The sequence below is a fragment of the Sphingobium sp. genome, assembly GCF_036170395.1.
Lineage (GTDB): Bacteria > Pseudomonadota > Alphaproteobacteria > Sphingomonadales > Sphingomonadaceae > Sphingobium.
This window is the reverse complement of sequence record NZ_JAVHPD010000009.1, coordinates 55,773-102,087: the sequence shown is the minus strand read 5'-3', so window position 1 is coordinate 102,087 and position 46,315 is coordinate 55,773. Positions and strand designations below refer to the sequence as shown.

41 protein-coding genes are annotated in these 46,315 nt (G+C 66.8%); 24 read left to right on the top strand and 17 right to left on the bottom strand.

Annotated elements, in window-relative coordinates:
• The 3 genes from guaB to V2B31_RS03850 form a co-directional block, all read left to right on the top strand.
• A partial coding sequence (gene guaB, locus V2B31_RS03860) for an IMP dehydrogenase (protein ID WP_328275499.1) occupies positions 1–888 on the top strand: 888 nt, incomplete at its 5' end.
• A gap of 51 nt (positions 889–939) precedes the next feature.
• Positions 940–2,118: an RsmB/NOP family class I SAM-dependent RNA methyltransferase gene (locus V2B31_RS03855; RefSeq protein WP_328275497.1), complete on the top strand. Its 1,179-nt coding sequence runs from the start codon at positions 940–942 to the stop codon at positions 2,116–2,118.
• Positions 2,119–2,190: 72 nt separating this feature from the next.
• The gene (locus V2B31_RS03850; protein WP_328275495.1) at positions 2,191–2,703 is read left to right on the top strand and encodes a tetratricopeptide repeat protein; all 513 of its coding nucleotides are present in this window, start codon (positions 2,191–2,193) and stop codon (positions 2,701–2,703) included.
• Positions 2,704–2,884: 181 nt separating this feature from the next.
• On the opposite strand, the gene V2B31_RS03845 is transcribed toward V2B31_RS03850, so the two are convergent.
• The 5 genes from V2B31_RS03845 to V2B31_RS03825 all read right to left on the bottom strand — a co-directional run bounded on the left by V2B31_RS03845 (position 2,885) and on the right by V2B31_RS03825 (position 9,095).
• Positions 2,885–3,433: a pseudouridine synthase gene (locus V2B31_RS03845; protein ID WP_328275493.1), complete on the bottom strand. Its 549-nt coding sequence runs from the start codon at positions 3,431–3,433 to the stop codon at positions 2,885–2,887.
• Between the two features lie 148 nt (positions 3,434–3,581).
• The gene (gene rsmA / locus V2B31_RS03840) at positions 3,582–4,418 is read right to left on the bottom strand and encodes a 16S rRNA (adenine(1518)-N(6)/adenine(1519)-N(6))-dimethyltransferase RsmA (RefSeq protein WP_328275491.1); all 837 of its coding nucleotides are present in this window, start codon (positions 4,416–4,418) and stop codon (positions 3,582–3,584) included.
• Positions 4,411–5,430: a 4-hydroxythreonine-4-phosphate dehydrogenase PdxA gene (gene pdxA, locus V2B31_RS03835; RefSeq protein WP_328275489.1), complete on the bottom strand. Its 1,020-nt coding sequence runs from the start codon at positions 5,428–5,430 to the stop codon at positions 4,411–4,413. The genes rsmA and pdxA overlap by 8 nt, the downstream gene beginning before the upstream one ends.
• Positions 5,408–6,793, bottom strand: a complete 1,386-nt coding sequence (locus V2B31_RS03830) for a peptidylprolyl isomerase (RefSeq protein ID WP_328275487.1) — start codon at positions 6,791–6,793, stop codon at positions 5,408–5,410. The genes pdxA and V2B31_RS03830 overlap by 23 nt, the downstream gene beginning before the upstream one ends.
• A gap of 85 nt (positions 6,794–6,878) precedes the next feature.
• On the bottom strand, positions 6,879–9,095 hold the full coding sequence (locus V2B31_RS03825) for an LPS-assembly protein LptD (protein WP_328275484.1): 2,217 nt from the start codon (positions 9,093–9,095) through the stop codon (positions 6,879–6,881).
• Between the two features lie 230 nt (positions 9,096–9,325).
• Here V2B31_RS03825 and V2B31_RS03820 point away from each other — a divergent pair, with 230 nt between their 5' ends.
• On the top strand, positions 9,326–10,771 hold the full coding sequence (locus tag V2B31_RS03820) for a leucyl aminopeptidase (protein WP_328275481.1): 1,446 nt from the start codon (positions 9,326–9,328) through the stop codon (positions 10,769–10,771).
• A gap of 117 nt (positions 10,772–10,888) precedes the next feature.
• On the top strand, positions 10,889–11,326 hold the full coding sequence (locus V2B31_RS03815) for a DNA polymerase III subunit chi (protein WP_328275477.1): 438 nt from the start codon (positions 10,889–10,891) through the stop codon (positions 11,324–11,326).
• 10 nt (positions 11,327–11,336) lie between these two features.
• Here V2B31_RS03815 and aroB read toward each other — a convergent pair whose 3' ends face one another.
• A complete protein-coding gene (aroB, locus tag V2B31_RS03810) occupies positions 11,337–12,446 on the bottom strand; it encodes a 3-dehydroquinate synthase (RefSeq protein WP_328275473.1) in 1,110 nt (369 codons plus the stop codon).
• The gene (locus V2B31_RS03805; RefSeq protein WP_328275469.1) at positions 12,437–12,985 is read right to left on the bottom strand and encodes a shikimate kinase; all 549 of its coding nucleotides are present in this window, start codon (positions 12,983–12,985) and stop codon (positions 12,437–12,439) included. Before V2B31_RS03805 ends, aroB begins: the two co-directional genes overlap by 10 nt.
• A gap of 99 nt (positions 12,986–13,084) precedes the next feature.
• Here V2B31_RS03805 and V2B31_RS03800 point away from each other — a divergent pair, with 99 nt between their 5' ends.
• From V2B31_RS03800 to V2B31_RS03785, 4 genes are read left to right on the top strand one after another with little or no spacing between them, the layout of a single operon-like run.
• The gene (locus V2B31_RS03800; RefSeq protein WP_328275464.1) at positions 13,085–13,273 is read left to right on the top strand and encodes a hypothetical protein; all 189 of its coding nucleotides are present in this window, start codon (positions 13,085–13,087) and stop codon (positions 13,271–13,273) included.
• 5 nt (positions 13,274–13,278) lie between these two features.
• Entirely contained in the window at positions 13,279–15,096 is a 1,818-nt protein-coding gene (locus V2B31_RS03795; protein WP_328275459.1) for a hypothetical protein, read from the top strand.
• Positions 15,096–16,019, top strand: coding sequence for a tyrosine recombinase (locus V2B31_RS03790; protein ID WP_328275455.1), 924 nt, complete (start codon positions 15,096–15,098; stop codon positions 16,017–16,019). Before V2B31_RS03795 ends, V2B31_RS03790 begins: the two co-directional genes overlap by 1 nt.
• Positions 16,020–16,029: 10 nt before the next feature.
• On the top strand, positions 16,030–16,974 hold the full coding sequence (locus V2B31_RS03785; protein WP_328275450.1) for an acetyl-CoA carboxylase carboxyltransferase subunit alpha: 945 nt from the start codon (positions 16,030–16,032) through the stop codon (positions 16,972–16,974).
• 52 nt (positions 16,975–17,026) lie between these two features.
• On the opposite strand, the gene V2B31_RS03780 is transcribed toward V2B31_RS03785, so the two are convergent.
• From V2B31_RS03780 to serS, 6 genes are all read right to left on the bottom strand, one after another.
• Positions 17,027–18,640 (bottom strand): hypothetical protein, encoded by a 1,614-nt coding sequence (locus tag V2B31_RS03780; RefSeq protein WP_328275447.1) that lies wholly within the window; start codon positions 18,638–18,640, stop codon positions 17,027–17,029.
• 79 nt (positions 18,641–18,719) lie between these two features.
• On the bottom strand, positions 18,720–20,102 hold the full coding sequence (gene rimO / locus V2B31_RS03775) for a 30S ribosomal protein S12 methylthiotransferase RimO (protein WP_328275511.1): 1,383 nt from the start codon (positions 20,100–20,102) through the stop codon (positions 18,720–18,722).
• A gap of 35 nt (positions 20,103–20,137) precedes the next feature.
• A complete protein-coding gene (locus V2B31_RS03770) occupies positions 20,138–21,178 on the bottom strand; it encodes a potassium channel family protein (RefSeq protein WP_328275444.1) in 1,041 nt (346 codons plus the stop codon).
• Entirely contained in the window at positions 21,175–22,218 is a 1,044-nt protein-coding gene (locus V2B31_RS03765; RefSeq protein WP_328275442.1) for a M23 family metallopeptidase, read from the bottom strand. The genes V2B31_RS03770 and V2B31_RS03765 overlap by 4 nt, the downstream gene beginning before the upstream one ends.
• Positions 22,219–22,266: 48 nt before the next feature.
• Positions 22,267–23,028 carry a 5'/3'-nucleotidase SurE gene (gene surE / locus V2B31_RS03760; RefSeq protein ID WP_328275439.1) on the bottom strand — a complete coding sequence of 254 codons (762 nt, stop codon included), beginning with the start codon at positions 23,026–23,028 and terminating at the stop codon, positions 22,267–22,269.
• A gap of 18 nt (positions 23,029–23,046) precedes the next feature.
• Positions 23,047–24,324 (bottom strand): serine--tRNA ligase, encoded by a 1,278-nt coding sequence (gene serS / locus V2B31_RS03755; RefSeq protein WP_328275434.1) that lies wholly within the window; start codon positions 24,322–24,324, stop codon positions 23,047–23,049.
• Positions 24,325–24,419: 95 nt separating this feature from the next.
• On the opposite strand from serS, the gene V2B31_RS03750 reads away from it, so the two are divergent.
• From V2B31_RS03750 to V2B31_RS03735, 4 genes are all read left to right on the top strand, one after another.
• Entirely contained in the window at positions 24,420–24,857 is a 438-nt protein-coding gene (locus V2B31_RS03750) for a host attachment family protein (RefSeq protein WP_328275432.1), read from the top strand.
• Between the two features lie 66 nt (positions 24,858–24,923).
• A complete protein-coding gene (locus V2B31_RS03745; RefSeq protein ID WP_328275431.1) occupies positions 24,924–25,775 on the top strand; it encodes a hypothetical protein in 852 nt (283 codons plus the stop codon).
• A 534-nt stretch (positions 25,776–26,309) separates the two neighbouring features.
• Entirely contained in the window at positions 26,310–26,774 is a 465-nt protein-coding gene (dksA, locus tag V2B31_RS03740) for an RNA polymerase-binding protein DksA (protein WP_328275429.1), read from the top strand.
• Between the two features lie 66 nt (positions 26,775–26,840).
• Positions 26,841–27,212, top strand: a complete 372-nt coding sequence (locus V2B31_RS03735) for a PilZ domain-containing protein (protein WP_328275427.1) — start codon at positions 26,841–26,843, stop codon at positions 27,210–27,212.
• A gap of 139 nt (positions 27,213–27,351) precedes the next feature.
• Here the strand turns inward: V2B31_RS03735 and V2B31_RS03730 are convergent, their stop codons facing one another.
• Entirely contained in the window at positions 27,352–27,510 is a 159-nt protein-coding gene (locus tag V2B31_RS03730) for a YdcH family protein (protein ID WP_328275509.1), read from the bottom strand.
• Positions 27,511–27,698: 188 nt separating this feature from the next.
• On the opposite strand from V2B31_RS03730, the gene V2B31_RS03725 reads away from it, so the two are divergent.
• The 7 genes from V2B31_RS03725 to V2B31_RS03695 all read left to right on the top strand — a co-directional run bounded on the left by V2B31_RS03725 (position 27,699) and on the right by V2B31_RS03695 (position 37,610).
• Positions 27,699–27,878 (top strand): DUF465 domain-containing protein, encoded by a 180-nt coding sequence (locus V2B31_RS03725; RefSeq protein WP_328275507.1) that lies wholly within the window; start codon positions 27,699–27,701, stop codon positions 27,876–27,878.
• A 106-nt stretch (positions 27,879–27,984) separates the two neighbouring features.
• Positions 27,985–28,464 carry a DUF1465 family protein gene (locus V2B31_RS03720; protein ID WP_328275425.1) on the top strand — a complete coding sequence of 160 codons (480 nt, stop codon included), beginning with the start codon at positions 27,985–27,987 and terminating at the stop codon, positions 28,462–28,464.
• Between the two features lie 63 nt (positions 28,465–28,527).
• Positions 28,528–30,585, top strand: a complete 2,058-nt coding sequence (locus V2B31_RS03715; protein ID WP_328275424.1) for an autotransporter assembly complex protein TamA — start codon at positions 28,528–28,530, stop codon at positions 30,583–30,585.
• Entirely contained in the window at positions 30,585–34,766 is a 4,182-nt protein-coding gene (locus tag V2B31_RS03710) for a translocation/assembly module TamB domain-containing protein (protein ID WP_328275422.1), read from the top strand. The genes V2B31_RS03715 and V2B31_RS03710 overlap by 1 nt, the downstream gene beginning before the upstream one ends.
• Positions 34,767–34,768: 2 nt before the next feature.
• Positions 34,769–36,163 (top strand): L-serine ammonia-lyase, encoded by a 1,395-nt coding sequence (locus V2B31_RS03705; RefSeq protein WP_328275420.1) that lies wholly within the window; start codon positions 34,769–34,771, stop codon positions 36,161–36,163.
• 180 nt (positions 36,164–36,343) lie between these two features.
• The gene (locus V2B31_RS03700) at positions 36,344–36,997 is read left to right on the top strand and encodes an outer membrane protein (RefSeq protein ID WP_328275418.1); all 654 of its coding nucleotides are present in this window, start codon (positions 36,344–36,346) and stop codon (positions 36,995–36,997) included.
• 199 nt (positions 36,998–37,196) lie between these two features.
• Positions 37,197–37,610 carry an acyl-CoA thioesterase gene (locus V2B31_RS03695; RefSeq protein WP_328275416.1) on the top strand — a complete coding sequence of 138 codons (414 nt, stop codon included), beginning with the start codon at positions 37,197–37,199 and terminating at the stop codon, positions 37,608–37,610.
• Between the two features lie 140 nt (positions 37,611–37,750).
• On the opposite strand, the gene V2B31_RS03690 is transcribed toward V2B31_RS03695, so the two are convergent.
• Complete coding sequence (locus tag V2B31_RS03690; RefSeq protein ID WP_328275414.1) at positions 37,751–39,145, bottom strand: protein adenylyltransferase SelO family protein; 1,395 nt, start codon at positions 39,143–39,145, stop codon at positions 37,751–37,753.
• A 37-nt stretch (positions 39,146–39,182) separates the two neighbouring features.
• Here V2B31_RS03690 and V2B31_RS03685 point away from each other — a divergent pair, with 37 nt between their 5' ends.
• From V2B31_RS03685 to V2B31_RS03670, 4 genes are all read left to right on the top strand, one after another.
• Positions 39,183–40,052, top strand: coding sequence for an alpha/beta fold hydrolase (locus V2B31_RS03685; RefSeq protein ID WP_328275412.1), 870 nt, complete (start codon positions 39,183–39,185; stop codon positions 40,050–40,052).
• A complete protein-coding gene (locus V2B31_RS03680) occupies positions 40,045–41,175 on the top strand; it encodes a glycosyltransferase (protein WP_328275410.1) in 1,131 nt (376 codons plus the stop codon). Before V2B31_RS03685 ends, V2B31_RS03680 begins: the two co-directional genes overlap by 8 nt.
• 89 nt (positions 41,176–41,264) lie before the next feature.
• On the top strand, positions 41,265–42,668 hold the full coding sequence (locus V2B31_RS03675; protein WP_328275505.1) for an NAD(P)H-dependent flavin oxidoreductase: 1,404 nt from the start codon (positions 41,265–41,267) through the stop codon (positions 42,666–42,668).
• Positions 42,668–42,883, top strand: coding sequence for a DUF2093 domain-containing protein (locus tag V2B31_RS03670; protein WP_328275408.1), 216 nt, complete (start codon positions 42,668–42,670; stop codon positions 42,881–42,883). The genes V2B31_RS03675 and V2B31_RS03670 overlap by 1 nt, the downstream gene beginning before the upstream one ends.
• Positions 42,884–43,843: 960 nt before the next feature.
• On the opposite strand, the gene astD is transcribed toward V2B31_RS03670, so the two are convergent.
• Together astD and V2B31_RS03660 are read right to left on the bottom strand one after the other, a co-directional pair.
• On the bottom strand, positions 43,844–45,244 hold the full coding sequence (gene astD, locus V2B31_RS03665) for a succinylglutamate-semialdehyde dehydrogenase (RefSeq protein WP_328275406.1): 1,401 nt from the start codon (positions 45,242–45,244) through the stop codon (positions 43,844–43,846).
• Between the two features lie 5 nt (positions 45,245–45,249).
• Positions 45,250–46,272, bottom strand: coding sequence for a 2-oxoadipate dioxygenase/decarboxylase family protein (locus tag V2B31_RS03660; protein ID WP_328275404.1), 1,023 nt, complete (start codon positions 46,270–46,272; stop codon positions 45,250–45,252).
• Between the last annotated feature and the right edge of the window lie 43 nt (positions 46,273–46,315).

The window sequence follows — 46,315 nt, the reverse complement described above, 5'->3', positions numbered from 1 at the left end:
GGCCTCATCACCGTCAAGGATATCGAGAAGGCCGTCACCTATCCGCAGGCGACCAAGGACGCGGCCGGGCGGCTGCGCGTCGCCGCCGCGACGACAGTGGGCGACAAGGGGCTGGAGCGCAGCGAAGCGCTGATCGACGCCGAGTGCGACTTGATCGTGATCGACACCGCCCACGGCCACAGCCGCCAGGTCGCTGTCGCGGTGGAGGCGGTCAAGCGCCTGTCCAACCATGTCCAGGTCGTCGCCGGCAATGTCGCTACGGCCGAGGCGACCAAGGCGCTGATCGGTGCGGGGGCGGATTGCGTGAAGGTCGGCATCGGGCCGGGCTCCATCTGCACGACGCGCGTCGTCGCGGGCGTGGGCGTACCGCAGCTGACCGCCGTCATGGACTCGGCGGAGGAAGCCGCAAAGCAGGGCGTGCCGGTGATCGCCGACGGGGGCCTCCGCACCAGCGGCGACGTCGCGAAGGCGCTGGCGGCGGGCGCTGGCTGCGTGATGGTGGGGTCGCTCCTTGCCGGCACGGCCGAAGCGCCGGGCGAGACGTTCCTGTATCAGGGCCGCGCCTACAAGAGCTATCGCGGCATGGGCAGCGTCGGCGCGATGGCGCGGGGCAGCGCCGACCGCTATTTCCAGGCCGACATCAAGGACCAGATGAAGCTGGTGCCCGAAGGGATCGAGGGGCAGGTGCCCTTCAAGGGGCCGGCCAAGGATGTGATCCACCAGCTTGTGGGCGGGGTGAAGGCGGCGATGGGCTATACCGGCAGCCGCACGATCAAGGATTTGCAGGAGCGCGCGCGCTTCGTCCAGATCACCAATGCGGGCCTGTCCGAAAGCCATGTCCATGACGTGACGATCACGAGGGAAGCGCCCAATTACCCCACCCGTTGACCCGCCCGTTAACCCGTTTGTAACGCGCCCGGAACAGGGTGCCCGACCATAATGACACCATCGGCTCGCATCCAGGCGGCGATCGAACTGCTCGACGCTATCATCCTCTCCGCGCGTGACGGCGGCCCCGCGGCCGACACGCTGATCGCCCGCTATTTCAAAGACCGGCGCTATGCCGGGTCGCGCGACCGGCGGGCGGTGCGCGAGCATGTCTATCGCGCGATCCGCCGCGCGGCGGAACGGCCCGACAGCGGCCGGGCGGCGATGGTGGGGCTGGCCCGCGACATGCCCGAAATCGCGGCGCTGTTCGACGGATCGCCGCACGGCCCCGCGCCGATCGCGCCTGACGAGCCGGCGGCAGCGCCGGGCGCGGTGCCGGGCTGGATCGCGCCGCTGCTCGCCGCGCCGGTGGAGCAGGACGCGCTGCTGGGTCGCGCGCCGGTGGACCTGCGGGTGAACGCGCTCAAAGCGAGACCGGCCGACCTTGCCGCGCTGCTGCCCGACGCCGATCCGATCCCCGGCCTGGCCGATGCGCGCCGCCTGCCCGAAGGCTTTCCGATTGAGCAGAATGCCGCGTGGAAGCAGGGGCTGGTGGAGGTGCAGGATGCCGGCAGCCAGCTGATCGTGCAGGGGTGCGCGGCACAGCCGGGCATGACCGTCGTCGATCTGTGCGCGGGCGCCGGGGGCAAGACGCTGGCGCTGGCGGCGGCGATGGCGGGCCGGGGGACGCTGATCGCCGCCGATACGATCCGCGCGCGGCTGGCGCGGCTTGGCCCCCGCGCCGAGCGGGCGGGCGCGACCTTCATAGAGACGCTGCTGCTGGATCAGAGCCATGAGGCGCGGGGGCTGGACAGCCTGAAGGGTGAGGCCGATCTGGTGCTGGTCGATGCGCCCTGTTCGGGCACCGGCACCTGGCGGCGCAACCCGGAGGCGCGCTGGCGCCTCACCCCGGAGCGGCTCGACCGGCTGGCGGCCGAGCAGGCCCGCATCCTGGACTTCGCCGCGCCGCTGCTGGCGCCGGGCGGCGCGCTGGTCTATGCCACTTGCGCATTGACCGACCGGGAGGGCCGCGAGCAGGTGGAGGCGTTTCTGACTCGTCATGGTGGCTGGGAGAGCGAGGCGCTGGCTCTACCGATCGGCCGGCCGCATGGGGCGGGATGGCTGCTGACGCCGGGGCATGACGGGACGGACGGTTTCTTCTTCGCGCGATTGCGCCGGAAAGCGCCGTAAACAGGCATGGACAAGCCCGCGCAAAATGGCGAGGATCGGGAATCAACGCCTGAAACATGGCTGGAGTTTGTGATGCGTTTTACCCCTGCCTCGATCGCCCTTGCCGCTGTGCTCACCACCGTTTCCAGCGTCGGCCTCAGCCAGAAGCCCGACAGCCAGATCAGCCCCCAGTCGATCGAATGGCAGAAGGCGGGCGAAGCCGCGCGTCGCGCCGGCAACCTCACTGGCGCGACGGATGCCCTGGAGAGTGCTTTGGCGCTCGATCCGCGCAACCGCGCCGCCTATGTCGAACTGGCCGAAGTGGCGCGGGCGCAGGGGCTTCAGGGCAAGGCGATCCGGCTTTACAAGGAAGCGCTGCTGCTCGATCCCACCGATGTCGTGGCGCTTGCCGGACAGGGCGAGGCGATGGTGGAGAAGGGCGCCGTCGCCAAGGCGAAGGATGTGCTCGCGCAGGCGCAGGCGCTCTGCAAGGGGAATTGTGCGCCGGTGGGAAAGCTGGCGGCGGCGATCCAGAAGGGACCGCCGGCGGTCGCGATGACGAGCCCGGTCCCCGCGCCGAAGGTCGCGCCGACCGAGACGCCGTAACTTCCCTTCTCCCCGCGGGGGAGAAGGATATGAAGCCTTGCCGCGCAGCGGCTAGGCGGAGTTGGATGAGGGGCACGTTGCGACGTTGCCGTGGCGTCGCTTCACCCTCACCCAGCTTCGACTAGGCAGCACGCTGCCAAGTCTTCGCAGCCCTCTCCCTGGAGGGAGAGGGGTATTCAGGTTAGACTATTATCTCCCGCCATTCCCCCGACGCGAGGCCGTCCAGCGTCCACTCACCGACCGACCAGCGCACCAGCCGCAGCGTGGGATGGCCCACAGCGGCCGTCATCCGCCGCACCTGCCGGTTGCGGCCTTCGTGGATGGTGAGGCGGAGCCAGCTGTCGGGGATGCTCTTGCGGACGCGGATCGGGGGATTGCGCGGCCAGAGCTGCGGATCGGCAATGCGGTCGGCCTCGGCCGGGCGGGTGGGGCCGTCCTTTAGCGTGACGCCGCGACGCAGCGCGGTGAGCGCCGCGTCGTCCGGTTCGCCCTCGACCTGGACAAGATAGGTTTTGGGGAGCTTGAACCTTGGGTCCGCGATCTGCGCCTGAAGCCGGCCGTCATCGGTCAGCAGCAGCAGTCCTTCACTATCGCGGTCAAGGCGACCGGCGGGATAGACGCCGGGGACGGATATGCAGTCGGACAGGGTTGCCCGCGCCGTCTCCCTCCCCCGGTCTGTGAATTGGGAGAGCATGTCATAGGGTTTGTTGAACAGGATCAGGCGGGGCATGGGGTGCCGTCACTATCATCCTCCCCTGGAAGGGGAGGTGGCTGGCGCAGCCAGACGGAGGGGTGTCCCGCTATCGAGAGGCTGACACCCCTCCGTCGGGGCTTCGCCCCGCCACCTCCCCTTGCAGGGGAGGATGTTTTCCGTGTTTTCAACGGCTCAGCACCCGCGCTACATCGACGAACACCTCGACGCTCAGCGTTTCGGCGCGGCGTTGAGGGTCGATGCCGAGCGCCGCCAGCGCGTCAAGCGCGCCGGGGAGGCCCTTGACACTCTGGCGCAGCATCTTGCGGCGCTGACCGAAGGCGGCGGCGGTGAGGCGTTCGAGATGTTTGAGGTTCACGCCTTGCGGAGCGGGCTTGGGGGTGATGTGCACCACCGCCGACATCACCTTGGGCGGCGGGGTGAAGGCGCTGCGATGCACCTTCATCGCGATGCGGGCGTCGCTGCGCCATTGGGCGAGGACCGCCAGCCGGCCATAATGATCGGTGCCGGGCTTTGCGACGATGCGTTCGGCGACCTCCATCTGGAACATGAGGGTAAGGCTCGCCCACCAGGGAAGCGGCTCCCATGCGGCCGACAGCCAGCCGACCAGAAGGGGCGTGCCGACATTATAGGGGAGGTTGGCGATGATGTGCGCGCCTTCCCCCGCCTCCCCGCGCGCATCGACCTGCATCGCGTCGCCGGAGATGACGCGCAACTGGCCGGGAAACGCCTGCTGCAATTCGGCGAGCGCGGGGAGGCAGCGGTCGTCGCGCTCGACCGCAACCAGCCGCGCCCCGGCGCGCAGGATCGCGCGGGTGAGGCCGCCGGGGCCGGGGCCGACCTCGAAGGCGGGAGCGCCTTCAAGCGGCCCCGGAATGACGGCGATCCGGCCCAGCAACTGTTCGTCCAGCAGGAAATTCTGCCCCAGCGCCTTGCTGGCGGCAAGGCCATGGCGGGCGATCACGTCGCGGATCGGCGGGAGCGCCGGATGGCTGTCAGCCATGGGCGATGCGGGCGCGCGCCGATTCCGCCGCCATCTTGAGCGCGGCCATCATCGCGCCGGGATTGGCGCTGTCCTTGCCTGCGATGCCGAAGGCGGTGCCATGGTCGGGCGAGGTGCGCACGATCGGCAGGCCGAGCGTGATATTGACGCCTTCGTCAAAATTCAGCGTCTTGATCGGGATCAGCGCCTGGTCATGATACATGCAGAGCGCCGCGTCATAAGTCTCCCGCGCGCGGCTGTGGAACATGCCGTCGGCGGCGAGCGGCCCGATGATGTCCAGCCCCTCGGCGCGCAATTGCTCCACGGCGGGGCGGATGACCTCGATCTCCTCGCGGCCGAGAGCGCCATTCTCGCCCGCATGAGGGTTGAGGCCAGCGACGGCAAGGCGGGGACGAGCAATACCGAAATTGCGCTGCAAGCCCTTCGCCGTCGTCAGGGCGCGGGCGCGGATGAGATCGATCGTGAGCGCGGCGGACACATCGGCGAGCGCGATATGGATGGTGATCGGCACGACCTTCAGCGATGGGCCGGCGAGCATCATCACGGCGTTGTGCGGCGCGACACCACAGCGTTCGGCGATGAATTCGGTCTGGCCCGGATGGGTGAAGCCGACGCCGTAGAGCTGTTCCTTGCCCACCGGGGCGGTCACGATCCCCGCCGCCGATCCCGACCGGGCGAGACCGACCGCGACCTCCAGCGCCTCGAACGCCGCGCGCGCGCCGTCGATGCTGGGGTTTCCCGGCTCGATCGGCCCGGCATCGGCGACCTGAAGACAGGGAAGGGCGGAGCCGAACAAAGCGGCCGCTTCGGAGGGCGATTCGATCGGCGCGACCGGCCCCAGCCATACCGCGCGCAGCGAAGCGGGATCGCCCACCGCGAAGAAGGGCGGCAGGCCGCGCGCTTCGCGCATCACCCAGCTTTTGGCGACGATTTCCGGCCCTATCCCCGCCGGATCGCCGAGCGGAACGGCGAAGGACGGGAGGGGCGCGTCAATTATATTCGATGACGGCATCACGGCGAAGATCGCGCAGATAGATGCGGGCGCGCTTGTTGACCCGTTCTTCCTCCAACTGCGCCTGGATCTGCTCCGCATTGGGCGCGTTGGCCGACTGCGGATCGTCCCGGCCGCAGACCACGAGGACGCGCACGCCTTCGGTGATCGAGCCGAAGGGCGGGGTCGTCTCGCCGACCTGGAGGTTGAGCAGGATGTCCTGCAACTGGGGCGGCAGGTCGCGCACCTTGACATTGTCATTGTCGACCACGTCCGCGCCGATCTTCTGCCCGATCTCGTTGGCCTGGCCGCAGCCCTTGATCTCCTTGATCGCGGCGGCGAACGTCGCGGCCTTGGCGCTTGCCTGCTCGCGGGTGGTGCCCTGCGGGAACAGCACCGAAAGCTGCTTAAGGCTAAGGAGCGAGTCGCGCGGATCGGCGGTCAGCACCTTGCGCTTGTCCATGACGTAGAGAAGCGACACGCCGCCTGCGACGGGGATCGGCCCGGCGATCTGCCCGACCTGCATCTCGGTCGCCGCCTGGGCGAGTTCGGGCGGGAGCTGCGCCGGGCGGACCCAGCCAAGGTCGCCGCCGACCGCCGCGGTCGACGCTTCGGAAAATTGCCGGGCATAGGCCTGGAAGCTGCCGCCCTTCTGAATCTGCTCGATGATATTGCGCGCGTTGGCGATGATCTGGTCCTGATTTTCCGGCGTCGCCGACAGGTAGATTTCGCCGATGCGATATTCGTCGCTGCCCTTCGCGGCGTTGAGCCGATCGACGACCGACTTCACCTCCTCCTCCGACACGTTGATGAAGGGCTGAATATTGCGCCGGAGCAGCCGGCTCCACGCCAGTTCGCCCTCGATCTGGCGCTTGATGCTGGCGGCCGAGCTGCCCTGGGTGCGCAGATAGGCGTCGAACTGCGCCGGCGAGCGGCGGAAATTGCCCGCGACGCGCTCATAGCTCTGGTTGACCTCGGCCGGATCGATCTTGATGTCGTTGGCGGCGGCTTCCTGAATCTGGAGCGTCTCGTCGATCAGGTTGCGCAGCACCTGCACGCGCAGCCGCTCCTTCTCCTCGTCCGACACCTTGCCGCCGTTGGCGGTGATGATGAGGGCGAGCCGCTGATCGACGTCGGTGCCGGTGATGATGCGGCCATTGACGATCGCCGTCGCCTTGCGGACATTGGGGTCGTTCTTGCCGAAAACGGTGACGTCCCTCGGGATATTGAGCTGCTGCGTGGCGACGCCGCCTTCGTCATCGACCGATTGCGCCAGGACCGGCTGCAATCCGGTGGTCAGCAGGGCCGAGGTCAGGAACAGGGCGCGCAGACTGACACGCGCGCCGCGGATCAGGCGGCTGGACGGGGAAACGGCAGGCAGCATCGTCGGCAAAAATCTCCACTCGGTCCTGTGCCTGATGCACGGGTCCGCCTTAACCGGCCCTGACGGGGTGACGGGAGCCTGTTCCTTATATACCAATATTGCGGAAAGCTAGCCGTAGCTGGAAGCCATTGCCTTTCCGCGCGTCGCCATTGGTCTGATAGTCGCGCCGCCAGGTAAGGCCGAGCGTCAGACAGTCATCTTCATAGGCGATGCCCAAGCGATGGCGCACCGGCTGATAGCCGTCCGAGATGCTGATCGGGTCTTCCTTCGCATCGGTGAGGTCGAGCACGGTCGAACCGAAGGCCGACCAGAAGCGGGCGAACTGCACCCGGCCCCCGAGACGCAATTCCTCCCGGTCCTGCAAATCCTCAAGGCCCGAACTCGCGTCGCGATTGAGGCGCAGATAGCTGACCATGGCATAGGTCTTCTTGCTGCCGATCGTCGCGTCGACCTCGTTGCGGCGCACGGCCAGGCCGTCCTTGTCCAGCCGGAAGCGATGGGTGAAGCGCAGGAAATCCTTGTAGCGGATGGTGGTCCGTCCAACGATGTCGGAGGTGCGGTCGCTAAGGCCGGTGCCGTCGGGCAGGATGCTTTCGCGGCGGTCGATGCGATAGCTCTGGCCGACGATGGAATCGAGCGAGAAATTGGGCAGTTCCAGCCCATATTCGAGGCCATAGACAATGCGCGAGCTGTCCTCGAACCGGTCATAGCCCGAAAAGCGGTTGAGCGCGAAGAGGTTGCTGTCCTCCAGGTCGACGGCGCGCGCGTCCTCGTTGGGTAGCGAGAGATTGGCGAGATGCGGCGCGGCGACGATCTGGATGCGCGGGGCGATCCGCTGCACGCCGCCGAACGCTTCGCCAGCGAAGGGCCAGCGCATGTCCACGGCGGCGGCGGCTATGCCGCGCGTCTGCCAGCCGGGGCTGCCGGCATAGCTGACGACCGATGTCAGCAGATTGTCCATGCTGTGATAAACGTCGCCGCGCAGATAGCCGGTGAAGGTCACTTCCTGCCCCAAGCCGGTGAGCGTCCGCAAATTCCATTCGGCCGCCGCGAACGCCCGCTGCGTATCCTGGCCGCTGGTGCGGGTGATCGCCAGCGTATTCGCCTGCAATTGCAGCACGCCGCCCAGCAGCGGGTCTTTCATCCGCAGCCGATAGTCGATCACCGGCAGCGCGATCGGCGTCTGCCCCTGCGAATCGCCCTGGCGCAGCGTCTGCACCGCCCAGCCGCGAATCGAGAAATAGCTGTTCTGCCCGATCCGTTGCGCGCCAAGGGTCGAGCGCAGCCGGTCTTCGCGGCTGATGTCGTACCGGCGCAGGAAGGTGCGGTCGGTCGCCATGCGGATCGACCCGTCGATGCTCCACTCAGGCGTTAGCTGCATCGCGCCATTGGCATCGAGATAGCCGCGAATATCCTTTTCCGCGTCCGCCGGGCCGGTTCCCGCCGCGTCGCCGATGCCGACGCGGCGGCCATAGGTGACATAGCCGGTGATCTGATAGGCGCCGCGATCATAAAGGTGCCGGTAATTGCCCTCCAGCATCGGCAGCGTGTCGGTGTAGACATGCGGCGTGATGGTGATGTCGCGGTTGGGCGCGAGCCTGAAATAATAGGGCAGCGCGACCTCGAACCCGTTGTTCCGGTCATAGCGCAGATTGGGGACGAGCAGGCCGCGGCCGCCATTGTCGCCAACCGGATGGCTGAGCCCTGGCAGCGGGATGAGCGGCAGCCCGAACAGTTCGATATTGGCGTTCTTGTAGGTAACCCGTTCGCGCGTGGGATCGTAGATCACGCGCACGGCGTTGATCTGCCAGGTCGGTTCCTTGGGACAGCCCTTGCTGTCTTCCACCGCGCAGCCGGTATAGGCGGCGCGATCGAGCGTATAGATGCCGTTGACCCGCGTGCCCTTGACCGCTGCCAGCCGCCCGCCCGACTGGAGCACCAGCAGCATATTGTCGACCGCCCCGTCCTTCAGCGTATCGGTTACGTCGAAGCGGTCGCCATAGGCGATATTGCCGTCGGGATCAGTAACGGAGACATTGCCCAGCGCCTCCACCTTCCCGCTGGTTCGGCTCCAGACCACCTTGTCAGCGCGCAGGCGGTTGCCTTCGCGCAGCAGCTGCACATTGCCGCTGGCGGTCACGACCTCGCTCTCGCTGTCATATTCCAGCGCGTCGGCGGCAAAGCCCAGCTGGTCGTCGCTGGTCGGCACCGGCGCGTCGGGCGCGCTGATCGGCGTCTGCGGCTCATTGAGCTGCTGCGCCAGCGCTGGCGCGGCGGCGCACCACGCGATGCCCCCCAGCATGGCCGCGCGGAAGGACAGGGGAAGAAGGGCGTTTCGCAAGCGGTCTGGGCCTTATCGACGGGCGCGGGATCGCCTCCGCCTATCGCACTGATGCCGCCTCCGCAATCGGGCGCGGGGCATGGTGCGCCGCAAAATCGGTCGAACCGCTTTGCCCGCGCCCAAAAGCGCACTATCTGGCAGGGGAGAGCGCGGCGTCCGCCGCAGGCCCTATACGAGGAAAAACCGCCCCCATGGAGATTCAGTTCAGCCCGACCCGTCCCGCCGCCGACACATTGGTTTTCGTGGTTCCCAAGGGCGGCTTCGACACGCTGCCGCTCGCCGCCGCGCCGGTGCTGGCCGCCGGGGCGAGCGCATCGCGCTTCGTGGGCGAGACCGGAAGCAGTTTCGAGAGCTTCGTCGAGGAAGGCGGGCGGACGGTGCGCGTGCTGCTGCTGGGCGTGGGCGCGAAGGCGGACCAGGATTATGAAAAGGCCGGCGCGGCGCTGACAGCGAAGCTGGCGACGAGCGGCGCGATCCATGCCGCAGTCGAGTTTTTCGGCGGGGCGAGCGCCGATCAGGCGGCGGCGCTGGCCTTCGGCGCGCGGCTGCGCGGCTGGCGGATCGACACCTATCGCACGCGCCAAAGCGAGAAGGCCAAGCCGACGCTCCAGACGCTGACTTTGGTGGCGGCGGGCGCCGACGCGGCATGGGAGCGGCAGGCGGCGGTCGCCGCCGGGGTCGCCTTCACCCGCGAGCTGGTGTCGGAGCCGGCGAACATCCTCTATCCCGAAAGCTTCGTGGAGCGATGCCGCCCGCTCGAGGCGATGGGGGTGAAGATCACGGTCCTCGACAAGGCGGCCATGGAGCAGCTCGGCATGGGCGCGCTGCTCGGCGTCGCGCAGGGCTCGCCGCGAGAAGCGCGGCTGCTGGCGATGGAGTGGGATGGCACGGGCGGCTTGGCCGACAAGCCGGTCGTCTTTGTCGGCAAGGGCGTGACGTTCGACACCGGCGGCATCTCGATCAAACCCGCCGCCGGCATGGAGGACATGAAGTGGGACATGGGCGGCGCGGGCGCGGTCGCCGGGGCGATGATGGCGATCGCCGGTCGCAAGGCGAAGGCGCGGGTCGTGGGCATTTGCGGCCTCGTTGAAAATATGCCCGACGGCAACGCGCAGCGCCCCGGCGACATCGTCACCTCCATGTCGGGCCAGACGATCGAGGTGCTGAACACCGACGCGGAAGGCCGCCTGGTGCTGTGCGATGCGCTCACCTGGGCGCAACGAACCTATAACCCGGAGGTTATCGTCGATCTCGCGACGCTGACCGGCGCGATGATCGTGTCGCTTGGCAACGAATATGGCGGGCTGTTCTCGAACGACGATGCGCTGGCGGCGGACCTGACGGCGGCGGGGCAGGCGGTGGGCGACCAATTGTGGCGCTTCCCGCTCTCGGCCGCTTATGACAAGCTGATCGACAGCCCGATCGCCGACATGAAGAATATCGGCCCACGCTACGCCGGGTCGATCACGGCGGCGCAGTTTCTGAAGCGCTTTATCGAGGACGGCGTCAAATGGGCGCATCTCGACATTGCCGGCATGGTGTGGGCCGACAAGCCTGGCGGCACATGGGACAAGGGGGCGACGGGCTATGGCGTGCGCTTGCTCGACCGGCTGGTGGCGGACCGGTTCGAGAAGTAAAAAACTTCGTCATTCCCGCGCAGGCGGGAATCCATCTCCGGCGACATCCCCAGACGCAAGGGCGGGAGATGGATCCCCGCCTTCGCGGGATGACGGGATAATGAGGCGAAGGCAGCTATGCAGGTCGATTTCTACCAACTGAGCCGCGATCCGGTAGAGCAGGTGCTCCCCGCGATCGCCGCGCGCGTGCTGGGCCTGGGCGCGCGGCTGCTGGTGGTGGCGCAGGACGATGCGCAGCGCGCGCGCCTTTCGCAAGGATTATGGGCCGGGCCGCCCGAGAGCTTCCTGGCGCATGGGACAGCCGGGGAGGATGGCGAGGCGCACCAGCCGATCCTGCTGAGCGACAGCTGCGCGGCAGCCAATGGCGCGCTTCATGTGGCGCTGGCGGACGGGGTGTGGCGCGAGGAGGCGCTGGGGTTCGAGCGGGCTTTCTACTTTTTCGACGCGGCGACCATCGAGGGCGCGCGGGCCAGCTGGCGGGCGCTGAGCAAGGCGGCAGGCGTGGAACCGCGCTTCTGGCGGCAGGAGGGGCGGAAATGGGTGCAGGGGCCTTAGCCGCCCGCGCTCAGCCTGCCGCCCGATCCGCATCCAGAAACGCCGCCACATCGTCCAACGCCACATTCTTTGACAGGAAGGTCTGGCCGATGCCGCGCGCCAGCAGGAAGGGGAGGGTGCCCGCCGCCATCTTCTTGTCGTGGAGCATGTGCGCGACCAGCGCCGCGCCGTCTGCCGTCACCTGCGCCGAGGCGAGATCATGCGGCAAGCCGACCGCGCGCAGATGCGCCGTCACCCGATCGGCATCGGCCTGCGGGCAAAGCCCGAGCCGCGCCGAATAGCGGAACGCCAGCGCCATGCCGGCCGCCACCGCTTCGCCATGCAGCAGCCTGTCGGAAAAGCCCGTATCCGCCTCCAGCGCATGACCGAAAGTGTGGCCAAGGTTGAGCAGCGCGCGGCGGCCGCTCGTCTCGCGCTCGTCGTCGGCGACGATCGCTGCCTTGGCGCGGACGCTCTTTTCGATCGCATAGGCGCGTGCCTGCGGATCGCCGGCGAGCAGCCGATTTCCGTCGCTCTCGCACCAGGCGAAGAAATCGGGATCGTCGATCAGCCCATATTTGACCACCTCGGCATAGCCCGCCCGTGTCTCGCGCGGCGGCAGGCTGTCGAGCGTCGAGGGGTCGATCAGCACTAGCGACGGCTGATAGAAAGCGCCGACCAGATTCTTGCCCGCGCGCGTATTGATCGCGGTCTTGCCGCCGACCGACGAATCGACCTGCGCCAGCAGGGTCGTAGGCACCTGGATGAAGTGGCAGCCGCGCTTCAGGATCGATGCGGCAAAGCCCACCAGATCGCCGATCACCCCGCCGCCCAGCGCCACGATATGATCGCCCCGCTCTATCTCCAAAGCCAGCAGCGCATCGAGCAGTTGCTCCAGATGCCGCCAGCTCTTGGTCTGTTCGCCCGCCGGCAGGATGATCGGTTCGACCGTCACATCGGCGGCGCGCAGGCTGACGTCGAGGCGCGGCAGCTGGCTCGCGGCGACATGCGTGTCGGTGACGACCACCAACCGCCCCTTGCGCGCCTTGCCGCCCAGCCAGTCGCTTGCCCGGTCGAGCGCGCCTTCCTCGATGACGATGTCATAGCTGCGCTCCGCCAGCGCCACCCGGACTAGGGCCATTGCGTCAGTTGCTCCATGATCTTCTCGACCGCGATCTCGTGCGGCGCGGCGATGCTTTTGACGTGGATCGGCGCGAGCGCATAAATGGGATTGCGCACCGCCGCCAGTTCGGTGAGCACCGCGCGCGGATCGCGATCCTTGAGCAGGGGCCGACTGTCGCGCCGGCCGACCCTATCGACCAATATGTCTATGTCCGCGTCCAGCCACACGGCGGTCGCGCTTTCCAGAATCAACCGCCGCGTCTCTTCCTGCATGAAAGCGCCGCCGCCGGTCGCGATCACCTTGGGCGCGCCGTCCATCAGTCGCGCGATCACGCGCCGCTCGCCGTCGCGAAAATGCGCTTCGCCATAGCGCTCGAAAATCTCCGCCACGCTCATGCCGGCGGCTTTCTCAATCTCTTCGTCGGCATCGACGAAGCTGAGGCCCAGCCGCGCCGCCAGCCGCCGGCCGACGGTCGATTTGCCCACGCCCATCATGCCCACCAGCACGATCGGGCCGCGCCTCGCCGGACTATCGGGGATTTTGCTGTTTCGTTGCATGGCTTGCGGGGCTATACAGCCAGCCGCCAGAGAGGCAAATCGCATCTTTCCCCTGTTGCACGGCCTTACTCCGGGCGGATCAGTTTAAGCCAAGGACTTATGAAGAATAATCGCAACTTCAGCAGTTTCGAGGGCGGCGCGCGCCGCCGCGGCACCCGCCTGCCGATCATCCCCATCATCCTCGTGCTGCTGCTCGTGGCGCTGCTCGCCTTCTTCTGGTCGCGCGGCGGGGAACAGCCGCAGCAGCGCGTCGAGAAGGTCATCCCGCAAGAGAAATTGGGCCAGTAACGCGGATGCGCTGGCCGAGGGGGAACGCCAGATGGGCGCTGGGCAGCTTTGCGCTTGCCCTGACCCTGCCCGTGGTCGCGCAGCAAGCGCCGGAATCGCTGCTGCCGCCGGGCTTCGGCGATCCGCCCGAAGCGCCCGCGCCCACCCCTTCGCCCACTCGCCCAGTCCCCGGTACGCCTGCGCCGGCCGTGAACGCGCCGATGGTGCAGCCGCTCGATCCTGCGACCCCGCCGGACCTCTCGCTGGCTGAGGCGGGCAACGCCACCGAGGAGATGACGCCCGAGGAGCTGGCGGCGGAAAAGGCCAAATATGACCTGCCCGACAGCGCGCGCCGCTCGCTCGACCGGATCGGGCCACTGACGCCTGAAACGCGCGGTTTCGAACCCACGGCCTTTGGCAGCCAGTCCGGCAAGTTCCTCGCCACGCTGATGCGCGAAACCCATGCACCGATCATGTCGCGCTGGGCCTCCATCCTTCTCCGCCGCGCCTTGCTGTCCGCCACCGACACCCCGCGCGACATCAACGGCGCGGACTGGGCGGCCGAGCGCGCCTGGCTGCTGCTGCGCATGGGCGAGGCGGACAGCGCGCGCCTGATCGTGCAGAGCGTCGATTCGGACCAGTTCAGCCCGCGCCTCTACGCGGTGGCGATGGAAACCTATCTCGCGACCGCCGATCCGGCCGGGCTGTGCCCGCTGTCCGAAGGCGCGCTGCGGACCAGCAAGGCGCCTGGCTGGGACATGACGCGCGCCATCTGCCCGGCATTGTCAGGCGATCAGGGCACGGCGAGCGGCGCGCTCAACCAGGCGCAGCGACGCGGCGTGGTGCGCGGCGTCGATTATCGGCTGGCGGAAAAGGTGGTCGGGACCGGCTTCAACGCGCGCCGGTCGGTCAAGATCGAATGGGATGGCGTAGACCGGCTGACCGCCTGGCGCTTCGGACTTGCAACCGCGCTCAATGTCGAAATCCCCGAGACGCTCTATGCTACGGTGGGGCCGCATGTCCGCGCCTGGGAAGCGCGCGCGCCGGCGCTGACGCCGCTGCGCCGGCGGGCGGGAGCGGACATTGCGGCGCGTCTGGGCGTGCTGTCGAGTGCCGCGCTGGTGGGACTATACGGCCAGATCCGCAGCGACGGCGACGTTCCGGCCGACCTCTCCGACCGGATCGACACGCTGCGCACCGCCTATGCTGGCGCGACCGTAGGCGACCGCATCGGCGCGATGCGCGGCTGGTGGCAGGATAATGCAGCGCCCGACTATGTCGGCCTGATTGCCACCGCCCGCGCCGCCGCTGCGCTGCCGGTGGCGCAGGCGGACGCGCAGGACGCCGCCAACCTCGTCGCATCGATGCTGACCGCCGGCTATGACCGCAACGCCGCCCGCTGGGCGCGCGCCTACGGGCAGTTGAGCGGGACAGGCGCATCGCAATTCTGGGCCTTGCTCGCGGTCGGCGCGCCGACCCCGGCGGTGGAGATCAGCAGCGGCCGGGTCTCAACCTATGTCGGCGACGCGGGCGCGGAGAGGGGCCGGATGCTCATCGCCGCGCTTGCCGGTCTCGCGCGCCTGTCGCCCGGCGACGCGGCCACGCTGGCGCAGGACAATGGCTTCACTCTTGCCGCCAACAGCCGCTGGGCGCGCGCCATCGCCGGCGCGGCGCAGCGGGGCGAGAAGGCGACGGTGGCGCTGCTCGCGGCGGTCGGGATGCAGGGCAGCGACTGGAGCAGGCTGCCCGCCGCGCACCTCTACCATATTGTCGCGGCGCTGCATCGTGTCGGGCTCGATCCCGAAGCGCGGATGATCGCGGCCGAGGCGCTCAGCCGGGTCTGATGGGGCAGGAGGATGCCGCCCTGATCGACCGCTTCCTCGAAATGATGGCGGCGGAGCGGGGCGCGTCGCGCAATACTCTGCTCGCCTACCGCACCGATCTGACCGGCGCCGGTGCGATCATGGGCGGGCTTGCCGGCGCAAGCAAGGACGCTGTCGGCACGTTGGCGGGGGAGTGGGCGTCGCTCGCCGCTTCCTCGGTCGCCCGGAAAACCTCGGCTCTGCGCGCCTTCTACGGCTTTCTGGAGGAGGAAGGGCTGCGCGCCGATAATCCCGCGTCCGCCCTCCCGCGCCCGGTCACTCGCCGGCCCCTGCCCAAAATTCTCTCGACGGCCGAGGTCGACAGCCTCTTTGCGCTGATCGCCGACGGGCTGGCGGTCGAGCATCCCGCCCCGCTCGATCTGCGCCTGTCCGCGCTTATCGAGCTGCTCTACGGCTCAGGCCTGCGCGCCACCGAACTGGTGTCGCTACCGCGCCGGGCGCTGGCGGCGGACCGGCCCTTTCTGATCCTCAAGGGCAAGGGCGGGCGCGAGCGGCTGGTGCCGATATCCGATCGGGCGCGGCACGCCGTCGCTGCCTGGCTGCCGCATGTGCCCGGTGACAGCGCCTGGCTTTTCCCGTCGGGCAAGAGCCATTTGAGCCGCATCCGCCTCTACCAGCTGGTGAAGGCGCTCGCCGCCGCCGCCGGGATCGCGCCCGAACGGGTCAGCCCGCACGTGTTGCGCCACGCCTTCGCCACGCATCTGCTGGAGGGCGGCGCGGACCTGCGCGCGCTCCAGACGATGCTGGGCCATGCCGACATCGGCACGACGCAAATCTATACCCATGTGGACAGCCGGCGGCTGGTGGACCTGGTCAACCAGCGCCATCCGCTCGCCACCATGGCCCCGCGCGACCGCGTTGACGCCGCGCCGCGAGCACCCTAACGCAGCGCCCATGGTTAGCTTTCTGGAATTTGAAAAGCCGATCGCCGAGCTGGAAGCGCGCATCGTGGAACTGCGCGCCGCCGCCAGCGTCGGCGACATTAACATCGACGGCGAGATCGCGACGCTGGAGCAGCGCGCGGCCAAGCTGCTGTCCGACACCTATGCCAAGCTGACGCCCTGGCAGAAGACGCAGGTCGCCCGCCATCCCGACCGGCCGCACTTCAAGGATTATGTCGCGGGCCTGTTCGACAATTTCATGCCGCTGGCGGGCGACCGCGCCTTCGCCGACGATCAGGCGATCCTCGGCGGTTTCGCGACGCTGGGCGAGCGCAAGCTGGTCGTCATCGGCCACGAAAAAGGCGACGACACCGCCAGCCGCGTGCGCCATAATTTCGGCATGGCCAAGCCCGAAGGCTATCGCAAGGCGATCCGGCTGATGGAACTGGCGGACCGCTTCGGCCTGCCGGTGGTGACCTTGGTGGACACGTCCGGCGCGTTTCCCGGCGTTCAGGCCGAAGAGCGCGGTCAGGCCGAAGCCATCGCCCGTTCCACCGAAGCCTGCCTGAAGCTCGGCGTGCCGATGGTATCGGCGATCGTGGGCGAGGGCGGGTCGGGCGGCGCGATCGCGCTGGCGGCGGCCAACCGCGTCCTCATGTTCGAACATGCGGTCTATTCGGTCATCTCGCCCGAAGGCTGCGCCTCGATCCTCTGGCGCACCGCCGAGAAGGCGAGCGACGCCGCGACAGCGATGCAGGTGACAGCGCAGCATCTGCAAGCGCTTGGCGTGATCGATCGCATCGTGCCCGAGCCGGTCGGCGGCGCGCACCGCGACCCGGTGCAGGCCATCGCCAGCCTGGGCGCGGCGATCGAGGCGGAACTGGACGCGCTCGACGGCATGGACGCCGACGCGCTGCGGACCGACCGGGCGGACAAGTTCCTCGCGATCGGGGTCTGAGCATAGCGACAGCTGGCTCTGGATCGGCGTCCAGAGCCAGCCTTGCTTCAGCTTAGAAAGTGTAGCTCAGTGTGCCGAACAGGCGCGTCGGGTTGGCGACGCTCGGATTGAGGTTACTGGTCGTCACCGCCGTGCGCCCTGTCGCCGAACTCATCCACAAGCCAGCCTGGGTCGCGGCGCCGCCCGATGACAATTGGGTCGAGAGGATGACCGGACTGGTCAGCCCGCTCATATTCTCCCAAAGCGTAAGAACGCCACCGCCTGCGCCTTGTCCGCCATAGCTGAGGTCAAACGGCACCGGCAGATTGGTGAGCGCGACCGGCCCCACTTGGCTACCCTTATTCGTGATGCCGATGCGGAAGGCGATATCGACCCTGTTGCCGTTAAACTGCCAGGACGCGGTCTGAAGGCTATAGGCGATGCCGGTGGTCACGCCGTTGATGGCAATCCCGATGCTCGATGTTTCCGCGCCATAATTGACGATCGACATCTTGTTGGCCCGTGGATAGGCGGGATCGCCGAAGACGAAGCTGCCCGCCGTGAAGGTCGGATTGCTGAAGTTGACGACCCCCGATCCGCCGACCCTGACATTGCTGCCGAAGCTCATGTCGGAGAAGGACACGGTTGAGCTGCCGGTAAACAGCAACTGGGTTTCGCCGGGCGTAATCCGGCAGTTCGACACGGCGAGATCGTTCACTTGATTGGTCGGCGCCAATCTGAAGAGGCTGGTGAAGATATCGCAGCTGGTGATCGAGCAGTTGTTCAAAGTCGTGTTGGCATGAAGACCAAAGAATGGAACCTCCGGCTGGTTGAAGGTGCAACTGGCGATATTCAGCTGTGTGATCGAATCCGTCGCGCTGTTGGACGTGATGAAGGACGTGCCGACGCCTTCGATGTGGCAATCGGTGAACTTATACTCGAGCGCGTTGGAGCCCGTGTTTACGAGCGAACTGAACTGGATCCAGTGGGCGGGCTTTGCATTCACGTTGCCCTGATTGAATTGGACCTGCTCGACGATGAGGCTGTTAGGCCCCTGCGCGCCGCTCCCCGCCCCACCGGTCACGCGAATATAGGCGTTGCATGTGAGGTCTTCAGTACCATTCTGCCCCAGTCGGCCGCCATTGATGTAGAGTTCCGGCCAACTGTCGACCAAAAGATGGACATCGGAGATGGCCGACGAATATAAGCCGCTGACTTTGGCGGAAATTCCGGCCCCCGCCGGTACATTTTCCTTGAACGAATAGCCGATGGCATGGCGGCTCACCATCACATTTTCCAGCCGGACATTGTAGCCGCCATAAACCGACACACCGATCGACCCCGCTGGCGGTGCGCTCGTGCCCGCCCGCGTGACATGGATATTGGTGAGCGCCATGGGGATGTTGTCCGAACCGGTTCCCATTGTGATGCAGGTCGCCACGCCTGCGGCAAATCGAAGCGCCGTCGGAAATTGTGTGGTCCCGCCGGGCCACAGGATGGCGTTGAAGGCAGCGCCACGCAGTTCGACGCCATAAGGAATGTTGAGGGTGCTGCCGCAGTTGATGGTCATCGCGGGCAGCAGGACAACACTCGCGCCGCTTGCGAGCGCTGCGTTGATGACTGGGGCGTCATCGGCCGCGCCGAGCGGGCTCGGAACAACGACACCGGGAACGTCTGGAAATGCCATGGGTCTTCCTCCTTCAGATTGGAGGCGACTCATTAATAGCAAATAGTGGGTGTAGGAAAGAACAAAACAGGAACAAAATTCAGGCCGGCACCCCATAAAGGTCATGCTCGTCGGCGTCCTCGATCAGGACGTCGATCATGTCGCCCTGCCTCAACGTCGCGCTGACGTCGCGCAGGAAGACATTGCCGTCGATCTCCGGCGCGTCGGCCTGTGAGCGCGCCGTTGCGCCGATCGAGCCGTCCTCCTCGTCCGGCTCGCCGACCTTGTCGATGATGACCGGCAGCACGCGCCCGACCTTGGCGGCGAGCTTGGCGGCGCTGATCGCAGCGGTCTTTTCCATGATGCGCTGGTAGCGCTCTTCCTTGACCTCTTCGGGCACCGCGTCGGGCAGGGCATTGGCAGCCGCGCCCTCGACCGGCTCGAAGCGGAACGCGCCGACGCGGTCGAGTTGCGCTTCGTCCAGCCAGTCGAGCAGATATTGGAAATCCGCCTCGGTCTCGCCGGGGAAGCCGACCACGAAAGTGGAGCGGATCGCGATGTCGGGGCAGATGCTCCGCCACTTGCGGATGCGGTCGAGCACCTTGGCTTCGTTGGCGGGCCGCTTCATCGCCTTGAGCACGCTCGGCGCGGCATGCTGGAACGGGATGTCGAGATAGGGGGTGAGCAGCCCTTCGGCCATCAACGGCACGACATGATCGACATGGGGATAGGGATAGACATAGTGCAGCCGAACCCAGGGGGCGCGGCCTTCCGCCGTGCGGAGCTGCCCGAGTTCGCGCGCGAGGTCGGTCATGTGGGTGCGGACCTCATGGCCCTTCCACTGGCGCGGTTCGTGACGGACGTCGACGCCATAGGCCGACGTGTCCTGGCTGATGACCAGCAGTTCCTTCGTCCCCGCCGCGACCAGCTTCTCCGCCTCGCGCAGCACCGCGTCGATGCGGCGGGAGACGAGATCGCCCCGGATCGAAGGGATGATGCAGAAGGAACAGCGATGGTTGCAGCCTTCGGAAATCTTCAAATAGCTGTAGTGGCGCGGGGTCAGCTTGAGGCCGCCTTCGGGCACCAGATCGACATAGGCGTTGGGCGCGGGCGGCGAAGCGTCATGCACCGCGTTGACGACCTGCTCATATTGATGCGCGCCGGTGACGGCCAGCACCTGCGGGAATTTCGCGCGGATCACGTCCGCTTCGTCGCCCATGCAGCCGGTCACGATGACGCGGCCATTTTCCGCGATCGCCTCGCCAATGGCTTCGAGCGACTCCTCCTTGGCCGAATCGAGAAAGCCGCAGGTGTTGACCAGCACCACGTCCGCCCCGGCATAGTCGGCCGACATCTGATAGCCGTCGGAGCGCAGCTTGGTCAGGATGCGTTCGGAGTCGACAAGATTCTTCGGACAGCCGAGCGAGACCATGCCCACCTTCGGGGCGTCGGGGATTTTGGTTGCCATGATCGGCGCGCACATAGGGATTTTGCGCGCGAATGTCACGGGGGGCGGTTTCAGCCTGCCGCTGCGCCTTCCACAATCTCGATGATGCAGTCGCCGGTCTGGAGCTTCTGCGCCTCCGGCTCCCAGAAGCCGATCGGGCGGTCGTCGCGATAGAGGCGCACGCCAAGGCCGGTGCGGATGGCGGAAAGCGGCCCGCCAATCTCCTGCGGCAGCACCGGGCGCTCGTTGAGCTTCACCCGCCCGCCGGAAGCGGCGAGGTCCGCCATATAATCGGCGATATGCTTGCCGCTGGTGCTCCCGGCAAGCAGCAGGCCGGCGAAGCTGACCGGGTTGATGACGGTGGTCGCACCCGCCTGCCGCGCGGGCAGTTCATTATCCTCGTTGCGCACGACGATGCTGATCGGCAGGCGCGGGGCGAGGTGCCGGGCGGTAAGCGTGATGAGGATCGACGTATCGTCCCGCCCCGCCGACACGATCATGCTCCGCGCCCGGTGAATCGCCACGTCCTTCAAGGTCCGGTCGCGGGTCGAATCGCCGCACAATATGTTGCAGCCCAGCGCCTCGGCTTCCGCGAGCGCTTTCTCGCTGCCGTCGATTACCACGATCTCGCGCGCGTCGGCGCCGCGCGCCAGCAGTTCGTTGACCGCCTCTTGCCCGCTGGTGCCAAAGCCGGTGACGACAATATGATTGTGCAGATCGGCCTGAATACGCGCCATGCGCCACCTGTAGATAATGTTGCGGAAGAAGAGGTTATAGGCCGTGCCGAGGAAGATCAGCCAGACGAACAGCCGGATCGGCGTCACGAAGATCGATTCGAACAGCCGCGCTTCGGGCGTTACCGGCACGATGTCGCCATACCCTACCGTCGTCACCGTGACGGTGGTGAAATACAGGACGTCGATGAAGCTGATGGCGTTGTCGTAATTGTCCTTGAGCCCATCGCGCCCGAACCAGTGCAGCGCCAGCACGATCGCGATCAACCCGAACACCAGCGCCAGCCGCCAGGCGAGGTCGGCCCAGAGCGGCAGCGCCGAGCGGCGGCGCAGAAAGCCCGCCTTGTCGGCGCGCTGTTGCGGATCGTTGATCCTCATGCGGGCGGCAACTGACCCAGCGGGTTGACGGGCGCGCGGTCCTTGCGCAGTTCGAAATGCAGCTTGGGCTTGCTGGCATAGCCGGTGTCGCCGGTGAGGCCGATGACCTGGCCCTTGGTCACTTTCTGCCCGCGCACCACATCCACCCGGCTGGCATGGCCATAGGCGCTGACCCAGCCGCCGCCATGGTTGAGCAGCACCAGCCCGCCGAATACCGCTACCTTGTCCCCTGCATAGGCGACGACGCCGTCCGCTGCTGCGCTGATTGGCGTGCCGATCGGCACGGCGATGTCGATGCCGTTGTTGCGTGCGCCGCTCTCGCCCGGCCCGAAGCGGGAGAGGATCGTGCCCCTGACCGGCCAGGCGAAGCTGCCGGCGAAGCGCACGGGCGGCGCGATGGGGACGTTGGTGGGCAGCGGGCGGCGCGGCGAGGACGCGACAGGTGTCGGAGCATTATCGGCCGCGGCCGGCTGGCCGCCGGTCAGCACATCGTCAATGTCGATGCGGAAGGCGGCGGCGCGCTGTTCGATGCTGGGCGGCCGGGTGGGCGTGTCGTCGGGCAGTAGCAGCCGCTGGCCGCGCCGCAGCACGAAGGGTTCGGCAAGGCCGTTGGCCGCTACGATGCGGCTCCACGCCACGCCATAGGCCGAGGCGATGGCGATCCCGGTCTCGCCCTCCGCCACCAGATGGTAGCGGCCGCCGGGGATGGACAGTTTCTGCCCGGCGCGGATGATGAAGGGCGGGGCGAGGCCGTTGGCGCGGGCGATCGCTTCCGATCCCGCGCCGGTGCGGTTGCCGATCCCGCGCAGCGTGTCGCCCGGCTGGACGATATAGCTCGACGCGGTTACCGGCCGCGCATTGGGCACGACTTGCTGCGCGGTCCAGACCGGCTCGGGTTCGGCCAGATCGACCGCCGAGGCGTCAGCGTCGAGCCGGGGCGGAGGCGTGGGCGTCGGCGCGCCGCGGTCGGCTTCGGCGGGGATGCAGGCGGACAGCATCAGCGGGCCGAGCGGCAGCATGGGAAGGAGCAGGCGCTGCATCGCGGTTGTTTATCGCATCGCGCGATGCTTGCTAGCCCTTAACCATGGCTATGGTGCGAACGCCGCCGCCGTCGCCGCCATCGCGCTGTCCTGCGTCAGGTCGTAATGGAGCGGAGTGACGGTGACATAGCCCTCCGCGATCGCGCCCAGGTCGCTGCCCTCGGGCACGGCGTCGCTGGAGCCGAGGCCGAACCAGTAATAGCGATAGCCGCGCGGATCGGTGCTTTCGACGATGCGGGTGCGATCCACGTCATGAAAGCCCTGCCGCACGACCCGCACGCCCTTGACCGCTTCAGGCTCGATGGCGGGAAAGTTGACGTTGAACAGCAGGCGGGGGCTGGGCGGCATGTCGATCAAGGGGCGCAGCACCCGCTCACCCCAGGCTAGCGCGGCGGCGAAGGGCACGGCGTCACCCATCCCTTCACGGGCATAGACCTGGCTCAAGGCAATCGACTTGATGCCCGAGATCGCGCCCTCCATCGCGGCGACCGTGCCCGAATAGGTCACGTCCTCGGCCAGATTGGCGCCGCGGTTGACCCCTGAAAGGATGAGGTCGGGCTTCGCCTCCTTCATCAGATGCCCGACCGCCATCATGACCGCGTCGGTGGGCGTGCCGGTGACGCTGTAATGCTTCTCCCCATGCTTGCGGATGCGCAGGGGGCGGGTGAGCGTCAGGCTATGGCCCGCGCCCGATTGCTCCTCGCTCGGCGCGACAATCCAGATATCGTCCGAAAAGCACCGCGCAATCTGCTCCAATATCCTAAGGCCGGGGGCGTGGACGCCATCGTCATTGGTCAGCAATATGCGCATGGGTCACTCCGGGAAGGCTTATCTGGGACGCAATATGGTGATGCCGCCCATATAGGGGGCGAGCGCTTCCGGCACGGTGACGCTGCCGTCGGCCTGCTGGTAGTTCTCCAGCACCGCCACCAAGGTTCGGCCCACGGCAAGGCCCGAGCCGTTGAGGGTGTGGAGGAAACGCGTCGCCTTCTCCCCCTCGGGCTTGTAGCGCGCGTTCATGCGCCGCGCCTGGAAGTCGCCGCAGTTGGAGACGGAGCTGATCTCGCGATAGGTCTGCTGGCTCGGCAGCCAGACTTCGAGATCATAGGTCTTGCGCGCGCCAAAGCCCATATCGCCGGCGCAGAGCAGCATCTTGCGATAGGGGAGGGCGAGCGCCTGAAGAATACCCTCCGCCGCGGCGCACATGCGTTCATGCTCGGCGTCGGAGTGTTCGGGCGCGCAGATCGCGACCAGTTCGACCTTCTCGAACTGGTGTTGGCGGATGAAGCCGCGCGTGTCGCGCCCGGCCGAACCGGCTTCCGAGCGGAAGCAGGGGGTGAGGGCGGTGAGGCGCACCGGGAGGCTCTCGGCGGGCACGATCTGTTGCGCGACGAGGTTGGTGAGCGAGACTTCGGCGGTGGGGATGAGCCAGCGGCCGTCCGTCGTCCTGAACAAATCCTCGGCGAATTTGGGCAGTTGCCCGGTGCCGAACAAAGCCTCGTCCCGCACCAGCAGCGGGACGGCGGTTTCCTCATAGCCGTTTGCGCTCGTCTGCGTGTCCAGCATATATTGCGCGAGCGCCCGGTGCAGCCGCGCCATCTGGCCGCGCAGCGCTGTGAAGCGCGCGCCCGAGAGCGCCGCGCCGCCCTCGAAATCCAGCCCCAGCGCAGGGCCGAAGTCGGCATGGTCCTGCGGCGTAAAGTCGAATGCGCGCGGCTTGCCCCAGCGGCTCAGTTCGACATTGTCGGTTTCGTCGGACCCATCGGGCACGTCGTCGGCGGGCAGGTTGGGGATGGCGGCCAGCATGGCGTTGAGCGCCTCGCCGGTTTCGCGATCCTCCGCCTCCAGCGCCGGTAGCCGGTCTTTCAATGCAGCGACTTCGGCCTTGAGCGCGTCCGCTGTGGCAATGTCCTTCGCCGCCATGGCCTGGCCGATCAGCTTGCTCGCCTCGTTGCGGCGGGCCTGGCCCTGCTGCAACTCGGTCTTGATCGCCCGGCTCCGCTCGTCGGTCGCCAATATCTCGCCCGACAGCGGCGTCAGCCCCCGGCGAGCGAGGGCGGCGTCGAAGGCGGCGGGGTTTTCGCGGATGAAGCGGATGTCGTGCATGGGGCAGCGCTATGCCGCCGCGCGCGCGGCCACGCAACCCTGCGTCCGCTGGTCCGTTGACCCCGCATCACGCAAGCCAAGCCAAGGAGACGGAGATGCGGATCGATCATGACGCGATGGTGCTGGTGGCGGACGGGCGCAAGCTGCTCTTCTTCCGCAACAAAGGCGACGGCGACTATCCGAACTTGCAAGCCGAGGCGGTGAAGCAGCAGGACAATCCCTCTCACCTCGATCAGGCGTCGGACAAGGCGGGGCAGTCCTCCAGCACCGGCACCCAGTCCGGCACGATGGGCGAGAATGATTATCACGAGCTGGAGGAACAGCGGTTCGCCGCAGAGGCCGCCGAACTGTTGAAGCGGCGCGCCTTCGCCAACGATTATGAGAAGCTCATCATCGTCGCACCGCCAACGGCGCTCGGCGAAATGCGCAAGCATCTGCACAAGGAAGTGCAGGATCGGCTGGTGGGCGAGATCGCGAAGGATCTGACCAACCATCCGGTGCCCGAGATCGAGAAGCTGATCGCGGCCAGCTGAGCCGACTGGCGCAAAAGGAAAGGGCGGCCCGCTAACCGCAGACCGCCCTTTCCTTTGTCCATTCGGTTGACCGGTCAGGCCGCGCCTTGCGCCTTCCGCTCGGCGAAGCGCCGGCGGGCGACCAGCGCGACCGCCGCCGCGCCGAACAGGAGCACCATGGGCGGCGCGGGAACGTCCGTGCCGCCGGTGCTGCTCGAGCCCCCGCTCGAGCTGCTGGAAGAGGAACTGCTCGACGAGCTGCTGCTCGACGAAGAGGAGGAACTGCTGCCGCTCGATCCCGTGCTGCCGAAGCTCGACGATCCGCCTGACGAAGAAGAGGAACCGCTCGACGAGGAGGAACTGGAGGAAGACGAGCTGGACGACCCGCTCGATCCCGAGCTGCCGCTGGACCCGGAGCTGCCGCTCGATCCCGAGCTGCCGCTGGAGGAATGCGGCGGCTTGTGCGGATGGTCGGGCTTGCCCGGCTTGCCGCCGCTCGACCCGCCCGAACTGCTCGAAGAGGAGCTGGACGAGGAAGAGGAGGATGAGCTGCTGCTCGACGACGAAGAGGAGCTGGAGCTGACGCCCGACGAGGTCGACACGTTGCCCGACGAGGTCGAGATATTGCCGGAGCTGGTCGAGCTGCTGATACCGCCGGTCGAGCTGCTGGTGGACGAGATCACGACCGATCCGCCGCTGCCGCCGCCACCGCCGCCGAAGAAGCCGCCGATGAACCCGCCGCCGCCAAAGCCGCCGCCGCCGCCCATGACGATCGGCACCGCGCCGCCGCCGCCGGAGACGACCGGCATTTCGGCGGGCGCCATCGAGATCGGCGCGGGCAGGGGCACGGGGGCCTGCTGGCTGGTGACGGTGACGGTCTGCGGCGCGCAGGCGGTCACGGTCCGCACGACCTTGCGCTTGACCGTCCGCACCGCGTAGCGCTTCTTGGGCGCGGCCTTCATGCTCTTGCTGCTGTGGACCACCGCGGGGCGCGCGCTTTCGGCGACATGGACGGCGCCGCCGCCGATGATCGCACCGCCACAGGTGCAGGCACACAATTTAGCCAAAGCCATCCGTACCGACATAGGATCCACTCTTATCTTTGTTGCCGCTGGACCCGCCGCGGCTTGCGCCTGGAGGGTGTCGGGAACTTCCTGTGCCTAAGAACGCAAAAGAAAGGGTTAACTTCAATGCCGTTAACCCTGAATCTGGCTTCCAAGTCGAGGGAAAAGCTGCCGTCCGATCAAGGGATATGGTTAACGTCCCACTCTGGCACGGCGGCCTTGCGCGATGTTAAGGCGGCTTGCGCCAGGGCAGGGGCGGCGGGCGCGCGGAGCGACTCGATGGCGCGCGCGAGCGCAGCGAATGTCCGCTTGTATCGGGTCGCGCCGATGGCTATGAGGCGCGCAATCAAAGTCATAGGCGCCCGGACAAAGAGAAAAGCGCCGGGGTCTTTACGAGTCGGAGAGCCAGATGGCATCGGTGCTGAATTCCGATAAAGACGGTGAAAAGCCGCCCAAATCGACTGTAACGCTTCCCGCAGACTACCGTCCGTCGGCCGACGAAGACTTCATGAACCCGATGCAGCTGGAATATTTCCGCCAGCGCCTTTGGGAATGGAAGAAACAGATTTTGGCCGAGGCGGAAGGCACGCTGGCCGTGCTCCAGAACGAGCCGTTGCGCGAGCCCGATCTCAACGATCGCGCGTCGAGCGAGACCGACTGGTCGATCGAGCTTCGCACCCGCGACCGCCAGCGCAAGCTCATCTCGAAGATCGACGCCGCGCTGCGCCGCATCGATGAGGGCGAATATGGCTATTGCGAAGTCACCGGCGAACCGATCTCGCTCGGGCGCCTCGAAGCCCGCCCGATCGCGACCATGACCGTCGAGGCGCAGGAGCGCCATGAGCGGCAGGAAAAGATTTCGCGCGACGATTAACCCTTTTTCCATCACCCCGCGCTTAGGATGCCCGCCATCGAACGGCAATTTCACGCGGGTTTGTGCATGGACGACAATCAGGACATATCTGACCGGGGACCGGCGCGCGCCGCGCCGCGTGACAGCCTGTTCCTGCTGACGACCCTCAGCACACCCGAAGGCGCGCCGCTCGGCAAGGCCCGGGTGCGCAACCTGTCTGCAACTGGCCTGATGGCCGATTGCGAGCGGCCGGTCCCTGCCGGCGCGCATATCATTTGCGATCTGCGCGGCGTGGGTCAGGTGAGCGGCACCATCGCCTGGTCGCGCGAGGACAAGATCGGCCTGGCGTTCGACGAGCCGATCGACCCGCAACTCGCCCGCAAGCCGGTGACCGGCAAGGGGCAGCAGGCGATGCCCGACTATCTGCGCTCGGCCCAGCACCGTCTGCCGCGGCGCTGAGCGGCGCTGTCCATTCTTTCAGCGTCATGAGAAAGCCCCGCTGACCATCGGGTCATCGGGGCTGTTCACGTCATAGTGGATAGAAAGCATCAGGCCGGCGGCGGTCGTTGCATGACCGCCCGGCCGACCCGGCGCAGCGTCAATGCTGCTGCGCCATCTCCTCCTTGAGCCGCAATTTCTGCTTCTTGAGCGACGCGACCAGGATGGCGTCGGGCATGGGCCGACTCGTCTCCGCCTTGATTCGCGCTTCCAGACCGGCATGCTTTGCCGAAAGAGCTGAAATGTGGCTGTTTTCCATGACAATCTCCTTACAGGGGCGATGGATTTTTGAGTAGATCATGATTCGCGCGGCTTGTCTCGCGCGCTCATTCGCTTTGCGATGGACCGCTTGGAAATTTGCGATGGCCCGCATCGTCCTGCGCCGCTATCAGGAGCAGTCAGGGTCAGTGACGGGGAATCGAAAGCGCGGTGAGCCGGGAAGATATCATGCGCCGGTTGGAGCATCTGCGTATCGAGCATCGCGATTTGGACAGCGCGATCGGCGCGCTGGCGGCGGCTGGCGGCGGCGACCAGATGCAGATCGCGCGGCTCAAGAAACGCAAGCTGCGCCTGCGCGACGAAATCGCGATGCTGGAGGACGCGCTGGTCCCGGACATCATCGCCTGAGCGCCGACGCGGTTAACGCCGCGCTAACCGATCCCAAATGGGACATCCGGCTGATCGTCGCTGCAACGGGACTGACAGGATTGTCGAAATATGGCAGTCAAGCGCAATGCAAAGCGCAGCCCTTCTTGATCGCGGACTTCACCGCCGCCTGGTCGACGGCCTCTATGTCGAGGCGATGGTCATGGCCGACGAGGCGCGCACCTATTTCGACGGCGGCGCGTCGCTCGACGAGGGCATGGCCGATCCGCTGCGCCGCGTCGCCTTCGCCTGCGAATCATTGAAGGTCACGACCCGGCTGATGCACATCATCGCCTGGCTGCTGAGCCAGCGCGCCTGGCAGCGCGGCGAAATCGGCGATGCTGATCTGGCTGACGAAAAATATCGGCTCGGCCGCGCAAGCCCGAGCGACGGCGACCTGGCGGCGAGTTTCCCCTTCACCGCGCGCGCGCTGATCGACGCGAGCCAGGAACTGTATGACCGCGTGTCGCGCCTTCAGGACCGGATGGACATGATGATGGGGCAGGGCGTTGTGGAAGAGATAAGCCCCGCCCGCGCGCTGCTCGACCGGCTGAGCCAGGCGTTCTGACGCCAAGCCAGCCGGCCCGTTTCCGGCTGGCGCTATAACGGGAAGTTGGTCTAGACCCACGCCATGACCGATGGTTTGCGGTTCCAACGCCGCGTCTCTGGCTGCCCGGATGCCGCCCGCCTTCTGATCGCGTCCCTGCTGGCGACCGCGCCGGTCGCCGTGCGCGCGCAGCAGGCCACGCCCGCCGATCCCGTGCCTGATGTCGCCCAGTCGCTCGATGCCATGCCCGATATCGGCGTCGATTGGCCCGATATGGCCCAGCCCGACAGCGTCGTCCCGCTGCCCGCCGATCCCGCTGATCCCGCCGCGCAGGCCGTCGACGCGGCGCCGACCGCTAGCGACCCCGCATCGGGGCAAGAGCCGGCGGAAGAGGCGGCGAGCTTCGCCGATGCAGGCGAGGAGCGGCGCTACACTGTCCAGCTGAACGGCGTGGACGCCATCGCCGACGCGCAGTTCACGCAGCGCTTCGACGAGTTGTCCGTGCTGAAACAGGGCGACGGCAAGCCCGCCAACCTCGCTCAGATCAACCGCCGGATGAAGGAGGATGGCGAGCTGCTCGACCGGCTGCTGCGCGCCAAGGGCTATTATGCCGCGCGCATCCGCAGCGCCGTCACCGCGCCGCCCGCTGGCAGCGATCGGCTCTTGGTGGCGTTCGACATCGTGCCCGGCACGCAATATCTGCTGGCGTCGGTCGATGTGCTGGGGCTGGCGGAGGCGGGCGAGCGGGAGGCGAAGCTGCGCGCGGCCTTCCTGCCCAAGCCCGGCGATCCGGTTGACGCCGACGCGATATTGGCGGGGCGCGATGCGCTGGCGACCAGCCTTGCGGAAAGCGGTTTCCCCTTCGCCCGCGTGGACGAGCCCGAAGTCCGCATCGACCATGAGGAGCGCAAGGGCGATCTCGACCTCATCGTCGCGCCCGGCGGCTTCCGCCGGTTCGGCGCGATCCGCATGGACGACACACGCTTGTTCGACGCCGATCATGTGCAGGATATCGCCCGTTTCGATCCGGGCGACACCTATATGGCGTCGGATGTCGAGGATTTGCGCCGCGCGATCGTGGCGACCGGGCTGGTTTCGTCGGTGACGCTGACTCCGCAAGATGCGGGCGACGGCGAGCATGTCGATCTCGACGTCGCGCTGCGCCCCGCGCCGCTCAGGACGATCGCGGGCGAACTGGGCTATGGCACGGGCGAGGGCTACCGCGCAGAGGTGAGCTGGCAGCATCGCAACCTCTTTCCGCCCGAAGGCGCGGTGACGGTGCGCGGCGTCGTTGGCACGCAGGAGCAGACCGCCTCCTTCACGTACCGCCGCAACAATTTCAAAAGGCGGGACAATGTGCTGACCGGCCTCGTGTCGGTCAGCAACATCCGGCGGGACGCTTATGACGCCCGGACCATCACGCTGGCGGGCGGGCTGGAGCGGCAGACCAACATATTGTTCCAGAAAAACTGGGTCTGGCGCGTCGGCGCCGAACTCATCGCGTCGGACGAGGCGGATGCGTTTTCCGGCGGCGCGCGGCGTACCTTCTTCATCGGCGCGGTGCCGCTGAGCCTCACTTATGATGGCAGCGACGACCTGCTTAACCCCAGCAAGGGCTTTCGCCTCGGCGGGCGGGTCAGCCCCGAATTGTCGTTCCAGGGCAGCAGCTTCGGCTATGCGCGGGTGCAGCTCGACGGCAGCCTCTACCAGCCGGTGGGGGAAAAGGTCGTCGTCGCCGCGCGGGCGCGGTTCGGCACCATAATTGGGTCTACGGTGGACCGCATTGCGCCGTCCCGCCGCTTCTATGCCGGCGGCGGCGCGTCGGTGCGCGGCTATGGCTATCAGGCGATCGGCCCGCGCTACGGCCCGGACGATGATCCGGTGGGCGGCAAGAGTCTCGCCGAATTTTCGCTCGAGGGGCGTATCCGCTTCGGCAATTTCGGCGTCGTGCCGTTCGTCGACGCGGGCAACATCTCCACCACTTTCCTGCCGCGCTTCCGCGACCTGCGGATCGGCGCGGGCATGGGGGTGCGATATTATAGCAATTTCGGCCCGATCCGGGTCGATGTCGGCACGCCGCTCAACCCACAGTCGGGCGATCCAAAGATCGCGGTCTATGTGTCGTTGGGCCAGGCTTTCTGATGGCGGAGGACGCACCTCCCCCACCTGCGCCAAGACCGCGCCGCGCCTGGGACGGGCGCTGGCAGCGCTGGCTGCTGGGCGTGCTGCTGGCGTTGTTGGGGATCGTCGTGGGCGCGCTGATCTGGCTCGACACCGCGCCGGGGCATCGCTTCCTCGCGTCGCGCATCGCCACCATCAAGTCATCCTCCGGCCTGCGCATTCATGTCGATCGGATCGAAGGCAGCATCTACCGCAAGGCGGTCCTGCACAATCTGACGCTGTCCGATCCCAAGGGGCTGTTCCTCGACGCGCCGCGCGTGGAGCTGGACTGGTGGCCCTTCGCCTGGCTGTCCAACCGGCTCGACATCGACCGGCTGGTCATTCCGCGCGCTACCTTGCACAAATTGCCGGCGCTGAACCCGACCCGCCGGCAGGGGCCGATCCTGCCCGGCTTCGATATCCGTCTGATGCAGTTTTCGGTCGGCCGCCTGACGATCGCGCGCGGGGTGGCGGGGCCGGAGCGGATCGCGACCATGGCGGGCGACGCCGATATTCGCGGCGGCCGCGCGATTATCGATCTGACCGCGCGCACCCTCGGCGGCGGCGACGCGCTGACGATCGCGCTCGACAGCCGGCCGGATAATGACCGTTTTTCGCTCGACGTGGCCGTCAACGCGCCCAAGGGCGGCATCCTGGCGGCGATGGCGGGGCTCAAGCAGGCGGCCAATCTACGGATCGGCGGCAAGGGGAGCTGGACGGCGTGGGACGGCCGCCTTGCCGCCACGCTCGACGCCGCGCCGGTCGCCGATTTCGTGCTGGCGGCCCGCAGCGGCGCCTATTCGGCGCGCGGCACGATCGAGGGGAAGGCGATCGCGGGCAACGGCCTGCTGCGCCGCATGGCCGATCCGCGCCTTGCGGTCCGGGCGAGCGGGACGCTGATCGACCGTATTCTCGACGGGCGGGTGACGCTGCAATCGGCTGCGTTCGACCTCAGCGCCGACGGGGCGATCGACCTGCGCAACAATGCGCTCGACAATGTGCAACTGGCGGTGAAGCTCGCCCGGCCGCAGGCGCTGGTCAAGACTATGCGCGGCACCGATGTGGCGCTGAAAGCGCGGCTGGACGGCGCTTTCGCGTCGCTCGGCTATGATTATCTGCTGACCGCGCGCGACATCGCGTTCGACAAGACGGTGATCCGCGACGTTCGCGCCCAAGGCAAGGGGCGCATCGCCGAGCGCGGGCCGGCGCTGATCCCTATTAGCCTGCGGGCGCGCCGGCTGGACGGGCAAGGCGATCTGGTCGAGGGGATCGTCCGCAATTTCCAGATCGACGGCGTGCTCCAGCTCAAGGGGCAGCAGATCATCAGCAATCCCATGCCCTTCCGATCGGACAAGCTGCGCGGAAAGCTGGTGATGCTCATCGACCTAGCGAACGGTCGCTATGATTTCGGGCTGGACGGACAGATTAACGGCCTCTTCATCCGGGGCTTCGGCATCGTCGATCTGACCTCGAAGCTCAAGGCCGTGCCGCGCCGAGACGGCGGCTTCGGCCTGAGCGGTGCGGTCGCGGCGAAGGTCCGGCGGCTCGACAATGAATTTCTGCGGACCCTGGGCGGCGGCCTGCCGAGCGCGCGGAGCAAGATCGAGCTTCTGCCGGACGGACGGATCGCGCTGACCAATCTCGCGCTGGATTCGCCGCTGCTGACGCTCGCCGGCACCGGCATTCGCAATCCCGACCAGACGCTCCATATCGAGGCAAGCGGGCGGCATCAGCGCTACGGTCCGCTGCAACTGACGCTCGACGGCATGATCGAGCGGCCGGAAATCCACCTGCTGCTGCAACGGCCGCTCGATGCGCTCGGCCTGCGCGATGTGCGCGCGCACCTTGTCCCCGACGCGGCTGGCTATAGCTATACGGCGGAGGGCGGATCGACGCTTGGCCCCTTCACCGGGCGCGGCGTCATCCTGCTGCCGCCCGGCGGGCAGGCGGTGGTGCGCGTCGCCAATCTGGCCGTCTCCGGCGTAACCGCCAGCGGCGATATCCGTCCGATCGCCGGCGGCCTCGACGGGCAGCTCGGCGTTACCGGCCCGGTCAGCGGCTACATCAATTTCAAGCCTGTCAACGCCGTGCAGCAGGTGCAGCTGAAGCTTGCCGCCAACGACGCCAGCTTCGACGGGCCGACCGTCATCGCGGTGCGGCGCGGTACGCTCGACGGCACGATCCTGCTCGATCCGGCGGGCACCAGCGTCACCATGACGGCGCAGGCGCGCGGGCTGCGGGTGGGCGGCGTGCTGCTCGGCCGCTTCGCCGCCAATGCCGATCTGGTCGATGGCGTGGGCAAGGTGCGCGAGAGCCTGTCGGGGCAGCGTGGCCGGCTGTTCGACATTCAGGGCGAGGCGCAGGTGGAGCATAACCGCATCCGCCTGTCGGCCGGCGGCACGATCGACAAGCGCGCGATCCGCCTCACGCGCGCGGCGCTCTTCACCCGGACCGAGGATGGCTGGCGGCTGTCACCCGCCACGATCAGCTATGCCGGCGGATCGCTGCAACTGGCGGGCGAACTGGGCGCGGCCACGACCCGGATCGAGGCGCGGATGCAGAAGCTACCGCTCTCGCTGCTGGACATTGCCTATGACAATCTGGGCCTTGGCGGTATGGCGACGGGATCGCTCACCTATGCGCAGCCGCGCGGCGGCGGGATGCCGACCGGCAAGGCGGAACTGCGCATCCGTGGCCTCTCCCGCTCCGGCCTGTCCCTGAGTTCCCGCCCGGTGGACGTGGGCGTCAACGCGGCCTTGACGCAGGATCGGCTGGCGACCCGCATGGTCTTCGTCGCCGATGGCCGAACGATCGGCCAGGCGCAGGCTTTGCTCAATCCGCTGGGGCAGGGCGGTGGCCTTGTCGAGCGGTTGAACCGCGCGCCTTTCTTCGCGCAACTGCGCTATAACGGCACCGCCGATACGCTCTGGCGGCTGGTGGGCGTGGAGATCGTCGATATCGGCGGCATGGTGGGCGTGTCGGCCGACATGCGCGGCACGCTGGGCCAGCCGGTGATTACCGGCAGCTTCGTCAGCGATGCCGCCACGATCAACAGCCCGGTCACAGGTATGCGGCTGCGCGGAGTCAAGGCACGGGGCCGCTTCTCCGGCGCGCAGCTCGTTATCTCCAGCTTCGCCGCGACCGCGCAAAATGGCGGGGGCGTCGCGGGCACGGGCCGCTTCACCTTCAACGGCATCGCCGGGGTTGGCATGGACCTGGCGCTCCAGGCGGAGAATGCCGCGCTGCTGGAACGGGACGATATTGCCGCGACTGTGACCGGCCCGATCACGATCAAGTCCGATGGCGTCGGCGGCACGATCGGCGGCGATCTCGTCCTCAACCGCAGCCGCTTCACTCTTGGCCGGGCCGCGGCCGTCGCGCAGATCCCGGAACTCAAAGTGATAGAGATCAACCGTCGGGGCGAGGAGATTGAGCGGCCGCGCACCACCGTGCCATGGGCGCTGGCGATCAAGGCGCGGGCGCGCAACCGGCTGATCGTCACCGGCCTCGGTCTCGATAGCGAATGGCGCGCCAATCTCGATATCGGCGGCACCGTGACCAATCCCGCCATTGCCGGGCGGGCCGAACTGGTGCGCGGCGGCTACGAGTTCGCCGGCCGCCGCTTCGAGCTGCGCGAAGGCAATATCCAGTTCGATGGCAAGGTGCCCACCAACCCCACGCTCGACATCAGCGCGGAGGCGGACGTCAGCGATCTTTCCGCCGTCATCCATGTCGGCGGCACGGGGTTGAAGCCCGACATCAGCTTCACCAGCACGCCCGCGCTACCGCAGGACGAACTGCTCTCGCGCATCCTGTTCGGCACGTCGATCACCAATCTCTCGGCGCCCGAAGCGCTGCAACTCGCCTCGGCCGTGGGATCGCTTCAGGGCGATGGCGGGCTCGACCCGATCAACGCGGTGCGCAAGGCGGCGGGGCTGGACCGTCTGCGCATCATCGCGGCCGACCCGACCCAGGGGCAGGGCACGTCGATCGCGGCGGGCAAATACCTCACCCGCAAGACCTATGTCGAACTCATCACCGATGGGCAGGGCTACAGCGCCACGCGGATCGAATATCAGGTCACGCGCTGGCTCTCGCTGCTCGGCGCAATCTCCACATTGGGGCGGCAGAGCGCGAACGTGCGCGTGTCGAAGGATTATTGAGCGTGGCGAAGAGCCGGATCGATGCCGCGACCGCGATCAGCGTGGCGGACCTGTTCACCATCGGCATCGGCCCGTCCAGTTCGCATACGGTGGGGCCGATGCGCGCGGCGCTCATGTTCATGGATTCGCTGCCGGCCAAGCCTGCCCGCGTGCAATGCGAACTGTTCGGATCGCTGGCGCTGACCGGGCGGGGCCATGCCACGGACAGTGCGATCCTGCTCGGCCTGTCGGGCTACAAGCCCGAGGGCGTCGATCCTGACGCGATCCCGGCGATCCTCGCCGCCATCCGACAGGAAGGCCGCATCCGCTTCGGCAGCACGCTGGGCGGCCATGTGCCGTTCGTGGAGGAACGCGACCTCATCTTCCGGATGGGCGAATTTCTGGAAGCGCATAGCAACGGGTTACGCTTTACTGCCTGGTTTGACGGTGGCACCGAGCCGGTCATGCGGGATTATTATTCGATCGGCGGCGGCGCGGTGCTGGCCGGGGACGTGCCGACGGCCGACGACCCGCCGCTCGGCCACAATCTCGTCCAGCCCTATCCCTTCTCCTCCGGCGCGGAGCTTATGCGGCAGGGGGAGGAAAGCGGCCTTTCCATCGCTACGCTCGTCCTGCGCAACGAAGGCGCATGGCGCACGCAGGCGGAGACGGAGAGCTTCCTCGACGCGGTGATCGATGCCATGTCCGCCTCGATCGACCGGGGGCTGGAGCAGGAGGGATTGCTGCCCGGCGGGCTCAAGGTCCGCCGCCGCGCCCGCGCCATCCATCAGCGGCTGCGGCTCCAACAGGACGCTCTCGGCCCTGCGCAGATTTTCGAGTGGGTCAGTCTGTTCGCGCTGGCGGTGAATGAGGAGAATGCAGCGGGCGGCCGCGTCGTCACCGCCCCCACCAACGGCGCGGCAGGCGTCATCCCGGCCGTGCTGCACTATTATCGCCGCTTTGTTCCCGGCGCGGATCTGGACGGCGAGCGGCGCTTCCTGCTCACCGCCGCTGCGATCGGCTTTCTCTACAAGAAGCGCGCCTCCATCTCCGCCGCCGAAATGGGTTGCCAGGGGGAGGTCGGTGTCGCCTGCTCCATGGCCGCCGCAGGCCTGGCCGCTGTGCTGGGCGGCACCAATGGGCAGGTCGAAAATGCGGCCGAAATCGGCATGGAGCATAATCTTGGCCTCACCTGCGATCCTATTGGCGGGCTGGTCCAGATCCCCTGCATCGAGCGCAACACGATGGGCGCGGTGAAGGCGATCAACGCCGCCTATCTCGCGCTCCAGGGCGACGGGCGGCACATCGTCAGCCTCGACGCGGTGATCGAAACGATGCGCCAGACGGGCGAGGACATGGCGAGCCGCTACAAGGAAACCTCGCTTGGGGGCCTTGCCGTCAACGTCGTGGAATGTTGATCCATGTTTCGATCGCTTCGTCGTCCATTTTGCACCGCAGCACGGCCAGTCGAGCCGATTTCGTGACATTATAGCAACATTATCAATTGTTTATCGGAGGTTCATGCAACCAACGGGTTTGCAGCTGCTTCAACGTCTCACCCCGGACAGGGGTTTGAAAGAGACGATGGAGTATTCCTTATGCGTAAGTTGATGGTCGCAGCTTTTCTGGCTGGCGCCACCGTCGCCGCCCCTGCCTTGGCGCAGGACGTAAATTCCACTTTCACCGGCCCGCGCGTCGAAGCGATCCTGGGTTATGACCATGTCGGCGCCGGCAGCGATTTCGACAATGACAATGGCCGCGACGACCAGTCGATCGACGGGCTGCTCTATGGCGTCGGCGTCGGCTATGACGTCAACCTCGGCAGCGCCGTGGTCGGCGTGGAGGGAGAGTTTACCGACTCGACCGCCAAGAGCGACCGCTTCGATCCCACCGACCAGTTCGGCTTCGGCCGGGTAAGCCAGGGCCGCGATTTCTATGTCGGCGCGCGCGCAGGCATCCTCGCCAACCCGGCGACGCTCGTCTACGTCAAGGGCGGCTATACCAACAGCAAGCTCAACGTGCTGGCGGGCAACACCAACGAGACGACCGACACGTCGTTCAAGCTGGACGGCTGGCGCATCGGCGGCGGCGTGGAGCGGGCGATCAACGCCAACACCTTCGCCAAGGTGGAATATCGCTATTCCAACTATACCGACGGCAAGCTGGATTTCCCCAACGGGGCGACCAGCGAGCGCTTCAACGTCGACACCGACCGGCATCAGGTGGTGGCGAGCGTCGGCTGGCGCTTCTGACGCGATGAGCGGGGAGGGCCGGAGCAATCCGGCCCTCGATTGGATGATTACGGATTGGCAAGCTCGCTACCCAACATCCTCCCCTGCAAGGGGAGGATCGCGCCATCGTAGAACAAGGACCATTATCGGTTTAGCGGTAATTGCCTTTCTTTAAGCCCCGCCCTTCCAGCCAGCACGCAGGACTGCTATTTACATTGCTGTGAGTAACGCGATTCCCCATAACTACGCCATCGGCATCGATCCCGACGACATCGACTTCATGGGTCATGTCAACAATGCCAGTTACCTCAAATGGGTGCAGAATGCCGTGCTCGATCATTGGCGGGCGCTTGCCCCGGCCGAGGCGGTCGCGCAGCATCTCTGGGTCGCGCTCAAGCATGAGATCACCTACCGCAAGCCCACATTCCTCGACGATGAAGTAATCGCCACCGTCCTGCTCGAAAAGGTGCAGGGCGCGCGCGCTTTCTATGAAACGGTCATCCGGCGGGGTGAGGACGTGCTGGCAGAGGTCAAGTCCAGCTGGTGCTGTATCGACGCCAGCACCCTGCGCCCCGCCCGGCTGGCGCGCGACGTGATCGAGCGCTTCTTTACCGGGGACGACAGCGAGCGGTGAGTCAGAGCGACACACCTTGAAAAGAACCGTTCGCCCTGAGCCTGTCGAAGGGCTCTTCGTTTCTTCGGAAGAAGAGGCAGGGCTTCGACAGGCTCAGCCCGAACGGAATTGGGTGTCACCTTGATTTAAACCGCGTTGCCTTAAGCCACTGCGATCGTCCCATGTGCCCGTCCCATGCGGCGGATCGCGGCGACCTTGGCGTGGAGCGGTGTCCAGTCGTCGGCTTGGTCGATGGCGCGCCAGATCGCCTCGACCTCCTCGATGTGCATGGAGCAGGGGGCGTCATCTGCCCAATAGTCATGGTCGCGCGCGCCGGCGACGGCCGCGAAGCCGATGATCGCTTCGCGGAAGGTTGCCCAGTCTGCCCCGGCATAGCCGCTCTCGTCGCGCGCCTTTCCGCCACGCCAGTCATGGAAGAAGCGGTCGATCGGCGTCGCGGTCGCGATCATGCAGCGCACCGCCGCCTCGATCATCGGGCCAGGATCGGTGCCCGCAACGACGCCCAGCCGCCAGCAGAAGCGGCGCTGCATCGCCGCGGCATAGAGAGCGGGAAAGCGTTCGAGTTGTTCGACCAGCGGTGCGGTGTCCGTCAGCGCGCGGAGCGACACGGCCAGCTGCGCTACATCCCAATGGATCGCCTCCGCCTGCCGGCCGAAGGCGTAGAGGCCGGCATGGTCGAAATAGGCGGCGGTGAAGCCGGCGTCCCAAAGCGGGGTGAAGCGCCACGGGCCATAGTCGAAACTTTCGCCCGTGACGTTGATATTGTCGCTGTTGAGCACGCCATGGACGAAGCCCGCGATCATGTAGCTGGTGGCAAGGTCGGCGGTGCGCTCGACCACGCGGCCGAGCAGTTGCGCCGGCGGATTGTCGCCGGCTGTTTCGCCGTAGAGCCGGGTCAGGGCATAGTCGGTCAGCCGCTCCAGCAGCGCCGTGTCGTCAAGGAAGGCGGCGCGCTGGAAGCTGCCGATGCGGATATGCGAATGGCTGAGCCGCACCAGCACCGCCCCCCGCGTCGGCGAGGGCTCGTCATTGCGCTCCAGCGCCTCGCCGGTCTCTATAAGGGAGAAGGTTTTGGACGTGTTGACGCCGAGCGCTTCGAGCATCTCGGTCGCCAATATCTCGCGCACCCCGCCCTTCAACGTCAGCCGCCCGTCGCCGAAGCGGCTATAGGGCGTCTGGCCCGACCCCTTGGTGCCAAGGTCGAGCAGGCGCTCGTCGGCGTCGCGCAATTGCGCGAAGAGGAAGCCGCGTCCGTCGCCGATGTCGGGATTATAGTGGCGGAACTGATGGCCGTGATAGCGCAGCGCCAGAGGCTGCGGCAGGCTACCCTCCAGCGGGACGAACCGGCCGAAATGGGCGATCCATTCGTCGTCGCTCAGGCCATCAAGGCCCACCGATGCCGCCGCGCCATCGTTGCGGAAGCGCAGGATTGTCTGTGGGAAGTCCGCCGCCGCGACTGGAACGGCGATGTCGGGCATCAGCATGTCTATTTCGGTCGCGGGGCGATAATTGGCGGCTTGCGGGGGCTGGCTCATGCGGCGATATGGGGGTGAGGCAGCCGAAGGATCAAGCTTGAGCGGCTATAAGGACGGATATTGGTGGTCACCCGATGGGCTGCGGCTTCATTATCGGGACTATCCGGGCGGCGAGGAAGGCCGGCCGCCTTTGCTCTGCCTGCCGGGGCTGACGCGCAACGCCCGCGATTTCGAGCCGCTCGCCGCGCGGCTGGCGGGGCAATGGCGGCTGATCTGCCCTGACCTGCGCGGCCGGGCCGAAAGCGCCTATGCCAAGGACGCGATGACCTATGTCCCGCTCACCTATTTGCAGGACATCGGCCGGCTTCTCGCCGACCTTGGCGCGCGCCGCTTCGTCGCGATCGGCACGTCGCTCGGCGGCATCATCACCATGCTGATCGCCGCCACCCATCGCGAATGGCTGGCCGGCGCATTACTGAACGATGTCGGGCCTGAAGTGGACAAGGCGGGCCTCGACCGCATCCGCACCTATGTCGGCGTCGGCCAGTCGCACCCGACCTGGGTCCATGCCGCCCGCGCGCTGGCGGAGGCCAATGCGGACGTTTATCCCGGCTATGATCTGGAACGCTGGCTGGCGATGGCGAAGCGCCTCTATCGCCTCAACAGCGGCGGGCGCATCGTGCTCGATTACGACATGAAGATCGCCGAGCCGATCCGTGCCATGGGCAGCGAAACCGGGGTCGATATGTGGCCGGTCATGCCGGCCTTCCGCGGCATCCCGACGCTGCTGCTGCGCGGCGCGCGGTCCGACCTTCTGAGCGAGGCCAATGCCGAGCGCATGGCGCGCGAGATCGGCGAGAGCGCGGAACTGGTGACGGTGCCCGATGTCGGCCATGCTCCCGCGCTCGACGAGCCGGAAAGCGTCGCCGCGATCGACCGGCTGCTCGCCCGCGTGCTGCATGGCTGAACCGCCCCATATCCTCCACGTCCATGGCAGCTTCTCGCTCGGCGGCAAGGAAGCACGCGCCGTGCGGCTGATGAACATCTGGGCCGACAAGGCGCGGCACAGCATCATGAGCGCCGATCCCCAAGCGATGGGCGCGCGCGCCGCGATCGATCCGGGGGTGAGGGTGGATTTCCCCGATGGCCCCTCCTTCGCGGGCAAGCCGGGGCTTGCGCGCTATCGCGAAATTCGCGCTTTCCTCAAACGCTTCGATCTTGTCCTCACCTATAATTGGGGATCGATGGACGCCGTGATGGCGCATCGGCTGGCGGGCCGGGGCGCAGGGATGCCGCCGCTGATCCATCATGAGGACGGCTTCAACGCCGACGAAACCGATGGCCTCAAGACCAAGCGCAACCTGTTCCGCCGCGTCGGCTTGCAAAGCGCCCATGCGCTGGTGGTGCCCTCGGTGCGGCTGGAGGGGATAGCGCGCCACGTTTGGAAACAGCCGGCGGGCAAGGTGCATCTGATCCGTAACGGCATCGATGTCGCCCGCTATGCCTATCCGCCCGCGCCTGACGCGATCCCGGACCTCGTCCGGTCGCCGGGCAAGCTGCTGGTCGGCACGCTCGCCGGATTGCGGCCGGTCAAGAATATCCCCCGCCTCGTCCGCGCCGTCGCCGCGCACAAGGACCGGCTGCAACTGGTCGTGGTGGGCGAAGGGCCGGAGCGCGGCGCCATTCTCGCCGAAGCCGCCGCGCAGGGCATGACCGACCTGCATATGGCCGGCTTCATGGGCCGGCCCTGGCGTTTCGTCGGCCTGTTCGACATCTTCGCCCTCTCGTCGGACAGCGAGCAATTCCCGATCTCGCTGGTGGAGGCGATGGCGGCCGGCGTGCCGGCGGTATCGACGGATGTGGGGGACGTGGCCAATATGGTCGCGCCGGAAAACCGGCCCTTCGTCGTCGCGGACGAGGCGGGGCTGGCACGGGCGCTTGGGCTTCTGGCCGACGACGCCGATCTGCGCGCTCGGCTCGGCGCAGCGAACCGCGCGCGGGCGCAGCGCGACTATGCCGAGGATGCGATGGTGGATGCCTATGCCGCGCTCTATGGCGAGGCTCTGGCACGTCCCCATATTTTACGCTAGGGGCCGCGAAGTTCGTCATAGACAGCAAATGCTGCTATAGGGTCGCTTTTATTACGGTCGCACTGGCCGGTCGCTATGTGGAGATGTCGTTGTTCAAGGGGTTGAAGCCGATCGTCTATGGCGGCCGCGAAGTATGGCCGCTGGTCGAAGGTGGCAAGGGCGTCGCGGTTTCCAACCATGCGAGTTCGGGCGCCTGGGCGGCCGCTGGCGGCATCGGCACCGTATCGGCGGTGAACGCCGACAGCTATGACAGTTTCGGCAACGTCATCCCGCAAATCTATCATGGCCGCACCCGGCGCGACCGGCATGAGGAACTGATCGCCTACGCCATCGACGGCGCGGTCGAGCAGGTGAAGCGCGCCTTCGAGATCGCCGGCGGCAAGGGCGCGATCAACATCAACGTGCTGTGGGAAATGGGCGGGGCGCAGCGGGTGCTGCACGGCGTCCTCGAAAAGACGCGCGGCATGGTCGCGGGTGTCACCTGCGGCGCGGGGATGCCTTATAAGCTCAGTGAAATCGCGGCGTCCTACGGCGTCAACTATCTGCCGATCGTGTCATCGGGGCGCGCTTTTCGCGCGCTCTGGAAGCGGGCCTATTCCAAGGCATCGGAATGGCTCGCAGCGGTGGTCTATGAAGACCCCTGGCTCGCGGGCGGGCATAATGGCCTGTCCAACGCGGAAGACCCGCGCGCGCCGCAAGACCCCTATCCCCGCGTCCGCGACCTGCGCGCCACGATGCGCGAGGGCGGCATTTCGGACGATGTGCCGATCGTAATGGCGGGCGGCGTCTGGCACCTCAAGGATTGGAACGACTGGATCGACAATCCGGAACTGGGCGCGATCATGTTCCAGTTCGGCACCCGGCCGCTGCTGACGCAGGAAAGCCCGATCCCGCAGCTCTGGAAGGAGCGGCTGATGCAGCTAGAGCCGGGCGACGTGCTGCTGCACCGCTTCTCGCCCACCGGCTTCTACAGCTCGGCGGTCCGCAACCCCTTCCTGCGCGAACTGGAAGCGCGGTCGGAACGGCAGATTCCGTTCAGCACCGAACAGGCGGGCGATCATACGCACCAGCTCGACGCGGGCGTGAAGGGCAAGAATTTCTGGGTGACCCGCGGCGACCTTCAGCGCGCCCGTGAATGGGTGGGGCAGGGGTTCGTCTCCGCGCTCAAGACGCCCGACAATACGTTGGTGTTCGTCGGGGTCGAGGAACGCGACGAAATCCGCAAGGACCAGACCGACTGCATGGGCTGCCTGTCGCAATGCGCCTTTTCCAGCTGGATGGACAGTGAGACCAACTCGACCGGCCGCCTTGCCGATCCGCGCAGCTTCTGCATCCAGAAGTCGCTGCAACAGGCGGTGCATGGCGGCGACCTCGACAGGAACCTTCTGTTCGCCGGCCATGGCGCGTATAAGTTCAAGCAGGATCCCTTCTACTCCAACGGCTTCGTGCCGACGGTCAAGCAACTGGTCGACCGTATCCTGACGGGCGACTGATGGCGGCCGATATTCAGGGGCTTGCTGTCCTCCATTATGGTCCGTCCCATTATGACGTCGTGCGGCCGGGTCATTTCGTGCTGTGCGCGGTATCGGGCGAGCGGATCGCGCTGGATGACCTGACCTATTGGAGCGCCGAATTTCAGGAAGCCTATCGCGGGCCGCATGAAGCGATTCGCGCTTTGGCGCGCCATCGGGGACCGGATTTTCGCTGAACCGGGAAGTCAGTGGATGTTAGCGCTCCCAACATATCAAATAGCATTTCAATCCCCGCCAAACATCTGTTCATCACATCCTTTGAACCGTTCGGCGTAGCTTTGCTGTTTCCTCTAGGTAAAAATTGCTGTAAAGTCTTTCATATCGACCGACAAAGATCGGCTATATGGAAGGATGTTCGGCAATGTCGCGTATCGACATTTTTGGTGATCGTATCTGCATCGTTTCGAGCCTGCTGATTGTGGGCTGGTTCCTCTACAGCATCATCACCTGATCCGGGCCTCCGCAGTCCGATCCTCGTTTGGCTGCCGCCAAGCCGTGCTGCCAGGGCTGCAAGCAAAGCTATTTCGACATTCTCTAGCGCTGAAGTAGATATAGTCGCGAGCATTCGCTCCGCGGGTTTTGATGGATGTCAGCTTGCTCCGCGTCACCAACGGCTAAAGCGCACGGCGCCGATGCGACCACGCAGGTTTCGTGTTCCTCTCAGAGCAGGAGAAGACACATGAGCCGCCCAGCCAGACGTTCCCGCCCGCAGCGTCCGTTCGCACCCGAGCGAGTAGCCTTGCCACACCCGTCCTGGGCTCGTCGGGAGCGTTCAAGCCACGCCGCCGAACCAATCACGCCGGATTTGTTCTGGGCGAAACTGGGGCTTTGACCGCCAGAGAGCGAACTTTTCCTCTTCGTCATGCTGAACTTGTTTCAGCATCCATCGCGCCGCCGGGGCCTTTGCTCAATTCGGCGAAATGGACCCTGAGCCGAAGGCCAGCGTAGCTAAACAAGTTCAGCGTGACGAAGGGGTGAATGGCCGTTCACCACCCATTCCCGTCATTCCCGCGAAGGCGGGAATCCATATCCTGACGTCACCTCCAGCGCAGCGCCGGGAAGATGAATCCTCACCTTCTCGGGGATTACGATAAAGATGCGGGGACGACGATAGACATAGAGTGTCCGCTACCCACCTATCCAGAGACCCCGCTAACCGCCACAGCCTCCACCCCATCCGCCTCGAAGCTCGCGATCGGATAGGCGCAATAATCGGCGGCGTAGTAGGCGCTCGGTCGGTGATTGCCCGATGCGCCGAGGCCGCCGAAGGGCATGTTGCCCGCCGCGCCCGTCGTCGGCCGGTTGCGGTTGACGACGCCGGCGCGGCTTTCCTCGACCATGCGCTGCCACAGCGCCTCGTCCTGAGAGATGAGGCCAGCTGACAGGCCAAACGCCGTCGCATTGGCGGTCGCGATCGCCGCGTCGAAATCGGGCACGCGGATCACCGAGAGCACCGGCGCGAAAATCTCCGCGTCAGGCGCGTTCACGCCGGTCAGGTCGAGCAGGGCAGGGGTGACGAAGGCGGCGCTGCGCCCCCCCACGCTCTCGAACCGGCGGATCACCTGCGCGCCGCGTGCGATGAGGTCGCTGACGGCGCGATGCGCGCCGGCCGCCGCCTGGTCCGACACCAGCGGCCCCATGAACGCTTCGCCCGGTTCGTTCCACGCCGCAATGGGCAAGCGCGCGGCCAATGCGGTGGTCGCCTCCACGATCGCATCGCCGACCGCCCCCTCCGGCACGATCAGCCGGCGCGCGCAGGAACAGCGCTGGCCGGTGGTGATGAAGGCCGAATTGACGATGATCGACGCGGCGGCCTCTGGCGAATCCCAGGCGATCAGCGGATTGTTGCCGCCCAGTTCCAGCGCCATGATGACGTGCGGCCGATCGACCAGCGCCCGCCGCAGCGCCGCGCCCGCGCCGGCCGATCCGGTAAAGAGCAGCCCGTCTATGTCGCCCGCGACCAGCGCCTCGCCGGTCGCGCGGCCGCCCTGCACGACATGCAGCAGCCCGTCGGGTAGGCCCGCCGCCGCCCAGGCGTCCGCCATCGCCGCGCCGGTGGCTGGCGCGATCTCGGACGGCTTGAAGACGACGGCATTGCCCGCGATCAGCGCCGGCACGATATGGCCGTTGGGCAGATGGCCGGGAAAATTATAGGGGCCAAGCACCGCCATCACCCCATGGCCGCGATGGCGCAGCACCGCACGGCCGAACGGCATGTCGGCCGCGCGCTCGCCGGTGCGCTCGGCATGGGCCTTGATCGACACCTCGACCTTGGCGATCATCGATCCGACCTCGGCGTCGCTTTCCCACAACAGCTTGCCGGTCTCGCGCGAAATCAGCTCCGCCAGCGCCGCGCGTCGCTCACCCAATATTGTGGCGTAGCGGCGCGCAACGGCGATCCGCTCTTCGACCGGCAGCGCCCGCCAGCCCGGCAGGGCGGCACGAGCGGCGGCAATCGCGGCGTTGCTGGCGGCGGCGTCCGCTTGCGGCCCTTCCCACACCAGTTCGCGCGAGGCGGGATCGAAGGATTGCAGCATGGCGTTCATCCCTTCGCCTGCGCGCTGGTCATGGCGAATATGCCGGTCGCATTGCCGGTGTCGAAGGCAAGGTCGAGCCGGCCTGTCTCCGGGTCGATGTCGCGGCTGATGAATTCGTAGAAGGAACCCGGCACCTGCCGCACCTGCCCATCGGCGAAGGCCCGCTCGACGCTGTCGGCGCGAAAGGCGGTCTGGCGCACCCGGCCGGTGGCGGAAATTTCCAGCCGTTCCTTCATCGGCCGATCCTCGGCTTTCAGCCGGTCGGCGAGCGCGGCGACATCCGCCACCCGGTCGGTCGCATGGTTGAAGGCATTGCCTTCGGTCGCGATCCACGCCGCTTCGTTCGAGCGCGACAGGAGCAGCTGATAATCGGCGAAATCGGGCGCATCATGCTGCCGATCGAAAGCGGCGAGGATCGTCGGCAACGACGCCATAGCCTCGGCCAGAGGCGCGGCGCCGTCGGCCTCGAACCGCCCCAGCAGCGCCTTGGCCGGCCCATCGAGCGGATCGCGCGACGTGCCGAACACCCGCGCGGCGGCCTCGCCAAATTCGGCGTCGAAGCGATCGACATGGAGTTCGGAAAGAAAGAATTGCGGGATCGCCTCGGGGAAATCGCGATGGCGATAGGCGCGGCCGGTCATCTTCAGCCGGTCGAGCGGATAGAGCGCCGCCATCTCATAACCCAGCGGCAGGAAGATGCGGGTGAACGCATCCTCGCCGCCGGGCAGAGCGCCGGTCGGTCCTTCGGGCAAGCGCACGGTGCGGAGCGCGCCATGATCGAACAGCACCTTGCCCCCGCGCGCCAGTGTGTCGGCGACATAGGCCGCGCCGCTCGGCACCCGGCGCAGCAGGTCGTCGAACAAAGCGACGTTCATCGCCATCGCAAAAGCCGCGCGCGACACCAAGTCGCCGCGTTCGGCGAGCAGCGCCGGATCGATCGCCAGCATGTCCAGCGTCGCGCGGGCACGGTCCTCGCCGAGCGCGCCTGCAACCAGCGCTTCAAGATGTCCCATATTCGCGTTCGACATGATAGGCTCCAGTGAGAAGCCTCAATATAGCTTGTGGAGCCTC

Excerpts from the sequence above, each read along its gene's own strand:
- V2B31_RS03855 (WP_328275497.1), top strand. The coding sequence starts at position 940 with ATGACACCATCGGCTCGCATCCAGGCGGCGATCGAACTGCTCGACGCT.
- V2B31_RS03850 (WP_328275495.1), top strand. The coding sequence starts at position 2,191 with ATGCGTTTTACCCCTGCCTCGATCGCCCTTGCCGCTGTGCTCACCACC.
- V2B31_RS03845 (WP_328275493.1), bottom strand. The coding sequence starts at position 3,433 with ATGCCCCGCCTGATCCTGTTCAACAAACCCTATGACATGCTCTCCCAA.
- rsmA (WP_328275491.1), bottom strand. The coding sequence starts at position 4,418 with ATGGCTGACAGCCATCCGGCGCTCCCGCCGATCCGCGACGTGATCGCC.
- pdxA (WP_328275489.1), bottom strand. The coding sequence starts at position 5,430 with ATGCCGTCATCGAATATAATTGACGCGCCCCTCCCGTCCTTCGCCGTT.
- V2B31_RS03830 (WP_328275487.1), bottom strand. The coding sequence starts at position 6,793 with ATGCTGCCTGCCGTTTCCCCGTCCAGCCGCCTGATCCGCGGCGCGCGT.
- V2B31_RS03825 (WP_328275484.1), bottom strand. The coding sequence starts at position 9,095 with ATGCTGGGGGGCATCGCGTGGTGCGCCGCCGCGCCAGCGCTGGCGCAG.
- V2B31_RS03820 (WP_328275481.1), top strand. The coding sequence starts at position 9,326 with ATGGAGATTCAGTTCAGCCCGACCCGTCCCGCCGCCGACACATTGGTT.
- V2B31_RS03815 (WP_328275477.1), top strand. The coding sequence starts at position 10,889 with ATGCAGGTCGATTTCTACCAACTGAGCCGCGATCCGGTAGAGCAGGTG.
- aroB (WP_328275473.1), bottom strand. The coding sequence starts at position 12,446 with ATGGCCCTAGTCCGGGTGGCGCTGGCGGAGCGCAGCTATGACATCGTC.
- V2B31_RS03805 (WP_328275469.1), bottom strand. The coding sequence starts at position 12,985 with ATGCAACGAAACAGCAAAATCCCCGATAGTCCGGCGAGGCGCGGCCCG.
- V2B31_RS03800 (WP_328275464.1), top strand. The coding sequence starts at position 13,085 with ATGAAGAATAATCGCAACTTCAGCAGTTTCGAGGGCGGCGCGCGCCGC.
- V2B31_RS03795 (WP_328275459.1), top strand. The coding sequence starts at position 13,279 with ATGCGCTGGCCGAGGGGGAACGCCAGATGGGCGCTGGGCAGCTTTGCG.
- V2B31_RS03790 (WP_328275455.1), top strand. The coding sequence starts at position 15,096 with ATGGGGCAGGAGGATGCCGCCCTGATCGACCGCTTCCTCGAAATGATG.
- V2B31_RS03785 (WP_328275450.1), top strand. The coding sequence starts at position 16,030 with ATGGTTAGCTTTCTGGAATTTGAAAAGCCGATCGCCGAGCTGGAAGCG.
- V2B31_RS03780 (WP_328275447.1), bottom strand. The coding sequence starts at position 18,640 with ATGGCATTTCCAGACGTTCCCGGTGTCGTTGTTCCGAGCCCGCTCGGC.
- rimO (WP_328275511.1), bottom strand. The coding sequence starts at position 20,102 with ATGTGCGCGCCGATCATGGCAACCAAAATCCCCGACGCCCCGAAGGTG.
- V2B31_RS03770 (WP_328275444.1), bottom strand. The coding sequence starts at position 21,178 with ATGAGGATCAACGATCCGCAACAGCGCGCCGACAAGGCGGGCTTTCTG.
- V2B31_RS03765 (WP_328275442.1), bottom strand. The coding sequence starts at position 22,218 with ATGCAGCGCCTGCTCCTTCCCATGCTGCCGCTCGGCCCGCTGATGCTG.
- surE (WP_328275439.1), bottom strand. The coding sequence starts at position 23,028 with ATGCGCATATTGCTGACCAATGACGATGGCGTCCACGCCCCCGGCCTT.
- serS (WP_328275434.1), bottom strand. The coding sequence starts at position 24,324 with ATGCACGACATCCGCTTCATCCGCGAAAACCCCGCCGCCTTCGACGCC.
- V2B31_RS03750 (WP_328275432.1), top strand. The coding sequence starts at position 24,420 with ATGCGGATCGATCATGACGCGATGGTGCTGGTGGCGGACGGGCGCAAG.
- dksA (WP_328275429.1), top strand. The coding sequence starts at position 26,310 with ATGGCATCGGTGCTGAATTCCGATAAAGACGGTGAAAAGCCGCCCAAA.
- V2B31_RS03735 (WP_328275427.1), top strand. The coding sequence starts at position 26,841 with ATGGACGACAATCAGGACATATCTGACCGGGGACCGGCGCGCGCCGCG.
- V2B31_RS03730 (WP_328275509.1), bottom strand. The coding sequence starts at position 27,510 with ATGGAAAACAGCCACATTTCAGCTCTTTCGGCAAAGCATGCCGGTCTG.
- V2B31_RS03725 (WP_328275507.1), top strand. The coding sequence starts at position 27,699 with ATGCGCCGGTTGGAGCATCTGCGTATCGAGCATCGCGATTTGGACAGC.
- V2B31_RS03720 (WP_328275425.1), top strand. The coding sequence starts at position 27,985 with ATGCAAAGCGCAGCCCTTCTTGATCGCGGACTTCACCGCCGCCTGGTC.
- V2B31_RS03715 (WP_328275424.1), top strand. The coding sequence starts at position 28,528 with ATGACCGATGGTTTGCGGTTCCAACGCCGCGTCTCTGGCTGCCCGGAT.
- V2B31_RS03710 (WP_328275422.1), top strand. The coding sequence starts at position 30,585 with ATGGCGGAGGACGCACCTCCCCCACCTGCGCCAAGACCGCGCCGCGCC.
- V2B31_RS03700 (WP_328275418.1), top strand. The coding sequence starts at position 36,344 with ATGCGTAAGTTGATGGTCGCAGCTTTTCTGGCTGGCGCCACCGTCGCC.
- V2B31_RS03690 (WP_328275414.1), bottom strand. The coding sequence starts at position 39,145 with ATGAGCCAGCCCCCGCAAGCCGCCAATTATCGCCCCGCGACCGAAATA.
- V2B31_RS03680 (WP_328275410.1), top strand. The coding sequence starts at position 40,045 with ATGGCTGAACCGCCCCATATCCTCCACGTCCATGGCAGCTTCTCGCTC.
- V2B31_RS03670 (WP_328275408.1), top strand. The coding sequence starts at position 42,668 with ATGGCGGCCGATATTCAGGGGCTTGCTGTCCTCCATTATGGTCCGTCC.
- astD (WP_328275406.1), bottom strand. The coding sequence starts at position 45,244 with ATGCTGCAATCCTTCGATCCCGCCTCGCGCGAACTGGTGTGGGAAGGG.
- V2B31_RS03660 (WP_328275404.1), bottom strand. The coding sequence starts at position 46,272 with ATGTCGAACGCGAATATGGGACATCTTGAAGCGCTGGTTGCAGGCGCG.